56 protein-coding genes, 1 other RNA gene, 1 pseudogene and 1 other annotated feature (1 of these 59 only partly in view) are annotated in these 54984 nt (G+C 65.2%); of the genes and pseudogenes, 21 read left to right on the top strand and 37 right to left on the bottom strand.

Annotation, left to right across the window (positions count from 1 at the left end; genetic code table 11):
- Positions 1 to 17 precede the first annotated feature (17 nt).
- From NDN01_RS09685 to NDN01_RS09720, 8 genes are all read right to left on the bottom strand, one after another.
- Positions 18 to 707 (bottom strand): N-acetylmuramoyl-L-alanine amidase, encoded by a 690-nt coding sequence (locus tag NDN01_RS09685; protein WP_272627180.1) that lies wholly within the window; start codon positions 705 to 707, stop codon positions 18 to 20.
- Positions 704 to 1609 carry a DMT family transporter gene (locus tag NDN01_RS09690; RefSeq protein WP_272627181.1) on the bottom strand — a complete coding sequence of 302 codons (906 nt, stop codon included), beginning with the start codon at positions 1607 to 1609 and terminating at the stop codon, positions 704 to 706. Before NDN01_RS09690 ends, NDN01_RS09685 begins: the two co-directional genes overlap by 4 nt.
- A gap of 43 nt (positions 1610 to 1652) precedes the next feature.
- Positions 1653 to 2501: a CheR family methyltransferase gene (locus tag NDN01_RS09695; protein ID WP_272627182.1), complete on the bottom strand. Its 849-nt coding sequence runs from the start codon at positions 2499 to 2501 to the stop codon at positions 1653 to 1655.
- Positions 2501 to 3571: a chemotaxis protein CheB gene (locus NDN01_RS09700; RefSeq protein WP_272627183.1), complete on the bottom strand. Its 1071-nt coding sequence runs from the start codon at positions 3569 to 3571 to the stop codon at positions 2501 to 2503. The genes NDN01_RS09695 and NDN01_RS09700 overlap by 1 nt, the downstream gene beginning before the upstream one ends.
- Positions 3572 to 3585: 14 nt before the next feature.
- Positions 3586 to 3951, bottom strand: coding sequence for a response regulator (locus NDN01_RS09705; protein ID WP_272627184.1), 366 nt, complete (start codon positions 3949 to 3951; stop codon positions 3586 to 3588).
- A 73-nt stretch (positions 3952 to 4024) separates the two neighbouring features.
- Positions 4025 to 4456 (bottom strand): chemotaxis protein CheW, encoded by a 432-nt coding sequence (locus NDN01_RS09710; protein WP_272627185.1) that lies wholly within the window; start codon positions 4454 to 4456, stop codon positions 4025 to 4027.
- Positions 4456 to 6759, bottom strand: coding sequence for a chemotaxis protein CheA (locus NDN01_RS09715; RefSeq protein WP_272627186.1), 2304 nt, complete (start codon positions 6757 to 6759; stop codon positions 4456 to 4458). The genes NDN01_RS09710 and NDN01_RS09715 overlap by 1 nt, the downstream gene beginning before the upstream one ends.
- A gap of 271 nt (positions 6760 to 7030) precedes the next feature.
- A complete protein-coding gene (locus NDN01_RS09720) occupies positions 7031 to 7678 on the bottom strand; it encodes a histidine phosphotransferase family protein (RefSeq protein ID WP_272627187.1) in 648 nt (215 codons plus the stop codon).
- A gap of 225 nt (positions 7679 to 7903) precedes the next feature.
- On the opposite strand from NDN01_RS09720, the gene NDN01_RS09725 reads away from it, so the two are divergent.
- Positions 7904 to 8146, top strand: a complete 243-nt coding sequence (locus NDN01_RS09725) for a hypothetical protein (RefSeq protein WP_272627188.1) — start codon at positions 7904 to 7906, stop codon at positions 8144 to 8146.
- 58 nt (positions 8147 to 8204) lie between these two features.
- Here the strand turns inward: NDN01_RS09725 and NDN01_RS09730 are convergent, their stop codons facing one another.
- Positions 8205 to 8495, bottom strand: a complete 291-nt coding sequence (locus NDN01_RS09730; protein WP_272627189.1) for a hypothetical protein — start codon at positions 8493 to 8495, stop codon at positions 8205 to 8207.
- A 92-nt stretch (positions 8496 to 8587) separates the two neighbouring features.
- Here NDN01_RS09730 and NDN01_RS09735 point away from each other — a divergent pair.
- The 4 genes and pseudogenes from NDN01_RS09735 to NDN01_RS09750 all read left to right on the top strand — a co-directional run bounded on the left by NDN01_RS09735 (position 8588) and on the right by NDN01_RS09750 (position 11943).
- Positions 8588 to 9816 (top strand): IS3 family transposase gene (locus tag NDN01_RS09735; protein WP_272624721.1). Its coding sequence is split into 2 segments (ribosomal slippage): positions 8588 to 8876 and positions 8876 to 9816, totalling 1230 coding nucleotides; the frame shifts between segments, so codons are not numbered across the junction.
- Positions 8869 to 8985, top strand: a sequence feature (AL1L pseudoknot). Its footprint overlaps the gene before it by 117 nt.
- A 108-nt stretch (positions 9817 to 9924) precedes the next feature.
- Positions 9925 to 10705: pseudogene (locus NDN01_RS09740) on the top strand (IS5 family transposase).
- A 308-nt stretch (positions 10706 to 11013) separates the two neighbouring features.
- Positions 11014 to 11466 (top strand): MEKHLA domain-containing protein, encoded by a 453-nt coding sequence (locus tag NDN01_RS09745; RefSeq protein WP_272627190.1) that lies wholly within the window; start codon positions 11014 to 11016, stop codon positions 11464 to 11466.
- Between the two features lie 72 nt (positions 11467 to 11538).
- The gene (locus NDN01_RS09750; protein ID WP_272627191.1) at positions 11539 to 11943 is read left to right on the top strand and encodes a hypothetical protein; all 405 of its coding nucleotides are present in this window, start codon (positions 11539 to 11541) and stop codon (positions 11941 to 11943) included.
- 383 nt (positions 11944 to 12326) lie between these two features.
- Here the strand turns inward: NDN01_RS09750 and NDN01_RS09755 are convergent, their stop codons facing one another.
- The gene (locus tag NDN01_RS09755; protein WP_272627192.1) at positions 12327 to 12725 is read right to left on the bottom strand and encodes a M67 family metallopeptidase; all 399 of its coding nucleotides are present in this window, start codon (positions 12723 to 12725) and stop codon (positions 12327 to 12329) included.
- Positions 12726 to 12742: 17 nt separating this feature from the next.
- Between NDN01_RS09755 and NDN01_RS09760 the strand changes: the two genes are divergently transcribed.
- The 4 genes from NDN01_RS09760 to mtgA all read left to right on the top strand — a co-directional run bounded on the left by NDN01_RS09760 (position 12743) and on the right by mtgA (position 16769).
- The gene (locus tag NDN01_RS09760; RefSeq protein WP_272627193.1) at positions 12743 to 13693 is read left to right on the top strand and encodes an RluA family pseudouridine synthase; all 951 of its coding nucleotides are present in this window, start codon (positions 12743 to 12745) and stop codon (positions 13691 to 13693) included.
- 57 nt (positions 13694 to 13750) lie between these two features.
- On the top strand, positions 13751 to 14656 hold the full coding sequence (rpoH, locus tag NDN01_RS09765; protein ID WP_272627194.1) for an RNA polymerase sigma factor RpoH: 906 nt from the start codon (positions 13751 to 13753) through the stop codon (positions 14654 to 14656).
- Positions 14622 to 15923: a flavin monoamine oxidase family protein gene (locus NDN01_RS09770; protein ID WP_272627195.1), complete on the top strand. Its 1302-nt coding sequence runs from the start codon at positions 14622 to 14624 to the stop codon at positions 15921 to 15923. Before rpoH ends, NDN01_RS09770 begins: the two co-directional genes overlap by 35 nt.
- Before the next feature lie 150 nt (positions 15924 to 16073).
- Positions 16074 to 16769: a monofunctional biosynthetic peptidoglycan transglycosylase gene (gene mtgA, locus NDN01_RS09775; RefSeq protein WP_272627196.1), complete on the top strand. Its 696-nt coding sequence runs from the start codon at positions 16074 to 16076 to the stop codon at positions 16767 to 16769.
- A 56-nt stretch (positions 16770 to 16825) separates the two neighbouring features.
- Here the strand turns inward: mtgA and NDN01_RS09780 are convergent, their stop codons facing one another.
- The 7 genes from NDN01_RS09780 to NDN01_RS09810 form a co-directional block, all read right to left on the bottom strand.
- Positions 16826 to 17149: a YbaB/EbfC family nucleoid-associated protein gene (locus tag NDN01_RS09780; RefSeq protein WP_272628146.1), complete on the bottom strand. Its 324-nt coding sequence runs from the start codon at positions 17147 to 17149 to the stop codon at positions 16826 to 16828.
- Entirely contained in the window at positions 17149 to 18798 is a 1650-nt protein-coding gene (locus NDN01_RS09785) for a DNA polymerase III subunit gamma/tau (RefSeq protein ID WP_272627197.1), read from the bottom strand. The genes NDN01_RS09780 and NDN01_RS09785 overlap by 1 nt, the downstream gene beginning before the upstream one ends.
- 61 nt (positions 18799 to 18859) lie before the next feature.
- Positions 18860 to 18957, bottom strand: an RNA gene (ffs, locus tag NDN01_RS09790) — signal recognition particle sRNA small type.
- 39 nt (positions 18958 to 18996) lie between these two features.
- Positions 18997 to 19224: a hypothetical protein gene (locus tag NDN01_RS09795; protein WP_272627198.1), complete on the bottom strand. Its 228-nt coding sequence runs from the start codon at positions 19222 to 19224 to the stop codon at positions 18997 to 18999.
- A gap of 44 nt (positions 19225 to 19268) precedes the next feature.
- Positions 19269 to 19598, bottom strand: a complete 330-nt coding sequence (locus NDN01_RS09800) for a 2Fe-2S iron-sulfur cluster-binding protein (RefSeq protein WP_272627199.1) — start codon at positions 19596 to 19598, stop codon at positions 19269 to 19271.
- Positions 19598 to 20692 (bottom strand): cysteine desulfurase family protein, encoded by a 1095-nt coding sequence (locus NDN01_RS09805; protein WP_272628147.1) that lies wholly within the window; start codon positions 20690 to 20692, stop codon positions 19598 to 19600. The genes NDN01_RS09800 and NDN01_RS09805 overlap by 1 nt, the downstream gene beginning before the upstream one ends.
- Positions 20689 to 21759, bottom strand: coding sequence for a cysteine desulfurase family protein (locus tag NDN01_RS09810; RefSeq protein ID WP_272627200.1), 1071 nt, complete (start codon positions 21757 to 21759; stop codon positions 20689 to 20691). The genes NDN01_RS09805 and NDN01_RS09810 overlap by 4 nt, the downstream gene beginning before the upstream one ends.
- Positions 21760 to 21870: 111 nt before the next feature.
- On the opposite strand from NDN01_RS09810, the gene NDN01_RS09815 reads away from it, so the two are divergent.
- A complete protein-coding gene (locus NDN01_RS09815; protein ID WP_272628148.1) occupies positions 21871 to 22527 on the top strand; it encodes an alpha/beta hydrolase in 657 nt (218 codons plus the stop codon).
- Entirely contained in the window at positions 22527 to 23432 is a 906-nt protein-coding gene (locus NDN01_RS09820) for an ADP-ribosylglycohydrolase family protein (protein WP_272628150.1), read from the top strand. Before NDN01_RS09815 ends, NDN01_RS09820 begins: the two co-directional genes overlap by 1 nt.
- On the opposite strand, the gene NDN01_RS09825 is transcribed toward NDN01_RS09820, so the two are convergent.
- Both NDN01_RS09825 and NDN01_RS09830 read right to left on the bottom strand, forming a co-directional pair.
- A complete protein-coding gene (locus NDN01_RS09825) occupies positions 23429 to 23629 on the bottom strand; it encodes a hypothetical protein (protein WP_272627201.1) in 201 nt (66 codons plus the stop codon). The genes NDN01_RS09820 and NDN01_RS09825 overlap by 4 nt on opposite strands.
- A gap of 1 nt (position 23630) precedes the next feature.
- Positions 23631 to 24599, bottom strand: coding sequence for a threonine ammonia-lyase (locus NDN01_RS09830; protein WP_272627202.1), 969 nt, complete (start codon positions 24597 to 24599; stop codon positions 23631 to 23633).
- Positions 24600 to 24733: 134 nt separating this feature from the next.
- On the opposite strand from NDN01_RS09830, the gene NDN01_RS09835 reads away from it, so the two are divergent.
- The 3 genes from NDN01_RS09835 to NDN01_RS09845 all read left to right on the top strand — a co-directional run bounded on the left by NDN01_RS09835 (position 24734) and on the right by NDN01_RS09845 (position 27764).
- Complete coding sequence (locus NDN01_RS09835) at positions 24734 to 25954, top strand: type III PLP-dependent enzyme (protein ID WP_272627203.1); 1221 nt, start codon at positions 24734 to 24736, stop codon at positions 25952 to 25954.
- A gap of 148 nt (positions 25955 to 26102) precedes the next feature.
- Positions 26103 to 27152: a 1,9-bis(guanidino)-5-aza-nonane synthase gene (locus NDN01_RS09840; RefSeq protein WP_272627204.1), complete on the top strand. Its 1050-nt coding sequence runs from the start codon at positions 26103 to 26105 to the stop codon at positions 27150 to 27152.
- Between the two features lie 180 nt (positions 27153 to 27332).
- Positions 27333 to 27764, top strand: a complete 432-nt coding sequence (locus tag NDN01_RS09845) for an MAPEG family protein (protein ID WP_272627205.1) — start codon at positions 27333 to 27335, stop codon at positions 27762 to 27764.
- 160 nt (positions 27765 to 27924) lie between these two features.
- Here the strand turns inward: NDN01_RS09845 and NDN01_RS09850 are convergent, their stop codons facing one another.
- From NDN01_RS09850 to NDN01_RS09905, 12 genes are all read right to left on the bottom strand, one after another.
- Positions 27925 to 29817, bottom strand: a complete 1893-nt coding sequence (locus NDN01_RS09850) for an XrtA/PEP-CTERM system amidotransferase (protein ID WP_272627206.1) — start codon at positions 29815 to 29817, stop codon at positions 27925 to 27927.
- Between the two features lie 90 nt (positions 29818 to 29907).
- The gene (gene xrtA / locus NDN01_RS09855) at positions 29908 to 31455 is read right to left on the bottom strand and encodes an exosortase A (protein ID WP_272627207.1); all 1548 of its coding nucleotides are present in this window, start codon (positions 31453 to 31455) and stop codon (positions 29908 to 29910) included.
- Positions 31452 to 32663: a TIGR03087 family PEP-CTERM/XrtA system glycosyltransferase gene (locus NDN01_RS09860; protein ID WP_272627208.1), complete on the bottom strand. Its 1212-nt coding sequence runs from the start codon at positions 32661 to 32663 to the stop codon at positions 31452 to 31454. Before NDN01_RS09860 ends, xrtA begins: the two co-directional genes overlap by 4 nt.
- Complete coding sequence (locus NDN01_RS09865) at positions 32663 to 33730, bottom strand: FemAB family XrtA/PEP-CTERM system-associated protein (protein WP_443025221.1); 1068 nt, start codon at positions 33728 to 33730, stop codon at positions 32663 to 32665. The genes NDN01_RS09860 and NDN01_RS09865 overlap by 1 nt, the downstream gene beginning before the upstream one ends.
- Positions 33731 to 33732: 2 nt before the next feature.
- Positions 33733 to 34572 carry an XrtA system polysaccharide deacetylase gene (locus NDN01_RS09870; protein ID WP_272627210.1) on the bottom strand — a complete coding sequence of 280 codons (840 nt, stop codon included), beginning with the start codon at positions 34570 to 34572 and terminating at the stop codon, positions 33733 to 33735.
- Between the two features lie 6 nt (positions 34573 to 34578).
- Positions 34579 to 35667 carry an XrtA/PEP-CTERM system-associated ATPase gene (locus tag NDN01_RS09875; protein ID WP_272627211.1) on the bottom strand — a complete coding sequence of 363 codons (1089 nt, stop codon included), beginning with the start codon at positions 35665 to 35667 and terminating at the stop codon, positions 34579 to 34581.
- Positions 35668 to 35707: 40 nt separating this feature from the next.
- Positions 35708 to 37318 (bottom strand): hypothetical protein, encoded by a 1611-nt coding sequence (locus NDN01_RS09880; RefSeq protein WP_272627212.1) that lies wholly within the window; start codon positions 37316 to 37318, stop codon positions 35708 to 35710.
- Positions 37315 to 38376 carry an AAA family ATPase gene (locus NDN01_RS09885; RefSeq protein WP_272627213.1) on the bottom strand — a complete coding sequence of 354 codons (1062 nt, stop codon included), beginning with the start codon at positions 38374 to 38376 and terminating at the stop codon, positions 37315 to 37317. Before NDN01_RS09885 ends, NDN01_RS09880 begins: the two co-directional genes overlap by 4 nt.
- Entirely contained in the window at positions 38373 to 39878 is a 1506-nt protein-coding gene (locus NDN01_RS09890; RefSeq protein ID WP_272627214.1) for an XrtA system polysaccharide chain length determinant, read from the bottom strand. Before NDN01_RS09890 ends, NDN01_RS09885 begins: the two co-directional genes overlap by 4 nt.
- A gap of 13 nt (positions 39879 to 39891) precedes the next feature.
- A complete protein-coding gene (locus NDN01_RS09895) occupies positions 39892 to 40536 on the bottom strand; it encodes an XrtA/PEP-CTERM system exopolysaccharide export protein (RefSeq protein ID WP_443025222.1) in 645 nt (214 codons plus the stop codon).
- A gap of 68 nt (positions 40537 to 40604) precedes the next feature.
- Positions 40605 to 41870, bottom strand: a complete 1266-nt coding sequence (locus NDN01_RS09900; RefSeq protein WP_272627215.1) for a pyridoxal-dependent decarboxylase, exosortase A system-associated — start codon at positions 41868 to 41870, stop codon at positions 40605 to 40607.
- The gene (locus NDN01_RS09905) at positions 41867 to 43369 is read right to left on the bottom strand and encodes an acyl-CoA ligase (AMP-forming), exosortase A system-associated (protein WP_272628153.1); all 1503 of its coding nucleotides are present in this window, start codon (positions 43367 to 43369) and stop codon (positions 41867 to 41869) included. Before NDN01_RS09905 ends, NDN01_RS09900 begins: the two co-directional genes overlap by 4 nt.
- A gap of 89 nt (positions 43370 to 43458) precedes the next feature.
- On the opposite strand from NDN01_RS09905, the gene NDN01_RS09910 reads away from it, so the two are divergent.
- The 4 genes from NDN01_RS09910 (at position 43459) to NDN01_RS09925 (ending at position 45987) form a co-directional block, all read left to right on the top strand.
- Complete coding sequence (locus NDN01_RS09910; RefSeq protein ID WP_272627216.1) at positions 43459 to 43749, top strand: acyl carrier protein; 291 nt, start codon at positions 43459 to 43461, stop codon at positions 43747 to 43749.
- Between the two features lie 10 nt (positions 43750 to 43759).
- On the top strand, positions 43760 to 44449 hold the full coding sequence (locus NDN01_RS09915) for a hypothetical protein (RefSeq protein WP_272627217.1): 690 nt from the start codon (positions 43760 to 43762) through the stop codon (positions 44447 to 44449).
- The gene (locus tag NDN01_RS09920; protein WP_272627218.1) at positions 44437 to 45219 is read left to right on the top strand and encodes a hydrolase 1, exosortase A system-associated; all 783 of its coding nucleotides are present in this window, start codon (positions 44437 to 44439) and stop codon (positions 45217 to 45219) included. Before NDN01_RS09915 ends, NDN01_RS09920 begins: the two co-directional genes overlap by 13 nt.
- 210 nt (positions 45220 to 45429) lie before the next feature.
- Positions 45430 to 45987: a dihydrofolate reductase family protein gene (locus tag NDN01_RS09925; protein ID WP_272627219.1), complete on the top strand. Its 558-nt coding sequence runs from the start codon at positions 45430 to 45432 to the stop codon at positions 45985 to 45987.
- Between the two features lie 374 nt (positions 45988 to 46361).
- Here NDN01_RS09925 and trxB read toward each other — a convergent pair whose 3' ends face one another.
- The 3 genes from trxB to NDN01_RS09940 all read right to left on the bottom strand — a co-directional run bounded on the left by trxB (position 46362) and on the right by NDN01_RS09940 (position 49442).
- Positions 46362 to 47327 (bottom strand): thioredoxin-disulfide reductase, encoded by a 966-nt coding sequence (gene trxB / locus NDN01_RS09930; protein ID WP_272627220.1) that lies wholly within the window; start codon positions 47325 to 47327, stop codon positions 46362 to 46364.
- Between the two features lie 106 nt (positions 47328 to 47433).
- Entirely contained in the window at positions 47434 to 48270 is an 837-nt protein-coding gene (fghA, locus tag NDN01_RS09935; RefSeq protein ID WP_272627221.1) for an S-formylglutathione hydrolase, read from the bottom strand.
- 65 nt (positions 48271 to 48335) lie between these two features.
- Positions 48336 to 49442, bottom strand: a complete 1107-nt coding sequence (locus tag NDN01_RS09940) for an S-(hydroxymethyl)glutathione dehydrogenase/class III alcohol dehydrogenase (protein WP_272627222.1) — start codon at positions 49440 to 49442, stop codon at positions 48336 to 48338.
- Between the two features lie 165 nt (positions 49443 to 49607).
- On the opposite strand from NDN01_RS09940, the gene NDN01_RS09945 reads away from it, so the two are divergent.
- Complete coding sequence (locus NDN01_RS09945; RefSeq protein ID WP_272627223.1) at positions 49608 to 50072, top strand: NUDIX domain-containing protein; 465 nt, start codon at positions 49608 to 49610, stop codon at positions 50070 to 50072.
- 801 nt (positions 50073 to 50873) lie between these two features.
- Positions 50874 to 52067, top strand: a complete 1194-nt coding sequence (locus NDN01_RS09950; protein WP_272627224.1) for a ribonuclease E inhibitor RraB — start codon at positions 50874 to 50876, stop codon at positions 52065 to 52067.
- A 302-nt stretch (positions 52068 to 52369) separates the two neighbouring features.
- Here the strand turns inward: NDN01_RS09950 and NDN01_RS09955 are convergent, their stop codons facing one another.
- From NDN01_RS09955 to NDN01_RS09965, 3 genes are all read right to left on the bottom strand, one after another.
- Positions 52370 to 53473: an HNH endonuclease gene (locus NDN01_RS09955; protein ID WP_272627225.1), complete on the bottom strand. Its 1104-nt coding sequence runs from the start codon at positions 53471 to 53473 to the stop codon at positions 52370 to 52372.
- Between the two features lie 608 nt (positions 53474 to 54081).
- Positions 54082 to 54270, bottom strand: coding sequence for a hypothetical protein (locus NDN01_RS09960; RefSeq protein WP_272627226.1), 189 nt, complete (start codon positions 54268 to 54270; stop codon positions 54082 to 54084).
- Positions 54270 to 54506, bottom strand: a complete 237-nt coding sequence (locus NDN01_RS09965; RefSeq protein ID WP_272627227.1) for a hypothetical protein — start codon at positions 54504 to 54506, stop codon at positions 54270 to 54272. Before NDN01_RS09965 ends, NDN01_RS09960 begins: the two co-directional genes overlap by 1 nt.
- A 96-nt stretch (positions 54507 to 54602) precedes the next feature.
- On the opposite strand from NDN01_RS09965, the gene NDN01_RS09970 reads away from it, so the two are divergent.
- On the top strand, positions 54603 to 54984 hold the 5' portion of the coding sequence (locus NDN01_RS09970) for a hypothetical protein (RefSeq protein ID WP_272627228.1). The gene runs 47 nt beyond the window's last position; the window shows 382 of its 429 coding nt (coding positions 1-382); it begins with the start codon at positions 54603 to 54605; its stop codon lies beyond the right edge, outside the window.

Genomic DNA, 54984 nt, shown 5'->3' on the forward strand with positions numbered 1-54984 from the left:
ATCCGGCGACCGGATATCTAGTCGTCCCCGGCCGGCTTCGGCAGCAACAGCGCCAGCAGGATCGAGCGGCACTCGCCGTCGATCTCGCCGTCAAGCAGTTCCGGGCGGAACCGCCGCTGGAACGCCACCACCGCGGCGAGCTTGTCCGAAACGTCGTACCCGAACCGCTCGAGCGCGATCAGGAAGCCGGCGTCGGTCCACATCGGGTCCATCAGGTTCCTGGTCGGCCGCGGCAGGGCAAGGCGCAGCCGGGCAAGCCGGTTCCACGGGAACAGCTCGCCCGGATCCTGCTTCCGCAGCGGCGCGATGTCCGAATGGCCGACGACATTGCCGCGTGTGATGCCATGGCGCTCCTTGATCGTCGCGACCAGCGGCAGCAGCGCGTCGATCTGCTGCTCGGGAAACGGCGGATAGCCGAATTCATGGCCGGGATTGACGATCTCGATCCCGATGCTCGCGCTGTTGACGTCCTCGATCCCCCGCCAGCGCGACTTGCCGGCGTGCCAGGCGCGTTTGTCCTCGGCCACCATGCGCAGCACCGTGCCGTCCTCGGCGACCAGATAGTGCGCCGAGACCTTCGCTTCCGGATCGCGCAACCGGTCGATCGCCGTCTGCGCATCCTTCATGCCGGTATAGTGCAGGACGATCATCGAGATCCCCAGCGTCCGCTCGTCGAAATTGGGCGACGGCGTGTCGATGATCGTCATGGTGTATCCCCTGCGCGTGCGGTCCTGATCGTGACGATCGCAACCCCGATCATCGCGATAGCACCGCCGGTCAGCATAAGCATGGTCGGTGGCGTGTCGAAATACCAGCCGGTCGCAAACACGGCGATCACCGGCGAGGCCAGGGTCAGCGGCGTGACGACACTGACCGGGTGGCGCTGCAGCAGCCACGACATCGCCCCCTGCCCCATCACCGACGATCCGACCGCTGAAAAGACGACCCAGCCGAACGTCTTCAGCGGAATATGGGGGATCGAGCGCATTGCCGCCGGTTCGACGGCGAGGGCGATCGTGCCGAGGATGATCGATCCCCAAAAGCCGATCCACGCATAGATGGTCAGCACGGGCACGCCGATCAGCCTGCGCTGGATCAGCGAGCAGATCGCCCAGATGAAGCTCGCCAGCGCGGTCAGCGCAAGCCCGGGAATTTCATTGACCATGGTCGGGTCGAACACCAGCAGGCCCACGCCGGCGACCGACAGGGCGATGCCGGCAATCCGCGGCAGGTGAATCTTTTCGCGAAACACGACAATCGCCAGCAACAGCGAGAACGGCACGCCCAGTTGCCCGGCGATGGCCAGCGCACCGACATTGTGAGTGATCGAAAGCGACAGGTTGGTCGCGACGTAGAAGGCGCCCCCCGACAGCATGCCGAGCACGGTCAGGGCCAACATCCGGCCGGCGATGATCCGGAGCGAGCCGAGGCAGACGAGCAGGACAAGCCCCTGCCGCAGGAAGCCGGCGGTCAGCGGCGCGATCTCGCTCACCGCCATCTTCACGGCAATGATGTTGAGACCCCACAGGATGTTCATCGCGGCCACGACGATCAGGTCGCGCGCGCCGAAACCTCTTGCCTGCCCCTCACCGGAAATCGCCTGCCCCATGACGGGCCGCTTGCGGCCTGTCCCTGCGAATGTAAACCGCCGATCAGACGGCGACGGCGGTCTCGCGTGCCGCCGCGCCGGTCGGCTCATAGAGTCCGCGGTAGCGCGGGCTCGGGCGGAACGCGCCGGTCTGCCCGATCACCGTCTCTCCCGCGCCGAGCACCAGCAGCGCCCCCGGCCGCGCCACCTCGGCCAGCCGGTCGAACACGCGGGTGCGCAGCGAAGCCGACAGGTAAAGCAACACGTTGCGGCACAGGATGATGTCGAACCGGCCGATCGGCAGCGGATCGGCGACCAGATTGAGCTTGCGGAACGAAATCTGGCGTACAAGCTCGGGCTTCGCGATCCAGTCGCCACCCACGGGATCGAACCATTGCATCATCCGGCGGATCGGCAGGCCGCGCTGGATCTCGAACTGCGAATAGCGCCCGGCACGAGCTCGCACGAGCGCTGCTTCCGAAACGTCGGTCGCGACGATCTCGGGCGAGACCGCGCCGGTCCCCGCGTCGCGCTCGGTGAACAGCATTGCCAGCGACAGCGGCTCCTGGCCGAGCGAGCAGCCGGCCGACCAGATACGGATGCGACGGCTGAGGCCCTCGGCACGCATCGCATCGACTGCGTCAGCGATCATGTCGAGCACCGCCGCGTCGCGGAAGAAGGAGCTTTCCTGGTTGAGCAGCGCGTCGACCACCAGGTCGCCAACGCCGGGCGAGCGCAGCACTTCGCCGACCAGTTCGTCGAGCGTCTCGTGACCGCGATCGCGCATCAGCGGCTTCAGCGCGGTTTCGATGCGCCATTCGCGATTGGCCGCGATCTGCTGGCCCGTGCGCGATTCGAGCAGGGCGGCAAGCACGTTGAGGGCGCCCGCGGGCCGCGTATGGGGTGCAGGCATCAACATCCGGGCCTCCGGCGCGACGCCACCATTTTTCCGATATCCGTCGGCGGCATGATCGCGCAGGCTGTGCCGTTGGTCGCCACCGCGCCCGGCATACCCCACACGACCGAGCTCGCCTGGTCCTGCACCACGACGCTGCCGCCGCGGTCGACGATATGCTGTGCCCCGTCGGCGCCGTCGCGGCCCATGCCGCTCAGCACGATGCCCAGCGCGCGAGACCCGAACACTTCGGCAAGGCTGTCGAACATCGGGTCGACCGACGGCATGCACCCGCTCTTCGACGGATCGCTGGAAAGCCGGATGGCGGCACCGTCGCTGGTGCCGACGCAACGGATATGCGCGGTTCCTGAAGCGATGATCACCCGGCCCGGACGGATTCGCATATGATCGGTCGCGACATCGCAGGGCCGACGGGCCAGGACCGCCACCTGTGCCGCGAAATAGGGCATGAAGCTGTCGGGCAGATGCTGGGTGATCAGCATCGGCAGTTGGAAGCTCGACGGAATCTCGCGGAGCAACAGGCTCAGGGCGTGGATGCCGCCAGTCGAGGCGCCGATCGCCACGATATCGAATCCGCCGCCAGCCCGATCGGTCGCGAGCGGCATGTCCCCCGGGGAGGCGTGCGTGGTCTCGAACAGGCGAGTCAGCTTCTCCTCGAGCACCGCCGAGAAACGACCCGCAAAATCCCCGATATCGGGCTTCACCAGCGTATCGGCCGCGCCGAGCGACAAGGCCTCGATCGTCGCCGCGGCGCCGTCGCCGCAGGCCGACGACACGACCAGCACCTTGGCCCCCGCACTGGCCGCGATCAGATCAGGCAGCGCGGTCAGGCCGCTCATGCCGGGCATCTCGATATCGAGCAGGATCCCGTCGACCTGCTGCGCCTGAAGAAAGGCGAGTGCCGCCTTCGCATGCGGCACGGCGCCAGCCACGGCGAACTTGCCGCTAAGGTCGATCGCGCGGGCGATCACTGCGCGGGCGACCACCGAATCATCGACGATCAGGATGCGCGGCCGGTCCCGGCTCTCGACGAGCCGACCAGTGGCGAGGGGTGATCCCAGGGACATTGCCGACAGCCCTTTCAGGCCATGCCGACGATCTGAAGCTTGCTCTCCAGCGTCTCGCGATCGAACGGCTTCATCACATATTCGTCGGCACCCGCCTCGATCGCGGCACGGATATGCGCCATGCCGTTCTCGGTGGTGCAGAAAACGACCTTGGGCCGGTGCGACAGGCTGCTGTCCCGCAGCGCGCGCAGGAAATCCATGCCGCTCATCACCGGCATGTTCCAGTCGAGCAGCACCACGTCGGGGGTCGACGCCAGGCAGCTGTCGAGCGCCTCGCGCCCGTCGCCCGCCTCGGAAACCTGGAAGTTGAGTGTCTCCAGGATGTGCCGCGCCACCTTCCGGATCACCTTGGAATCGTCCACCACGAGACACGTCTTCATCGATTCATACCCCGTTCCCGCCCCTTCAGGCGGCCTGTCTGCCGTAAATACATGAGCTTCGGGTTAATTCGTTTCATGCCGCGATCGCCGCGAGGCCGGGCACCAGCGCGCGCAGGTCGATCGCCAGGATCGGCTCGCCCGCCCGCTCGACGATGCCGCAGCCGGTCGCCCGCCAGCCCTGATCGAGCATGATCCCCGGCGAGAGCGGCGCGAGATCGAACGGCGCCACATCCTCGAGGGAATCGACGAGGATCGCATAATGATGCCCCTCGACGAGCGTGATGACCGCGCGCGTCGCCGCGATATCGGGTGGCGGCAGTCCCAGCACGGCATGGGTGTCGATCACGGTCACCACCCGGCTGCGGAGCGCGGCGAGGCCCCGCACCTGCCGGTCGGCGCCGGGAACGGGCACGACCGCGCCGATATCGACGACCGATTCGACCTGCCGGGATTCGATGGCCACGGCCCGGCCGGCGATATGCGCGATGAGGAACAGGTCGGGCATCAGCGGCCTCCAGCCGACTGGGCAAGGGCGGCGAGCAAGCCGTCCCGATCATAGCGATAGATGCTTGTGTCCGCCGCGTCGTCGACGGCGCGGTCGCGGCGTAGCCTGACCACCGGCACGTCGCGGTGCGCTACCGGCGGCGAGGCCCCCATGGTCAGCACCACCGCCGCGATCTCCCCCGCCTTCAGCTTGGTCGCGACACGATAGCCGGCGCCTTCGAGCACAGGCTTCAGGAACGTCTTCATCCAATCGGATTCGGCGCCGTCGATCAGGCACACCGGCGGCGTGCCGGCGCCGAGGTCGGCCCCGTGGGTCGCGAACAGCCAGTGGAGGTCGAGCAGTTCGATCTGGTCTCCGTCGATCGAGACGACACCCGCCACCGGCCCGGCTTCCCTGGCGGGAACCACCGTGTCGGGCAGGCTGACGATGTCGAGCGCTTCGCCGATGGCATATCCGATCTCCGCGTCGCCATCGCGCAGCCGCAGCACGGAGACGGATGGACGACGATCCCATTCGCCCTGCACCGCCAGCGGAATGATCCGGCCCTCGACCGAAAGCCGCAGCCGCCCGCCCGAGAAGCGAATCGAATCCACCGGCACCGGCTCGATCCGGTCGATGATCGTCAAGGGTACAAGGCGGCGCACGCCGTCGAGATCGTCGAACAACAGGGCCGACACGGTCGGCGCCTGCGCCTCCTCGATCACGTCGTCGACCGCGACCTCGCGCCCGAACTGAAGCCCGGCGACCGTCGCGATGCCGGCGCAATCGAGCAGCAGCATCGGCAGCCCGCTGTCAGGCAGGGTCTGCCCCGCATAGACGCCGGTCGCCATCACCGCAGGCGCCGCCGGCTTGATCACCAGTTCCTCATGGTCGAGCACTGAATCGACCGCCAATGCATAGCTGCCGCCCGGGACACCGACGATCACCAGCATTCCCGCGTCGTTGCCCCCCGGAAGGCCCAGCAGCCCACCCAGATCGACCAGCGGCATGCGGCGGTCGCGCACTGTCGTGGCGGCCGTGCCGCCGAGCATGTCGACCCTGATCGCATCGCCGCCGACGCGGACGATCTCCTCGATCGCCTGGCGCGAGATCGCGAAACGCTGGCCGCCCACGCCCACGCCGATCGTCGCGATGATCGACAGCGTCAGCGGCACATGGATGCAGAGACGCAACCCCTTGCCGGGCGTGTTGGAAAGCTCGATTCGACCGCCGATCTGCTCAACATTGGCGCGGACCACGTCCATGCCGACGCCACGCCCGGAAATCGCGGTAACTGAATCCTTGGTCGAAACGCCCGGCTCGAACACCAAAGCGAGCTTCGCCTTCTCGCTCAGCGCGTCCAGTTCCTTCGTGCTGCGCCCGCCGCTCCCGGCGATCTTGGCGATCAGCCGGTCGGTGTCGATACCGCGCCCGTCGTCCGCGATCTCGATGATGATCTGGTTGCCCGATTGCCGCGCGGACACGGTCAGCCGCCCATTTTCGCGCTTGCCCAGCGCCCGCCGCTCGGCCGGTGCCTCCAGGCCATGGTCGATCGCGTTGCGGACGATATGGACGAGCGGGTCGCGCATCATCTCGATCATCTCGCGATCGAGTTCGACGTCGCTCCCCTCGACATGCAGCGTCACCGACTTGCCAAGCTCGGCCGCCGTGTCGCGCACCATGCGCGGCAGGGCGGAGAACAGCGCATCGATCTTCTGCATGCGCGTGCGAGTGACAGTATCCCGCATCTCCGCAACGGTGAGCGAAAGGCGTTCCAGCGCGGCTTCGACCGTTGGATCGGCGCCGTCGTCGCGCAGCCGCCGGGCCAGCTCGTTACGGGCAAGCACCATGTCGGACATGCCGCTCATCATCCGGTCGAGCAGGTCGACGTTCAGCCGGACGCTCCGGGCGGGGTTGCGCGAGGCGATCGGGACCGCCGCCTGGGCCGGCACCGCCGCGCCTTCCTCGAGCGCGACGATCAGCATTTCCTCGCCGGTATCGTCGAGCGGCACGCCGGCATCGATCGCCTCGACGATCTCGCCGATCCGGTCGACGATGGCGAGGACTGCATTGACCAGCCTCGTATCCGGTATCCGGTCGCCTGACCGCACCGCGGCGAGCACATCCTCGGCGGCATGGCTCAACCGCGCGAGACGCGGCAGGTCAAGGAAGCCGCAGCTTCCCTTGACCGTGTGCACGAAGCGGAAAATGGCATCGAGCCGGTCGCGATCGTCGGGGGAGGCCTCCCACGCGACAATCTCGCCCGAGAGCGCTTCAAGCGTCTCGCGCGTCTCGGCGATGAATTCCTGAAGAAGATCGTCCATGGGCCCCCGGGGATGCCCGGCGACCATGGCAAGGATTGGTTAAAGGGGCGTTTAATCGGGAGGCGGTTTAAGCCGATCCCCAGCCCTTTTATGAATTTATAAGGGCCCTTTTATAATGCCCGCCCCTCCCTTTCAGGGGAGGGATTAGGGATGAGGCAGTGGCGAGCGGGGCTCGATGCCCCGCTCGCCGCTTCGACCTTCGTGAAGCGACTCTTTATCTCAGGGCAAAGACGCCCCCCATCCCCTGAAAAGAGGAGAGGTCAAATAGGCCTCACTCCGCCCGGAACGCCGCCCCGAACAGCAGCACCGGTTCCGCGGGATCGGAAACCTGCACCGTCCCCCCGCCCTCGGCGACCAGCGAATGGACCAGATAGGCGGCCGCAGCGCGTGGCGTGATCATCGTATCGCCCTGCTGGCCGCTTTGCAGCGTGGTGCGAAGCTCGTTGTCGAGCACGATGCGCGGCCCGTCGGCGCGCACCACGATCTCGACCTGCCCCTCGACCACTTCGGCCCCGACGTCGAGCTGGCCGCCCCGGATCAGCGCATCCCCGCCGATCAGTGCCAGGTTGAGCAGTACCTTGATCGCCGCCTTGGGCAGGGTCGCGTCCTCGACCAGCCAGCCGAGATTGACCCGGTGATTGTCGCCGAACAGCCCCTCGATCGCCGCCCGCGCCTCGCGCGAATCGACCGTCTCGCCAAATCCGCCCGCCGCGCCGAACGCCAGGCGGAAGAATTTCAGTTTGTTCGCCGATGCCTTGGCGCTTTCCGCGAGCAGCTCCAGGCAACGTTGCCGCATTTCCGGATCATGCTCGTCGGCAAGCAGTTCCAGGCCGTTGTTGAGCGCCCCCACCGGGCTCAGCAGGTCGTGGCACAGGCGCGAACAGAGGAGACTCGCGAAATCGACCGGGCTGATGGTCATGGAATGGATATGCTCCGGGCAAATTGGCTGTCGCTCTTCTGGCGATGCCGGCGCTCATGCGCAAGTCGCACACATGCATCACGATGATGTGCCTTGCCCCCACTCCGGGTCAGTCCCCGCTGCCTCCCCGGGCCGTCATCCCATCGATTTCCGTACATCGACGAGCAGATTGTCGTACCGCAGTCGCGTTCTGGCTATGACAGCGTTGAAAAGTGAAGGCAGATCATGACCGAAGATGAAGCCACGTTAGGCCCATACCTGCAGCCTGGAACTCCCGTTCGCTATGACGGTCTTGAGCAAGGTGACTCGGAATACGGGGTCGTTGTCCACTGCTGGCTCGACGACGAAATCAACGCCTATGACTGCTATGTCGCCTTCTTCGGCAACGAGGAGCCGGCCGGGAAGCCTCCCGAAAAACCATACATCCTACGCTACGCCTCGACGTCACTGACGGTCAGCCGCTTATAGGCTGATTGAGTCTGGACCCTAGACTGCGTGGACAAATTCCTCACCGCGAGACCCATCGTCAGTCGAGCGCCCATTTCAACAGCGACGCATCAACAACGTCATGCCCCATATGACGAATGAAGGCCTCTCGCAGGCCTTGTTTGTGCTTTTGCCATTTTGATGGATCATCTTTCGGATCCATGCCGTCGGCCATGAAGAGCCAGTCGACAAACTGATCAGCGGTAACCGGACCGCTTTCAGGGATGAAGTCGTCTATGTGCGAAGGTTGTCCATCGACGATACCTCCACACCATCCGCGTCCAACGCACACTTCATCCATCAGGGCATTGTAGCCGGGCTTCTTATCCATCAGCGGCAAGCTATCAGCACACGTGACCAACGGTAAAGATGAACCGCTCCGGGTTTGCCGGAGGCTCCAACTCCTGAGAAGGTGGAGCCTGTATGAGCAAGACGACGAACAAGTTTGCACCTGAGGTCCGCGAGCGAGCGGTACGGATGGTGCTGGATCACGAGCACGATCACCCGTCGCGATGGGCAGCGATCATATCCATTGCCGAGAAGATCGGTTGTTCAGGCCACACGCTGCTGGAGTGGGTGAAGAAGGCCGAGGTGAACAGCGGCAAGCGGGCGGGCGTCCCGACCGAGGTTGCCGACAAGGTGAAGGCGCTGGAGCGCGAGGTCCGTGAGCTGCGGCAGGCCAACGAGATTCTGCGCAAGGCGTCGGCATATTTTGCGCAGGCGGAGCTCGACCGCCCGTTCCGGCGATGATCGCTTTCATTGACGATCACCGCGATGCCTATGGGGTCGAGCCGATCTGCCGCGTTCTGCCGATCGCCCCATCCACCTATCACGAGCGCGTCGCGCAGCGACAGGATCCGACACGCCTGTCGGCGCGGGCGCAGCGCGATGTCGCCTTGAAGCCGGAGATCGCGCGCGTATTTGCCGAGAACTTCGCGGTCTACGGCGTACGCAAGGTCTGGCGGCATATGATGCGGGAGGGCTTTCCGATAGCGCGCTGCACCGTGCAACGGCTGATGCGCGAGATGGGCCTGGCAGGGGTGATCCGGGGCAAGCCGGTGCGCACGACCATCAGTGACAAAGCGGCGCCGTGCCCGCTCGATCACGTCAATCGCAGGTTCTACGCGCCAGCGCCGAACATGCTGTGGGTGTCGGACTTTACCTATGTCGCGACCTGGGCGGGGTTCGTCTACGTCGCCTTCGTCATCGATACCTACGCCAGGCGGATCGTCGGCTGGCGGGCCAGCAGGACGGCGCATGCCAGCTTCGTCCTCGATGCCCTGGAGCAGGCGCTTCACGATCGCCGGCCGGCCCATCGGGGCGGCCTCATCCATCACAGCGATCGGGGCTCGCAATACGTGTCCATCAAATACACCGAGCGCCTCGCCGAGGCCGGGATCGAACCCTCGGTCGGCAGCGTCGGTGACAGCTATGACAACGCTTTGGCCGAGACGATCAACGGCCTCTACAAGGCTGAGGTGATCCACAGGCGCGGGCCGTGGCGCAGCTTCGAAGCCGTCGAATACGCCACGCTCGAATGGGTCGACTGGTTCAACCATCGCCGGCTGCTGGAGCCTATCGGCAACATCCCGCCTGCCGAAGCCGAAGATCAATATTATGCTGCCGCAAGCAACCTCGATATGGCAGCGTGACTCACAACCCAAGGCCTCCGGCAGACCCGGCGCGGTTCAAGACCGGATCGCAAATGACATTGACGAGGTCTGGATCAATTGATTCAAGACTGCTTTTTGGAGGCAGGCTTGAGCAGGAGCGATCTCACAGAAGCGGAATGGCGCGCTCTGAAGGGCTTGCTGCCCATCGTGCCTGGAAACCGTGGTCGAGGCAGGCCGCCCGAACAGAACCGCTCGATCATCAATGGCATCCTCTGGCGACTTCGTTGCGGCGCTCAGTGGCGCGACGTGCCGCCCAAATATGGCAGTTGGAACACCATCTATCGGCGGTTCCGGTGATGGAGCGAAGCCGGGGTCTGGGAAACCGTGGCGGTGACGCTGGCCGAGATCATGGCGGATAGCGGCCACTACAGCATCGACAGCACCACCGTTCGCGCCCACGTCTCGGCAGCGGGCGGAAAAGGGGGGCTCATCGACGCGCTCTTGGCCGCTCGCGGGGCGGGTTCACCAGTAAACTTCACTGTCTGGCTGATGCCCTCGGAAGACCGCTCGCCTTCCACCTGACGGTCGGTGAGGCAGCAGACTGCAAGGCGTATGATGACCTCATCGGCCTGCCAGAGCGGGCACCGGTCGCGCTGCTTGCCGACAAGGGTACGATGCTGACGCCATCCGTGCCGACCTTGCCGAACGGAAGATCGAGGCCGTCATCCCCGGCAGATCAAACCGCCGTGTGAAAATCGAGTATGACCGGGCGCTCTACAAGCAGCGGAACCGCATCGAACGCATGTTCGGCCACCTCAAAATCAACCGGGCCATCGCCACCCGCTATGATCAATTGGCCAACAGCTTCCTCGCTATGGTCCATCTTGCCACGGCCAGATACTGGCTCAAATTTGTCCACGCAGCCTAGGAGCTTGCCTCTATCATCGATCCGGACCGCAATCGAAGGATGGACCGCGCGAATCAGACCTGCGATAGAATTACGGCGCCAGTCCATCAATGGTAGGGACGCCGTTGCAACTCCACAAATGTAAGCGAGTTTCATTACATTCCCAGCGTCCACTTGGAATTCTGGCGACGGTCCGCTCAATTGAACTAAAGGTACCCAGCGGTGGCGTAACTGAGTAGGTGCCCTACTCTCAGCGGCTTGGCGCAGTGCCGAAGGAGCGGCACCGGGCTTTGGATGCACCTGCAACGGTGTAAGGTTGCCTCATGAGAATGAAAACCGCAGACCTTTCCCTCGACGGCGATTTCTTTGACCTTCTCGTCGGCAGCTACGCCCGCCTCGTCGGCACACCTCTCAACCTGGAGAACCAAGGTCCCGATTGGCTCTACGACCACGCCCCCTTTGCATTGCTCGCACACAATATGGAGGTCGACCCTCGCTTCATCTACGCCAATCGCACCGCCCAGGCTTGCTTCGAATATCATTGGGACGAATTCGTCATCCTGCCCTCGCGCCTGTCAGCCGAAGCGCCCGACCGCGCCGCGCGCCAGCGGTTGCTGGACGAGGTTTCACGCAAGGGCCTCATTGCGGACTATGCCGGGATACGCATCGCGAAGTCCGGCCGCCGCTTCCAAATCGAAAATGGAATCATCTGGCAGTTGATCGACGAAACCGGCAACCTGCACGGCCAGGCCGCGACCTTCTCAGTGTGGCGAGACATCTGAGGCAAGCCGTCCGCATCGCTTAAGCATCCGGCATCGATTCAACCCTCGGCGAAACCATACCATCCTCGTCCCATGAAGAGAGGACGCCCCACCCGCTACGACCCCGCCTTTGCCCAGCAAGCACGCCTGCTCTGCCGGCTCGGCGCCGACAATGCCGGTCTGGCCGAGGTGTTTTCGGTGAGTATCGCCACCCTGTACCGCTGGCTCGATCGATATCCTGAGTTCGGTCTCGCGGTCGCGATGGGCCGGGGCGACCATGCCGGGCTGGCGGAACCGACCATGTTCCGGCGCGCGGTCGGCTATGATTATCTGGCCGAGCGCGTCTTCGGCCGCAACAGCGCCACGCCCCGCCATGTCGACTGCCGGCGCCATATCCTCGCCGATCCGAAGGTCGCGCTTCGCTGGCTGCGCAATCGCCAGCCGGAAGAGTGGCGCCCCAAACCCAAGCGGGTCCGCCCCACCCGCACACCGGATTGACCCGCCAGTTCCCTTGACCGCCCCATCGACACGGTCACCTACCCCATTCACCTCGATGCCAACGCATCGGTCAGCTCACCCTGCCAGCTCGAACCCCGCCAGCGATGAACAGCGCCCAATTCATGCCTGCGCATTCGTGACGGCCTGGAAGAGCGACAATCGCCGCAATCAATTCTCATAAATAGGGAAATGGACCATGGCTATTGCGGTACGATCACGCGACATCATGACGATGAGGTTCGGCACGCCCGATGTGGCGAAGCTGCGTTGTCTGCCTCATTACTCAGGCCATAGCGGCGCGATCCGTGAAAATCGGGGTCGACATTGGCTGGCGAAAATCCCGCTTTACTGCGCAATTTTCATGGAACCCCATGCGTTTTACTTTACGCATCTTCGACGGCAAGCCCAACCGCCTCGAATGCCCCGACACGATCCGTCCGCCACAACCGGGCTTCGCGCGCCGTCAGGATCAGCCACAGCGCCCCGTCCCCCATCGCCTGCGCGGCATCGCGCGCCGAAGGCACTGGCTCGCCGGAGGGATGCGAGTGATAATGACCGATCAGTTGCGGCCCGCCACCGCGCGCGCGCCGATGGGCCGCGAACAGCGCGACCGGATCGATCTCGAACGCCCGCGCCGGCTCCGGCGCCACGTTCGTGCAGGCTTCGACAACCTCGATCAGCGTCGCGGTGCCGAACAGCAGCCCGCAAACCTCCGCATGCGGGGAATTTTCCGCCTCGGTTAGCAGTCTCGCCAGGAGAGTGCTTGAAATTCCGTACCCCATTCCCACATCGCTACGGCATGGATCGGGGGGTTACAAATATCGAAGCGCGCATCTCGGACGAGGCCGGTGGCTGGCGTCTCGATCGCGCTCTGGCGGATGCCGTGCCGACCATGTCACGCGAACGCCTGAAGGTCCTGATCGCCTCGGGTGCGGTCAGCGACGAAGCCGGCGCCCTCGCCCGCGACCCGTCGCGCAAGGCGCTCGCCGGCAGCATCTTCACCGTCGCCGTCCCGGCGCCCACCCCCGCGCACAACGAGGCGCAGGATATCGCGCTGGACATCGTGTTCGAGGACGATCACCTGATCGTGATCGACAAGCAGCCCGGGCTGGTCGTCCACCCGGCGGCGGGCAATCTCGACGGGACGCTGGTCAACGCACTGCTCCACCATTGCGCCGGGCGCCTGTCGGGCATCGGCGGCGTGGCCCGGCCGGGCATCGTCCATCGCATCGACAAGGACACGTCAGGCCTGATGGTCGCGGCCAAGACCGACCGGGCGCATGAGGGCCTGGCGAAGCAGTTCCACGACCACAGCATCGATCGCCGCTACAAGGCGATCGTCACTGGTCGCCCCGTGCCCGCCGCGGGCACCATCGACGCGCCGCTCGCGCGGTCGCCGGCGAACCGCAAGAAGATCGCGATCCAGCCGCACGGCAAGCGCGCCGTGACTCACTACACGACGCTGGAACGGTTGAAGGAGGCTGCCCTGGTCGAGTGCCGCCTCGAGACCGGGCGCACCCACCAGGTCCGCGTCCACATGGCGTCGATCGGGAATCCCTTGATCGGGGACCCGACATATGGCAGAACAAAACCAGTCCACCGGCCATTATTGGAAACGTTGGATTTCCGCCGACAGGCATTGCACGCGGCCCGGCTGGGGTTCATTCACCCCGTCGAAAGCAAGCCTATGGCATTCGATAGCGAAATGCCTGCCGACATGCAGGAACTGTTCGATAGACTCTACGGTTAGGTTCAAGCGCGCGTCGCCTCTTTATAGGGACCGCGCTCAGGTAAGGGAGATTTGATCATGGCAAGCGGCAGCAACGTCCCGGCGACGATCCCCGCACTCGGTGGAGAGGCAAGCCTCAACCGCTATCTGTCCGAGATCAAGAAGTTTCCGATCCTCGCGCCCGAGCAGGAATATATGCTCGCCAAGCGCTTCGAGGAGCATGGCGACACCGACGCGGCGGCGCAACTCGTCACCTCGCACCTCCGCCTCGTCGCGAAGATCGCGATGGGTTATCGCGGCTATGGCCTGCCCGTGTCCGAGCTCATCTCGGAGGGCAATATCGGCCTGATGCAGGGCGTGAAGAAGTTCGAGGCCGATCGCGGCTTCCGTCTCGCGACCTATGCGATGTGGTGGATCCGCGCCTCGATCCAGGAATTCATCCTGCGCTCGTGGAGCCTGGTGAAGATGGGCACCACCGCCGCGCAGAAGAAGCTGTTCTTCAACCTGCGCCGGATGAAGTCCAAGCTCGACGCATTCGAGGACGGCGATCTCAGCCCTGAACATCTCGCCAAGATCGCCAAGGATCTGGGGGTGACCGAAGAAGAGGTCACCAGCATGAACCGCCGCATGTCGATGGGCGGTGACACCTCGCTCAACGTGCCGATGCGCGAGGATGGCGAGGGTCAGTGGCAGGATTGGCTCGCTGATGACGCCCCCTTGCAGGACTCGGTCGTCGCCGACGCTCAGGAGGCCGACGTGCGCCACGACATGCTCGTCTCGGCGATGGACGACCTCAACGAGCGCGAGAAGCACATCCTGACCGAGCGCCGCCTGACCGATGATCCCAAGACCCTTGAGGAACTGAGCCAGGTTTATGGCGTCAGCCGCGAGCGTGTCCGCCAGATCGAGGTGCGCGCGTTCGAGAAGTTGCAAAAGGCGATGATGCGCCTTGCCGGCGACAAGCGGATGCTGGTCGCGGCCTGAACGCGTGGCGGGTGCTGACGCGGTCGTCGTCGGCGCCGGCGCGGCCGGGATCGCCGCTGCGCGGCGGCTCCAGGAGGCTGGGCTTGATGTCCTGCTGGTCGAGGCGGGCAACCGCCTCGGCGGCAGGGCGTATAGCGTGCGTATCGAGGACATGACGGTCGATCTGGGCTGCGGCTGGCTCCACTCGGCCAGACGCAATCCGTGGACCGAGCTCGCCGGGCACTATGGCTTCACCGTCGATCGCTCGCCCGCCAACTGGAGCACGCAGTGGCGCGACCTCGGCTTCCCCCCTGCCGAGCGCCATGCCTATCACGAAGCATGGATGCGCTGGGAGGAAGCAGCCCATGCCGCGCTCACTGGCCCGGACCAGCCCCTTTCCGCGTTCATCGCCCCCGACGATCCCTGGCGCCCGCTGATCGATGCTGTCTCGGGCTATGTCAACGGCGCGCCGCTCTCGCGCGTGTCGCTCCACGACTGGGCCGCCTATGAGGATTCGGCGACCGAGGACAATTGGGCGGTCCGCGAAGGATATGGCACGCTGGTCGCCCGCCATGCCGAGGGGCTTGCCGTCCGGCTCGACACCATCGTCACCTGCATCGACCATCGCGCGCAAACGGTGCGCGTCGAGACCAGCCGCGGCACCATCGAAACCCGCCGCGTCATCGTCTGCGTACCATCGACGATGCTCACCGGGGAACGCATCACTTTCGATCCGCCTCTGCCCGACAAGCACGCGGCGGCCACCGCGCTCCCGCTGGGTCTGGCCGACAAGCTCTTCCTGCACGTTGACGGAACCGACCTGCCTGATAACGGCCACCTCATCGGCAACCCATACAGCGCCTGTACCGCAAGCTATCGTCTCGGCCCGTTCGGCCTGCCGCTGATCGAGTGCTTCTTCGGCGGAGACTGTGCCGAAGCGCTCGAAACCGATGGTGACGGCGCGGCAGCCGATTTCGCGATCAGCGAACTGGTCGCCCTGCTCGGCAGCGACTGGCGCGCGCGCCTCATCCCCGTCGCCGCGACCCGCTGGCGCGCCGAGCCGCATATCCACGGCTCCTATTCCCACGCCCATGTCGGTGCCGTACCGCAACGCGCCGTGCTGGCGGCCCCGGTCGAGGACCGGCTGTTCTTCGCCGGGGAGGCCTGCTCGACTCATGATTTCTCCACCGCCCATGGCGCTTTCCAGACCGGCGTTGCGGCGGCAGACGCAGTGATCGGAACGCTCCCCTTTCGAAGCCGGTTTACCGCGCCCGCGTCCCTCGCCTAGAAGCGCAGAATGAGCGACGAACGGGGGCCGCCATCGGAATTCGGGGCTGCCCCCGCGGCGCGGTCTCCCGGCGTGCGAGCCGGTTCGATTCAACCAGGCGCCCGACCTTTGCTAGGGGTCCAGGCCGCCACTACGGAACCAGTGCCCGACATGCCTCGTCGTCGTTCATTCCTGCGCCGTCTCGTCGGCTGGTTCTTCAAGGCGATCGGCGCCTTCGTCCTGCTGTCGCTGCTGATGGTGCTGCTCTATCGCTTCGTACCGCCGCCGGTCACGCTGACCATGCTCGGCGACGCGGTCGCTGGGCATGGCATCACCAAGGCCTGGATGCCCCTCTCCCGCATCGATCCCGACATGCCGCGCGCCGCGATCGCGGGGGAAGATTCGGGTTTCTGCACTCATCATGGCTTCGATATCGCTGCGATCGAGAAGGCGTACCAGCGCAACGCGCGCGGGGGCCGAATCCGTGGCGGCTCGACCATCAGCCAGCAGACCGCGAAGAACGTCTTCCTGATCCAGGGCGGCGGCTATGCGCGCAAGGCGCTCGAGGCCTATTTCACCGTCCTGATCGAGACGATCTGGGGCAAGAGGCGGATCATGGAGGTCTATCTCAACGTCGCGGAGACGGGCATCGGCACGTACGGCGTCAACGCCGGCTCGATCCGCTATTTCGGCCATGACGCGTCGACGATGACGCCTGCCGAGGCAGGCCGCATCGCCGCCGTCCTGCCACTCCCCAAGAAGCGCGCCGCCATCGACCCGCGCGGTTTCACCCGCCGGCACGGCAACACGATCTCGCGACGGGTCGGCGTGGTCCGCAACGACGGCCTCGACGCCTGTCTGCGATAGCCGCTCCTCTCCCGGATAAGCGGGAAAATGCCGCGCCGCGACCTTTGGACGTTCCCTTAAAAGGGCAGCTTGAACCCCGGCGGCAGCGGGATGCCGCTGGTCATCTTGGACATTTCAGCGCTCGACGCTGCATCCGCCTTCGCCTTGGCGTCGTTGAACGCAGCGACGATCAGGTCTTCAAGCATCTGCTTCTCGCTCGCCGCGAGAAGCGATTCATTGATATCGACGCCGATGATCCGGCCCTTGGCCGAGGCCTTGACCTTGACCAGCCCGCCACCGGCCGCGCCCTCGACCTCGATCGCGTCGAGACCGGCCTGCGCCTTGGTCAATTCGGCCTGGACGTTCTGCGCCATGGCCATGATGTCTTCGATACTCTTCATCATACGCTCCGTTGTGCCGCCATCAGGCGGTCGAGTTCGCTTTCGGGAAATTCGGCATCGGGAAACGTCTCGAACGCCGCCTTGACGACCGGCGTGTCGAGGATGGCGGCGCGCATCGCCTCGCGCTTCGCCTCTTCCACCTCGCGGATCGTCGGCTCGCCCTGCGCGTCCTCCGACGTGACCTTCCACGGCTTGCCGGTAAGCCGCTTCAGCTCGATATTCAGGTCCCGGATCAGGTCAACCGGCAGCGGCCGGGAGGAGCTCAACACCAGTTCGGGCGCGACGAAGCGCACCACGCTGGCGCTCCGCGCCATCTTCACCGCCAGCGTATGCTCGCCCTTGTCCTCAAGGAACGCGATCAGGTCGCGGATCGAGTTGGGCAGGTTCGCCTCGGCAGGCTGGGCCTCCGCGCGTGGCGCGGGCGCGGCAGGCGCCGCGCCACCCATCGGCGCCCCGTTGGCGATCATCCGCGCCAGCTCGCCCGGATCGGGCAGCGTCGAGGCATGGATCAGCCGCAGCAGCGCCATCTCGCAGGCCTCGATCGGCAACGCCGCGCGTGCGACCTCGTCATGGCCCTTCAGCAGCAGCTGCCATAGCCGGTGAAGCGATGCGAAGCTCAGCTTCCCGGCCCATTCAGCCAGTGCCTCGCGCTCCTCGGTCGCCTGGCCCGCCTCCGGTGCGGTTCCCAACTTTACCAGCGTCGTCGCGTGCACCGTTTCGAGCAGCGCGCGCAGCACGCCAAGCGGATCGACACCGAAATCATATTGCCGCCGAAGCGCCGAAAGTGCCCCCTGCCCATCGCCGCTCAGCACCAGCCCGAACAGGTCGCGGGTCGCGCCCCGATCGGACAGGCCAAGCATCTCGCGCACCGCGCCGGCTCTCACGCCCTCGCCCTCGATGCCAGCATGAGCGATCGCCTGGTCGAGGATCGACAGACCATCGCGCGCCGATCCTTCCGCCGCCCGGGCGATCAGCGCCAGCGCCTCGGGTTCCGCCTCGACGCCCTCGGCCTCGGACACCCGCGCGAAATGCTCGGCCAGCTTCTCCGCCGGAATGCGCCGCAGGTCGAACCGCTGGCAGCGCGACAGCACCGTCACCGGCACCTTGTTCACCTCGGTCGTGGCGAACAGGAATTTCACATGCGCCGGCGGCTCCTCAAGCGTCTTGAGCAGCGCGTTGAACGCGTTCTTCGACAGCATGTGCACTTCGTCGACGATGTAGATCTTGAACCGCGCCGACACCGCCGAATAGCGCGATGCGTCGATGATCTCGCGAACATCGTCGACGCCGGTATGGCTGGCGGCGTCCATCTCGATCACATCGATATGCCGCCCTTCGGCGATCGCGCGGCACGGCTCACACACGCCGCAGGGATCGATCGTCGGCCCGCCATTGCCGTCGGGCCCGATGCAGTTCAGCGCCTTGGCGATCAGTCGCGCGGTGGAGGTCTTGCCCACCCCGCGCACCCCGGTCAGCAGGAAGGCATGGGCCAGCCGCCCGCGCTTGATCGCGTTGGCGAGCGTCGTGACCATCGCATCCTGGCCGATCAGCTCGGCAAAGGTCTGCGGCCGGTATTTGCGCGCGAGGACGCGATAGACCTCGGCTTTCGCGGGCTGGGGCGGTTCGCCAAGATCGAAGGAGTCGGACATTGCGATCCATCTAGGCGGTCGCGCTCCGCGACGCCAGAGATCGGGCAGCTTTTAGATGGAGCGGGGTGGGAGCCGGAACGACCCGCGGCGAAATCGTTGCGGCTGCTTCCTTCCGGATCTGACCGGGTTGGCGACGACCACGTCCGCCCGACTCCCGGGGGCCATATGGGGGAGCCGGGCGGACTGATCAAGCCCGCATTACCAGCGGACGCGGACCTTGCGGCAAACCCGCGTGCGATGATGGTTCCGCCACTGGGTGCGGCATACCGTCTTCCAGCGCCAGCGATTGTGGCGGTTATTGCTCACATGGCGAACGGTGGTCCGTTCCCGCACCACGGTCTGGCCGCTGCCCGACGCCATTGCCGGCAAGGGGGTCAGGGCGGCCGCGCCGATCAGGCCTGCGGCCATCAATGCCAATATCTTCATGGGTATCGTCTCCTCCGCGCCATCAAGGCACGGGGACGAAATGATCAACGACCCTGCATGTTCCGCACCTCGCCCGGAATCCGTACCGTCAGTCCGTCGAGCGTGTCGTCCAGCCAGATCTGGCAGGAGAGCCGGCTGGTCCGCGACGCACCGGCCGCGAGATCAAGCATATCCTCCTCATCCTCGCTCGCGCGCGGCAGCCGGTCGAAATCCGCCGCGTCGACGATGACATGGCAGGTCGAGCAGGCCATCTGCCCCTCGCACGTGCCCTCGAGCGGCTGGCCATCAGCCTGGGCGACCTCGAGCAGCCGGTCGCCGGGCTCCGCCTCGACCTGGCTGATCGATCCGTCGATCCGGACGAAGCGGACGAGCATCAGGCGGCGATCCGCTGTGCGGCGGCGGCCGCGGCAATCCGGTCGATGGCGATCACCAGTTCCTCTTCCGTCGTATAGCGCCCGAAGCCGAGCCGGATGCTCGACCGGGCCTGCACCTCGCTCAGTCCGATCGCGCGCAACACATGGCTTGAGCGCCCCGACCCGCTGGCACAGGCCGAGCCCGCCGAAAAGGCAATATCGCGCAATTCGGACACCAACCGGTTCACATCAAGCCCGTCGCGGCGAATATTGAGATTGCCATGATAGCGCCGCTCGAACGATCCGTTGATCGTCCAGTCGGCGCCCAGCCGTTCGCAGGCCATGGCCCGGAGCGTCGCGACATGCGCCGCGTCATCGTCACCATAGTCCGCGGCGAGCCGGGCGGCGGCGCCGAAACCAGCGCACAACGCTGGCGACAGCGTGCCCGAACGCCCCGACGCTTCCTGGCCGCCGCCATGAAGCAGCGGCTCGATCGCCACGCCGTCGCGTATCCACAGCGCGCCGATGCCCTTCGGTCCATGGATCTTGTGCGCCGAGATCGCGATCAGGTCGCACGCAGGCGGAATCTCCATCCGGCCATAACCCTGCACCGCATCGCACAGGAACAGCGCCCCTGCCTCATGGGCGATCGCGGCAAGCTCGGCGATCGGCTGGATCACGCCGATCTCGTTGTTGACCAGCATGGCCGAGACCAGCGCCGTTCCGGGCCGGATCGCCGCCCGCGCCGCGTCGAGGTCGACCAGCCCGTCCATTCCCACGGGCAGCAGCGTCACCGCCTGCCCCGCCCGTGCGAGCGCTTCGACCGTATCGAGCGTCGCGGCATGTTCCGTCGCCAGGGTGATGATGCCGCCCTGCCCCACGCCCTTCAGCGCCCAGTTGATCGCCTCGGTCGCGCCGCCAGTGAAGCTCACCGAGCCGCCAGTCGGCAACAACGCCGCCACCGCATCCCGCGCCACTTCGACAGCCGCCTTTGCCATCCGCCCCGGCGCGTGCGCCGAATGCGGGTTGGCGTGCTGGCCCTGAAGCCACGGCAACATCGCGGCCAGCGCCTCGGGCGCGAGCGGCGTCGTCGCCTGATAATCGAGATAGATCATGCCGCGAACGCCCGCGCCGCGCGCGATACACTGCGCCATTCGGCAATGAAGGCCTCGATATCGGCCTCGGTGGTCGACCGCCCGAAGCTGACCCGCACCACCTCGCGGGACGCATCGACACTCCAGCCCATCGCGCCCAGCACGTGACTCGGCTTCATGCTGCCCGAGGAACAGGCGCTACCCGCCGACACGGCGATCCCCGCCATGTCGAACCGGATCAGCTGAGTCGTCGCGGCCAGCCCGCGCATGCGATAGGCACCGATCGCGGGATGCTGGCCCCGCGCCACCACCTCGCCGCCCGAGCGCGATATCGCGTCATCAAGCTTCGACCGAAGCGCAGCCAGGCGTCCGGCATCCTCCGGCACACCCAGCGCCGCTGCGAAACCAAGCGCGCCGGGCAGGTTCTCGGTTCCGGCGCGATAGCCGCGCTCCTGCCCGCCGGTCGGTATCAGCGTGGCCATGTCCCGCACCAGCAGCCCCCCGACACCGGGTGGCCCGCCGCGCTTGTGTGCCGAGATCGCGACGAAATCGGCGTGCGCCGCCACATCCGAATCGCCCCGTGCCGGCATCTGCGCCGCGTCGACCAGCAACAGGCCGCCGGCGGCATGGACCGCCTCGGCAATCGCCGCGACCGGCTGGCGCACACCTGTCTCGCTGTTGGCCCATTGCACCGCGACCAGGACGCGCCCCGCCACCCCGAGCACATCCGCCAGCACCGTGACATCGATGACACCGGTCGAATCCACGGGGAGCACCGTAGCATCCAGCGCGACTCGCATCACCGAATCATGCTCCACCGCGGAGATCGCCCGCCGTTCAGCAACTGAGCGGTTCAGCGCGATCCCCAGCGATTCGCTTGCCCCGCTGGTCAGGATCGTCTCCCCGGTCCAGCCATAAGCAGCGGCGATCCGTGCCCGCGCGTCCTCGAGCGCCGCGCGGGCCGCGCGTCCCTCGGCATGCGGGGACGACGGATTGGCCCAGCGCGCCATGCCCTCAGCCATCGCCGCCACCGCTTCGGGCAGCATCGGCGTCGTCGCTGCATGATCGAGATAGATGCGGTCGGCCAAGCCCGGCTGTCTCCAAAAAAGGCAGAATGATTGCGCCAGGGCGCTCGATGCCTATATAGCGCCCAATTCCGCGCGGCCCACGCGCTCACCGAATTTTTGTCAGCAGGTCACATGCCAGAAGTCATTTTCCCCGGCCCCGACGGCCGTCTCGAAGGTCGTTTTGCTCCCGCGCCGCGCCCGCGCGCGCCGGTCGCCATGATCCTGCACCCGCATCCGTCCTCGGGTGGCACGATGAACAACCGCATCGTGCAGGAACTCTACAAGACGTTTCAGCGCCGCGGCTTCGCCACGCTGCGCTTCAACTTCCGCGGCGTTGGCAAGAGCCAGGGTACGTTCGACAACGGCGTCGGCGAACTGTCCGATGCGGCGAGCGCGCTCGACTGGGTGCAGAGCTTCCATCCCGAGGCATCGACCACCTGGATCGCCGGCGTCAGCTTCGGCGCCTGGATCGGCATGCAGCTCCTGATGCGTCGTCCGGAAATCCGCGGCTTCATCTCGATCGCGCCGCCTGCGAACATGTACGACTTCACCTTCCTCGCCCCGTGCCCGGCCTCCGGCATCATCATCCAGGGCGAGGCCGACGAGGTCGTGACCCCGCTTGCGACGCAGAAGCTGGTCGACAAGCTGCGCACGCAGAAGCACATCACGATCCACCACGACACGATCCCCAAGGCGAACCACTTCTTCGAGCACGAGATGCCCGAGCTGATGGGCTCTGTGGATCATTATCTGGACATGCGGCTCGACCCGAACTCGCCGATTCGGTGATGTTACCCGCAAGCATCGAGGATCGCGCCATTGGCGCGTTGCTCGGGCTTGCCACCGGCGATGCGGTCGGTACGACCCTCGAATTCTCCGCCCGCGATGTACAGCCGCCGCTGACTGACATGGTCGGCGGCGGGCCGTTCGATCTGCAGCCCGGTCAATGGACCGACGATACGGCGATGGCGCTCGCGCTTGGCTATAGTCTGGTGGAAGAAGGCGCATTCGATCCGCACGATTGCATGACGCGCTTTGTCGACTGGTATCGTCAGGGAACGTATAGCTGCACCGGCACCTGTTTCGATATCGGGATCGCGACAAGCACGGCGCTGCGGCGATTCGAGGCGGAGGGCAATCCATTTGCCGGATCGAATAATCCTGAAAGCGCCGGCAACGGGTCGCTGATGCGCTTGTCTCCTGTCGCCATCTGGGCCGCCCATCGCGGTGAGGATATCGTAGCCGAGGTGGCCCGCAGCCAAAGCTGCCTGACGCATGGTGCGCAGGAATGCCAGGCTGCCTGCGAAGGTTTCGCTGTGCTCACGGCCCGCGCGATCCTTGGTGCGTCGCGGAGTCAAACGCTCGCACCCTTCTCATTCGACCGGCCGCCACGGGTGGCAGAGATCTTCGCGGGCTCATGGCGAGGCAAGACGCGCGATCAGATCTCGTCGAGCGGCTATGTCGTCCACAGCCTCGAGGCGGCGCTGTGGAGTGTCGGAAATACTCGGTCCTTCGAAGAAGCGATCCTCCTCGCCGCCAATCTCGGCGACGATGCGGACACGGTAGCCGCGATCACCGGTCAGCTTGCCGGCGCCCTGTATGGCGCGAGCGGCATCCCCAGCCACTGGCGAGCACGCCTTGCCTGGCGCGAAGAAATCGAACGCCTCGCCCAGGACCTGCTTGGCGAAGGCTAAAGAGTCCAGATCACCACATTGCCGAAAATCACCACTGCCAGCACCAGCATCAGCACCGCCTTCTGCCGATCGCCCTTCTTCACCCAGAGCGCGACACCGCCAAGCACCAGCGCGAACACGGCGAGCATGCTGATCGCTGGGGCCGAGGCCGCCATCGCCTGGGCCACGCCGCCCAATGTCCCGTAATAGCCGTCCATCTTATTCGCTCCCGGCCAGCACGGCGCCATAGGCCGCCAGATCGACATTCCCGCCGGACAGGATGACGAGCGTCCCCGGAACCAACTCAACCTTGCCCGCCAGCAGCGCGGCAAGCGCCACCGCGCCGCCCGGCTCGACCACCAGCCGCAACTGCTCCGCCGCCCAACGCTGCGCCGTTCGAATCTCTGCTTCGCTCACCGCCACGCCCTGCACCCCGCGCCGCGACAGCACGTCGAACGTCAGCGGGGAAACAAGCGTGGTCTGCAACGCGTCGCACGCCGTGCGCGGCGGATTCGGGCCGACCGGCTCGATCCAGCCGGCCTCGAGCGACCGCCGCATATCGTCCCAGCCTTCCGGCTCGGCCACGGTGATGAACGCGTCGCGCAAGCCAAGCGTGATTCCCGCCGCCAGCCCGCCGCCGCCGCACGGCACGATCGCCTGGACCGGCTCGCCCAGCCCGCGCTCGACCATCTGCGCCGACGCCTCGATTCCGGCACTACCCTGCCCTTCGATGATCCAGGGATCGTCGAAACTCGGCACCAGCACCGCGCCCCGCGCCTCGGCAAGTTGCGCGGCAATCGTCTCCCGGCTCTGAGTCGCGCGGTCGTAATCGACCACCTCCGCTCCCAGGGCCAGAGTCCCGTCGCGCTTCGATTTCGGCGCGTCGGCCGGCATCACGATCACCGCTGGCATACCCAGCCGCTTCGCCGCCCAGGCCACGCCCTGCGCGTGGTTCCCCGAAGAGAAGGCCACGACGCCTTTCGCGCGCGATTCTCCGTCGATTGCGGTGAGCCGATGCCATGCCCCGCGCAATTTGAACGCGCCGATCGGCTGCAACGACTCCGCCTTGAAAGCCACTGGGATTCCACGGATTTCCACGACGAACAGCGGCGATGGCGGCAGGATCGCCGCGATCTTGGCTGCCGCGTCACGCACGCCGGCACGGGTAGGTTGTCGCACAAATGTCACATTACGTCTCCGTGGGTCCAATTCCACTTTACATTGGAGAAAGTCGACCCTATTTCGCGCTTCCCGCTGCCCCATGGGACTTCCAACCGCAAGGCAGCTTTCGTCCGCCATCAGGCACTTGGAGGTCCCTTGAGTTGCACAAGCATCATAGCGCGCTGGGGTTAGCGACCACCCTTTCGACCGCGACCCGCGGTTTCGAGATCGCTAAGCACGGACCGGTTCAGCCGGTAACGCTCATTCGCCCGCACGCCGCATCGCGTGCCGCCCGCTTCTTCGTGGAGAAGTTTCCGGGCCGCTCGATGTATGCCGTGAAGGCCAATCCCTCGCCGGACCTGCTGAAGGTCCTGTGGGAGAGCGGAATCACGCATTACGACGTGGCCTCGATCGCCGAGGTACGGCTCGTCTCCCGCACCATTCCCGGCGCGACTCTGTGCTTCATGCACCCGGTCAAGGCGGAGGAAGCGATCGAGGAGGCGTATTTCACGCATGGCGTCCGCGTCTTCTCGCTCGATTCGATCGAGGAACTGGACAAGATCGTCCGCGCGACCCGGTCAGCGCAGGATCTGACGCTCTGCGTCCGCCTGCGCGTGTCGTCCGAGCATTCGAAGCTCAGCCTCGCGTCGAAGTTCGGCGCGGCGCCGGGCGAGACCAAGGCGTTGCTGTTCGCGGCCCGCCAGGCGGCCGATGCCCTGGGCATCTGCTTCCATGTCGGCTCGCAGGCGATGACGCCCGAGGCATATGCCCAGGCGATGGAGCGTGTCCGCGCGGCCATCGTCGATGCGGCGGTCACGGTCGACGTGATCGACGTCGGCGGCGGTTTCCCCTCGACCTATCCGGGCATGGAGCCTCCTCCGCTCGAGCGCTATTTCGAGACGATCCACCGTGCGTTCGAAAGCCTGCCGGTCAGCTACTCGTCCGAACTGTGGTGCGAACCCGGCCGTGCGCTATGCGCCGAGTACAGCTCGCTGATCGTACGGGTCGAGCGTCGCCGTGGCGATGAACTCTACATCAACGACGGTGCCTATGGCGCATTGTTCGATGCGGCGCATATCGGCTGGCGTTTCCCGGTCGAGCTGCTGCGCGAGCCGGACAGCCGGGCGAAGCTGATGGAGTTCAGCTTCTACGGCCCGACCTGTGACGACATGGATCACATGGCCGGCCCGTTCATGTTGCCAGCCGACATCGGTGCCGGTGATTATATCGAGATCGGCATGCTCGGCGCTTATGGCTCGGCGATGCGCACCGCGTTCAACGGCTTCGGGTCGGACGAGACGGTGATCGTCTCCGACGAGCCGATGGCCTCGCTGTACCTCGGCGACGAGCGCGAGGTCGCCTCGAACGTCGTCACGCTGTAACGACTAATTATTATCACCTCCCTCCTCCCCTCCCGCTCGCGGGAGGGGCCGGGGGTGGGCTCGCGTTTTCAACAGATGGCGCGCTCGCTTAAGCCGGGCGCCCACCCCTAGCCCCTCCCGCAAGCGGGAGGGGGACAAGGAAAGAGATATGACCGAAACCATCAACGACACCCGCAAGGCAGAGCTGCTTTCGACTCAGGTCGAGCATATCGACATCACCAAGTTCGACGCGCGCCCGATCGTCGACGCGATGAAGAAGATGAGCTTCACCAGCCGCGATCTGGGCCGCGCGACCGACATCTACAACCAGATGCTCGCCGATCCCGATTGCTCGATCTTCCTGGTGATCGCGGGCTCCACGTCGGCCGGCGGCTGCATGGATCTCTATGCCGAGCTGCTGCGCAACAACATGATCGACGGGGTGGTCGCGACCGGCGCGTCGATCGTCGACATGGATTTCTTCGAGGGCCTTGGCCACAAGCATTATCAGGCGCTCGAAGTGCCGGACGACGATACGCTGCGCTCGCTGCTGATCGACCGCATCTACGACACGTACATCGACGAAGAGCAGCTTCAGGATTGCGACCACACGATCTACGAGATCGCGAACTCGCTCGAGCCGCGCCCCTATTCCAGCCGCGAGTTCATCCGCGCGATGGGCAAGTACCTCGTCGAGAACGGCAAGAAGGACAACAGTCTGGTCAAGCTCGCCTATGAGCATGACGTGCCGATCTTCTGCCCGGCCTTCGTCGACAGCTCGGCCGGCTTCGGTCTGGTCAAGCACCAGGTCGACCGCGCCAAGGAAGGCAAGCCATACATGGTGCTCGACGCCATCGCGGACTTCCGTGAGCTGACCGACATCAAGATCAAGGCTGGCACCACCGGCCTGCTGATGATCGGCGGCGGCGTGCCGAAGAACTTCATCCAGGATACCGTGGTCTGCGCCGAAATCCTCGGCCATGACGACGTCCAGGTCCACAAATATGCGGTCCAGATCACCGTCGCCGACGTGCGCGACGGCGCCTGCTCGTCCTCGACGCTGCAGGAGGCCGCGAGCTGGGGCAAGGTCAACACCGGCATCGAGCAGATGGTGTTCGCCGAAGCCGGCAGCGTAATGCCGCTCCTCGCTTCGGACGCCTATCATCGCGGCCTGTGGAAGAACCGCACCAAGCGCCGCTGGGGCGCCAGCTTCGACTGATATCTTGGCTCCTGCCCGGAACGGGGAGGAGTTTTGAGCGACTGGTGGAGGGGTCTGGAGCGCGGCAACATTGCCGGGCTCCGGGCCCCTGTCCATTTCAGTTACTGACATCATTGAAAGTTGCGCACCCGTCACGATTGAGGCAGCCTCGTCCCAGCACAAAAGGGGGAGTTACCGAAAATGACCGACCACAGCCCGATTCTCGCGCCCGTCGTCGCGCTGATCGCCTGGAGCCTCGTGATGTGGCTCTGGATGTATGCGAAGCGAATTCCGGCGATGAACGCCGCGAAGATCGACACGAAGAACCTCGTCGGTGGCAATGGTGTCGACCTGAAGGCGGTCATCCCGCCCCGGGCGCAATGGCCGGCGGACAATTACAACCACCTGATGGAACAGCCGACCCTGTTCTACGCCATCGCGCTCACCCTGGCGCTGCTGGGTGCCGGCGGCGGACTCAATCTGACGATCGCCTGGGCCTATGTCGGCCTGCGCGTGGTGCACAGCATCGTGCAGGTGACGGTGAACCGGGTTATCATCCGCTTCTCGATCTTCACCCTCGCGACGCTCTGCCTGATGGCGCTGACTCTCCATGCGGCGATGGTGGTTTTCTAAACCACCGGGCTTTGATTCCTCCCCTCCCGTTCGCCCCGAGTAGCCATCGAGCCTGTCGAGATGGCGTATCTAAGGGCACAGGCGTTTCGCGCACCTCTGCTTCGATGATACCCAGGCGATTGAAGAACCGCACCGGTCGGATTGCACCAACCACGTCAGTTTAGCCGAACAACCGCGCCATCGATCGTTCGAGCATCACCAACTGCCATAGCGTCCGGCCATGCTCGGCGCGACCGGCGCGGTGGTCGGCCGCGATCCGCTCGATCGCGCGCGGATCGAACCAGCCGGTGCCGGTCAGCACGCGCGACTTCGCCAGTGCCGCCGCTTCCTCCGCCAGGGGCCCGCGGAACCAAGCGCTGATTGGCGTGACGAAGCCCATCTTGGGTCGATACAGGATGTCGCGCGGCAGATAGCGTTCCATCGCCTTCTTCATCAGCCATTTGCCCTGCCCGCGTTTCAGCCGCATCGAGACGGGCAGGCTGGCCGCGAATTCCACAAGGCGATAATCGAGCAGCGGCTCGCGCGCCTCGAGGCTCACCGCCATGCTGGTCCGGTCCGCCTTGGTCAGGATGTCGCCGGGCAGCCAGTGCTGGAAATCGGCATATTGCGCGCGGTCGATCGCATCGCGCGCGGGCGCATCACGCATGCTTCGGACATAGCGGTCTTCGGCACGGTGACCGCCCAGCGCCCGCTTCGCCTCATCGGAAAAGAGCAGCCCGCGCAGCGTCGGCGTCGTCACGCCGACTGATCGCGCATAGGCCTCCGCGCCGTCCTCGGCGAGCGCGAGCAGCGTCGTCTTCGCCCGCAGCCGTTGCGGCGCCCAGTCGGCCTTGGGATAGAAGCGCCCGAGCGCCCCGAACGTACCCGCCCTGATCGAGGGAGGCAGCAGCGCCCGCACGCGTTCCTCGGCGGCCTGGAACTTGTAGCGACGATATCCGGCGAACGCTTCGTCAGCGCCGTCGCCGGAAAGGGCCACCGTCACATTCTCGCGGGCCAGCTCGCACACGCGGTAGGTCGCCAGCGCCGACGCATCGGCAAAGGGCTCGTCAAAGGCTGCGACCAGCGTGTCGATCAGCGCGAAATCATCCGCCGCCACCACGCGTTCGCGATGCTCCGTCGCGAAGCGCTCGGCGATCTCGTTCGCATAGGATCGTTCGTCGTGCCCTGCCTCGTCGAACCCGATCGTGCAGGTCTTCACCGCGCGCTTCGACGCTTCGGCCATCAGCGCGACCACCGCGGAGCTGTCCACCCCGCCGGACAGGAACGCACCGAGCGGCACGTCCGAAACCATCCGCGAGGTCACTGCCTCGCGCAGCCGCTCGACCAGTTCCTCCTCAAGCGCCTTCTGCTTGCCGGTAGCCCGCCGCGAGAAATCGACATCCCACCAGCGCGACGGCGCGGGAAGCGACTTGCCCCGTTCGAGCAGCAGCGAATGGCCGGCGGGCAGTTTCTTCACACCCGCGATCAGGCAGGCATCGTCCGGCACATAGCCGAACGCCATATAATCCTCGACCGCGCGGATATCGGGCGAGCGTCGCAGCAGCGGATGGGCAAGCAGGCCCTTGAGTTCGGACGCGAAGGCAACGCCGCCGTCCGACAGTTCGACATAATGGAGCGGCTTCACCCCGAGCCGGTCGCGCGCCAGGAACAGGCTCTGCCTTCGCGCATCATGCAGCGCGAAGGCGAACATGCCGTTCAGCCGGTCGAGCATTGCCGGTCCCCAGAGCGCCCAGCCGTGGAGCAACACCTCGGTATCGCCCCTGGTGACGAAGATCGCGCCAAGCGCCTGCAGTTCGGCGCGCAGCTCGGCGAAATTATAGATTTCGCCATTATAGGTGACGGTCAGCGAGCCGTCGGCGCTGGCCATTGGCTGCGGGCTGCCCGCAACGTCGATGATCGACAGGCGGCGATGCCCCAGCCCGACGCCCGGTGCGGTCCACACGCCCGATCCATCGGGCCCGCGATGCGCCTGGGCGTCCGCCATGGCGGCGATTCGGGCCGGATCGACCGGCTTGGGCGTGGCGGGATAGAAGATCCCGGCGATGCCGCACATCAGTTAAGTCCCCACCCCTTCGTCACCCGTCCTGCTAGACAGGAAGCACGATGCTTCGACAAGCTCGACGCGCCCCAAATCGCCGCCGGCTCAGCGCGGCATGCCAGCGCTGCGATCAGCCAGCACGTCGATCGGCCCCAGCGCGGCGAGAAAGGCCTCGATGGCGGCGCGCGGATCGCGGCCCGGCATCACCTCGGCCGAGATATGCACCGCCACTGCCCGCTGTGGCCCGCCAAGCAACCGTGCCTTGAGTGTTTCGAGCTTCACCGCCCGGTCATCGTGAGTCACCACGTCGCCGACCCGGTACCAGGTGGCGATCCGGCGCTCGACCGGACCCGGCGCGGTCGCCCGGATGACCGATCCGCCCGCGATATCGGGCAGGTCCTCGATCCGCACCCAGACATCGTCCTCGCGGATCGCGCCGACGCCGAACGACACCAGTTCCTTGCCTTCATGCTGGCTGCCATACACCGCCACGGCGAGATCGACGGCATCGCCCCGGCCATTCTCGTACCGCCCGATCAGATAATGGTCCGCACCCGGATAATAGGGTGCCCAGGGCGCGCGCACGCTCATCGGCGCGCGGTGCCAGCCGGGCACCTCCGGCAGCGTGATCGCGTTCGGCAGTGCCTGCGCCCGCCCCGCGATCGCGGCCGACCAGGCCGGGAAGATGCCGGCGACGGTCAGTACCAGTGCCGCCGCGACCAGCGCGTCGCTTCGCCGCTTCGGTTCGGCCTGCAATTGCGCGGGGTCGAACACCGGCGCATCCGGCACTCGGTCGAACCAGCGCCAGCCGATCGCCAGCACCGCCGCCATCACCACGCCGAAGAACACCCAGCCATAGACGATATGGTCCATGCCTGTCGCCCGCTCCACCGAGGTCAGGTACGCCGCATAGATCGTCCCGAACGCGCGCAGGCCGTTGGCGATGACCGGCACGATCAGCGCAACGATCATGAAGATCGCGCGCCGGGTCCAGGAGGTGAAGCAGACATTCGCCACCAGCGTGCCATAGGCGATCATCGCGATGACGAATTTCGCGCCGGAACAGGCCTCGGCCACCTCGAAATAGCCGTTGGGGATGGTGATGAGCACGCCATCGACATGTGCCGGCACACCGAACAGATGCAGCAGCGGCATCACCATCTCGACGGTAACTGTCTGGAGCGGCCCTTCAAGCCCCTCGCCGAACGGCACCATGAAGAAAGCATAGCACAGCGGGAACAGCAGCCCCCGGGCGACATTGGGGCCAAGGATCGTCACAACGGCGCCCTGGAGCATGATCACCAGCCCGAGATGCCGCGCCAGCGCGACACCCGCCGCGTCGCCGAGCAGCCAGCCGAATCCGCCGACGGCGACTAGCGCAAGCCCCGGCCACCACGCGACCAGCGTCAGCTGCGCAAGCTCCATCCGGCGCTGCCACACCAGCCAGCCGATGACCGGGGCGATGAACAGGCAATGCCCGAAGGTCGTGCTGGTCCACCAGATGCGCGCAAGATCGGCTGTGTCGGCCCGGAACAGCAGCAACAGCGCGATCGCGGCCCCGGCAAGGATCGTCGCGTGACGCCGCCAATGGGCATCGAATCCGCGCGCCTCGTTCCCGGCCGCGACCTCGGCCGCCGGGAATGCGACGGTCATGCAGCCGACCTCTTCGGCGGTGCCTTCACCCGGATGCCGAGGATCGAATCGAGCGGCGCGAGACATGCCTGCCAGCTGTAACGCTTCTGCACCTGCTCGCGTGCCTCGCGGCCCATGACGCTTGCCGAAGTCGGATTGTCCAGCACGGCGATCACTTCCTCGGCGATCTCGCCGACCGTCGCGCCGATGCGGATCGTACCGCCATGGTCGATCCCCTCGGCCGCGGCGGCCGAAGCGACCACCGGGCGCGCCATCGCCATCGCCTCGAGCACCTTGTTCTGCACGCCGCGCGCCAGCTTCAGCGGCGCGACCACGACCGACGCCGCCGCCAGCCAGCCGCGCACGTCGGCCACCTCGCCCGTGACGATCACGCCCGGCTGCTTCGCCAGCGCCCTGACTGCTTCCGTCGGGTTGCGCCCAACGATCGCGAAGCGCGCCTGGGGGTGGCGTATGCGGACATGCGGCAGGATCGTCTCGACGAACCAGGTCACCGCCTCGATATTCGGGCGGTAATCCATCTGGCCGGTGAAGACCATCAGCTCGCCGGTCGTGTCGATCCGCTTGAAATGGGCGACCGGATCGAAGAATTCGGTATCGATGCCGTTCTCCACGACATGCACCCGCTCGGCGCCGGTTTTCGACCTGAACAGCTCCGCCTCGGCCGCGCTGACGAACAGGCTGGCATCGGCGATCTTGGCGACGGCGCGCTCATGGCTGAACAGCATCTTCGCCTCGCGCTTCATGAACCACGCCGTCGGGCCCTTGGCGGTCTTCGCGTAAGCGGTGAACTTCGCCGAATCCATGTCGCAGAAATCCATGATCACGCGCTGCCGCGGCCGGGACGGCAGATATTGCGCCATCTGGCTCGAATAGACGTAGATCGTGTCGATCGAATGCGCCGACAGGATCCGCTCGACCTGCTCGCGGAGCGGACGGTTCTCGAATGCCGTCAGCGACACCGGCTTGCGCGTGAAGATCGCCTCGAGCGCCGCCACCGCGCGCGGCTTGGAACGCCAGATGATCGATCGGTTGCCGGTGAATTTCGCCAGCCCGCTCTTCTGCTTCATGTCGCGCGTGTCGTCGGCGAACGCGATCAGATGGACCCGTTTGCGCGCCGACAGGAACTTCAGGATGTTGAACCCGCGAATCTTGTCGCCCCGATCCGGCGGATAGGGCACGCGATGCGCCAGGAACAGGATGTCGCCCATCAGCCGAGTCCTCTGGAAATATGCGGCCCAATCCCGTTCGCGACCCAAAGCGGCAGCTTCTTCCACGCCTCGACCTGGAATCGATAGCGCGGATTCAACGGGTTGATTTCGCGCGGCGTTTCCCCGGCCGCCGCGCGCTTAGCATACATCAAGGGAACACCCTGGAAACCCCAGTTCTTCTTGAATGCGGCAGGTCCGGTTCCAGTCTTTGAGCGTCCGAAGTCGAAACGCGTGCAGCCTTTGGCCCTGGCATGCGCCATCAGCGCGAAATACATCCGGTCATTGGCCCGCAGCGCGCGCGCCGCCTGAGTCCCCCCGCCCCAATAGGGGTAGACGGTGCCGTCCATATACAGGCTCAGCACGCTCGCCACCGGTTTCCCTCCCGATCGGATCGTCAGGATATCCGCAGACTCACCGAATTCCTTCAGGACCGACCGGAACAGCTTCGCGGGGAACACCGGGGTGCCCAGGTTGCGCACCGACTCGGCATAGACGGCATAGTGCGCCCGCAGGTCGGCATCATGACGCCCGACCGAAACCTCAAGCTCGATGTCTAGGCTCTTGCGCACCTCGGCCCGCTGTTTGCGCGGAATGGCGGTCAGTTCAGCCTCGTCGGTTTCAGCGAGCGGGCGCACGAAGCCAAGATAGGTCTCGTCGTCGCGAATCCATTCCGGCCCTTCGACCGGACCACCGCGAATCTCCAATGTCGGGCAGCCGAGCTTCTCGGCCAGGGCCCAGGCGGCCTCGCCCAGCGGCCGCACGGCATCGTCGCTCTCGGCAAGGATTCCCCCGCCGACCGCGAAACCGTTCGAGACGAGCGCCTTGCCGAACAAGGGCGAGCGCACCTCGGTCAGCGGCAGCATTGCTGCCAGCGACCCGTTGGCGCGCTCCGCCACCAGCGTATGGCTGCGCTGCCCGCAGCCTTCCGCGACCGCGGCACTCCACGTCGGGAGATGAAAGGGCGTGCCTTCCGGATGCGCGCGCACGAACGAGTCGAGCCGCGCCAGCTCCGCCGCATCACGCAGATCGACCGCGCGCAGCCCCAGCGGCGCCGAGACGAGCGGCATGTTCACGCCATCCCGAGACGGGCTTCGGCGACCACCGCATCCATCCGGCCCCAGTCGTGCCGCCTGATCAGCGTCCGGAGCTTGCCCGACATCGCGCCGAGCCGGCTGTAGTGGCGGAGCTTCGACCTGACCGGCGCATTGGCCACGCGCGGCTGGCCGGGATCGATCTCCCAGGGATGGAAATAGAACACCGCCGGATGTCCCTCGCCCGCCACCTGCCTGATCGCATAGTTGGTCAGCGCCGCCGGAAACAACCGGAAGAACCCGCCGCCGGTCGCGAGCCTGCGCCCCCCGACATCGGCGATCGTCACCGGCACCTCGATCAGTGCCGCATCCGCCACCGGCCGGAACGCGAAGCGTGGCGCCTCGGGCCAGCCATAATGGTCGTGCCGCACCGGCGCGACGCTGGACGAATAGGCATAGCCCTCCTCAGCCAGCACCGGGTGAGCCCAGGGTGTGCGCTTGTCGATCGAGAAGCTCGGCGCGCGATAGCCCGTCACCGCCACGCCGCCGGCATCCTCGAGCACCTTGCGCGACCGGGCGAGATCGGCGCGGAACTGCGCCGCATCCATGGTGAAGACTCGCTGATGGTCCCAGCCATGGCTGGCCAGCTCATGCCCCTGCTCGACGATCCGCCGGATCAGCGCCGGATAGCGCTCAGCCACCCAGCCGAGCGTGAAGAAGGTTCCCTTCACCCCGCTCTCGCCGAACAGCGCAAGCACCGCGTCGGTATTCCGCTCGACGCGCGGCGCAAGCGAATCCCAGTCGGCCTTGTCGATCACCTTCTCGAAGGCACCGACCTGGAACCAGTCCTCGACATCGACTGAAAGGGCGTTGCGCATGATCCGCTACCGGCTGACCGCGCGTACCGACTCAAGGTCGGGCTGCTGCTCGCCCTCGACCCAGTCGACCAGCAGGGTCAGCACCCGGCGCATCACCGCGTCCTGATCCTGGACCCGCGCCTCGAGCGCCGCCAGGCGCGCGGCAAGTGCCCCGTCACCCGGCGTCGCGGGAACATCCTCCTGGCGCGTCGGCTCGACGGGCGGCAGCGCGGCGCTATCGGGGGCCGTGTCGACAACCCGCATCGGCGCACGGTCCGTGGCGACAACAGGCTTCGCCACCGGCGCATCGCCCGCCATGTCGGCGATCACCGACGCCACCGCGCGCCCGTCGATCGTGTCAAGCTGCTCGATCGCCCCGAACAGCAGGACCCGCCCGGCAAGCTGGTTCAGCCGCCGCGGCACGCCGTCCGACCCTTTGTAGATCGCCTCGAAAGCATCGGGGGTGAAGCGCGGCCGTCCCTGCCAGCCGACCACTGAAAGCCGGTGCACCATATAGGGCTCGACCTCTTCCGGGCCCATCGGGTCGAGATGGTGCATCGCGATCACGCGCTGGCGCAGCTGCTCGAGCCGGTCGGAGCCATGCAGCCGTTCGCGGAACTCGGGCTGGCCAAGCAGGAAGATCTGGAGCAGCGCGTGACCGCCGGCCTGGAAGTTGGAGAGCATGCGAAGCTCCTCCAGCGCCGAGACGGGCAGCGCCTGCGCCTCGTCGACGATCAGCAGCGTGCGCCGCCCCGACCGCGCCATCGCATGCAGCCCGCGCTCGATCGCGGTCAGCAGCTGCGCCTTGGTCATGCCGGCGCTGTCGACGTCGAGCCCGTCCGCCACCAGGCGCAGCAGGTCGTCCGCCTCGATCTGGGTGGAGACGATCTTGACGATGTGCAGCCGCTCCCGGTCCACCGTCGCCATCAGATGGCCGACCAGGGTCGTCTTGCCCGCGCCGACATCCCCGGTGATGACGATGAACCCCTCGCCCTGGGCAAGCCCATAGCCGAGATAGGCCATCGCCTTGCGGTGCGTGGCGGTATCGAACCAGAAACGCGGATCGGGCGTAAGCTGGAACGGCCGGCCGCTCAATCCATAATGGTCGTCGTACATTGTCACCGTCCTAACGCGCGACCATAGGCCGCCACGTATTTCAGAATTGATAGCGCATCCCGAGCTGGGCCGTGCCGGAAACCTGGTCGTCCATTCCCTCCTGGCTGAACTGATAGATCCCGACCGACGCCGTCGTCCCGATCCGGCCGAAATTATGGTAATATTGTCCGGTCGCCCCGGTCCCCAGCACGCCCGGCGCGTTGTTGATCCCGCTCTGGTAGTAGTTGGCGAACAGCGTGCCGGTCACCCCGGAATTCCGGTCGATCGCGGCTGAGACGAAGGCCTGGCCGTAATAGCTTTCGTCAGTCACCCCGTTGATGGTGAAGCCGGTTCCGCCCGGCGCATAGAAGCGACGGTTGGCGTAGCCGGCACCGATCCCGAACTGGAGCGGCCCGCGATTGGCGGTCAGCACCGCGTCGACGCCCCTGGCACGATAGCTTGAGCTGGTGATCGACTGGAAGATGCCATTCAGGCATCCGCCCGGCGCGCCGCTCGACGCCCCATAGGTGCAGCCGGAGAATTGCTGGCCGAACGCGTCGCGCTGCTCGAGGAAGCTGGTCGGCAGTCCGGCAATGCCGTCGCGCAGCTGGCGCCCGAAGGTGTCGACGCTGTCGTACACCCCGATCTGCAGCCCGACCGACCGGCTCGCCGCATAGCTGAACGATCCCGTATAGGTCATGCCGCCGTAGCGCCGGCCGACCCGCGCCTGGAGCATGGTGCGCGGCGACGGCCGCCAGATCACGCCCGCATCGTAGATCAGGCCGTCCGTCTCATAAGCGATGCGTCGCGGTGATGCGGGATCGGTCTGGAAGCGCCCCGCTCCGTCGACGACCGGCTGCCCACCGGCATCGAGCAGGGGATCCTTCTGGCTGACGACGATCTTCTCATATCCGGCACCCGCGGTCAGCGCGAGCGTGGGCGCCACCGGCAGGACGACGTCGCCCCGCACGAATTTGCCCTCGTATCGCTGGTCGAGCTGCCTCGCATCGTCGCGTTCATAGGCACCGCTCACCGTGACGCCGACCGGCAGCACGGTTCCCGCTCTCACCCCGACGCTCGCCTGGGCGACGTGGCTCGTCGCGCTGTCGAACACGTCCAGCCTCGGGCTGCCGGGCGCGACGCCGGTCGCCCCGGGCGATTCCACCTTGGTATAGCCGAAGCGATAGCTGGCATTGACGTTGAGCGGGCCGACATTGGTCGCGAGCGTCGGCCCGGCATAGGCGGAATAGATCTGCGAGATATTGTCGACATTGCCGGCGAGCACGCCCGGCGCCGCGCCCCGGATGTCGGAGCGGGCCCGGGTGGCGAGCGCGCCGCCTTCAAGGCTGAAGCCGGGCGCGATCTTCACCGCCGCCCGCGCGAGCCCGCTATGGATATCGTCGTCGCCGACCCTCTTGCTCCAGGATATCCGCCGCTCGTAGCGATAGCTGATCTTCATCTGGGTGCGCTGAGTCTGGATCGACGCATCGACCCCGGCCGCGACGGTGGAATAGGTCAGCACGTCGCCCGATTGCAGGTCGGCGGTCAGCACCTGGCCGAGCTCGATATAGGGCGCGATCGTCTTGTTGCGCTGGCCGTCCTGCGCGGCGGCCGGCGCGGCGGCGAGGATGGCCGCCATCGTTGTGCCGATGATGATGGTCGGGCGCATCATTTTGCGTCCTCCTGGTCGTAATAGCTGCCGAAGCGGCGGCCGCCGGGCACGAATGACACCGCATTCAGCACCAGCTGGATATGCTCGCAGCCGTCGAGCTGCGCGACCGCGTCGCGCAAATCGCCCTCGCTGGTGCAATCGGCGCGGACGATCAGCAGTACCTGCCCCGCATGGTTGGCGAGCACCGATGCGGGCGACGCGGCCAGCACTGGCGGCGAATCGAAGATCAGCAGCCGCTTCGGATCGGCGGCAAGCAGGTCGGCGATGATCTCGCTGGTCCGCCGGCTGGCGAGCAATTCGGTATCGGTGTTCGATTTCTTGCCCGCGGGCAACAGGCTGAGCTGCGGGATATCGGTCCTGACCACGCATGCCTCGATGTCGATTCGCGGGTCGGCAAGGGCATCGAGCAGGCCCGGGCCGTCCTTCAGGCCAAGCCGGTTCATCACGTCGGGCTTGGCGAAATCGGCATCGACCAGCAGAACCTCGACCTCACGCTCTGCCGCCATCGAGATGGCGAGGTTCACCGCGCAATAAGTCTTGCCGTCATTCGGCTTGGCCGAGCAGACCAGGATGGTCCGCGAACGATCCCCGTCCGATTTGCGCACGACGCGCGCGGTCTGGAGCAGCTGGCGCTTCACCTGGCGGAACTCCTCGACCAGCGCCCCGATCGGCGCGCCGGGCACGAGCAATCCCTTCGCGGCAAGCATGGCACGGTCGATCGTGGCACCGGCACCGCGCATGGTCCGGGTGGGGGGCTCAAGCGGCGGCGGCGCTTCTTCCAGCGGAAATTCCTGCGCGGGAGGTTGCGGCGCTTCCTCATAGGGCGCCTCTTCATAGGGTGCCGAAAACGCCTCTTCCTCAAGGAACGGCGCACGGATCGGCCGCGGCTCCTGCACGTCCTCCAGAGGTTCCTGCGGAACCTCCCGGATTTCCTGCACGATGTCGCGGTCGCGTACGTCGTCCTGACGCGCGGGCCGCAGATTCATGCCGAAATCATAGACCTCGGCCGCGCGTTCGAGCAGCGATCCGCTTGGCTTGCGGGGTGTAGTGTCGCTCATGCCGCCAGCCCCCGTTGCAGCATCTCGACCCCGAGCAGCCCGACATAGGCAACCACCAGCGCTCCGGCGCCGCCGCCGAAATAGATCAGCTTGCGCCGGCGTGCCGTGATCTGCGCCCTCGTAACCATCTCCCCGATCGATCCGATCACCGGCATGCCGGTGGCGCGCTCCAGCCTCCCCGCCGTCGCGAAGGTCGTCTGCAACTGCCCCATGGCGAAGGCGGCGCCGATCCCCCCGACGATGCCGGCGAGTAGCGCGCCCGTCAGCAGCAGCGGCCGGTTCGGCGCGGTCGGCACGCGGGGCGCGGTCGGCGGATCGATCACGCTGAACTTGATCGCATCGGTCTGAGTCTGGGCCTGGCCGCGCAGCTTGATCGCCTCGCGGTCGGCAAGCAGCTTTGAATACTGGTCCTTGAGCACCTGGTAGTTGTTCTCGATCTGCGACTGCTCGGCGGCGACCGCCGGGTCGCCCGCCAGCTTCGTATTGATCTGCTCGAGATCGGACTGGAGCTGAGTCTTGCGCATGGTCAGCGCGGCGACGGTCGCCTGTTTGTCCGCCTGCATCGATTTCAGCGAGAGATAGAGCGGGTTGTTCGCCCCGCCGCCCGCGCCGACCGGCTCGTTGCGCGCGGCCGCCTGCGCCGCGGCAAGCTGGCTGCGCAGCGCGACCACGTCCGGATGATTCTCGGTATAGCCCTTGGCCCGCGCATCGGCGAGCTGGCCCTGGATCGCGGCGAGCCGTGCCCGCGCCGGGCCGCCGGTCGGTCCGGCGCCCGCGACGGTCTGCGGCGTTCCCGCCATCTGCCCGATCAGCGCGGCAAGGCTCGACTGGGCAGCGGCGAGATCGCTGTCGACCTGCGCCATCTGGGTGCGCGCAGCGCCCATCCGGTCGGTCAGCGATCCGGTGCCGGGCAGCGATCCGAGATAGCGGTTCTGGAAATCGGCCCGCTTGGCCTCGGCTTCCTGAAGCTGCTTCTGGCGCTGTTCCAGCTGGGCGTCGAGGAAACCGAGCGACTGGGTCGTCTCGTCCCGGTCACCCGCCAGATTCTGCTCGACGAACAGGTCGATCAGCTTCTGCACGACCTGACGCGCTACCTTGGGGCTCGATCCGGTCACGACGATCTCGAACAGATTGTCCTGCTGCGCGGTGATCTTGATCGCCTTTTGCAGGCCCGCCACCCGGTCGGCCACGTCGCGGTCGCTCGAAACGCTGTTGGCCAGGTCGGTGCCGCGCACGACCTTCTCCATATTCGTGGCGGATGTCAGCGTCTGGCGGATCGTGTCGACGTCCTTCTGCTGGTCGGCGGCGGTGATGCCGACCGCGCTCGGCAGGATCGTCTGCATCTGCACGAAGACGCGCGCCCGTGATTCATAGCTGTTCGGAATCTGCGAAACCATCAGCCAGCCAACCACCGCGATCACCCAGGCGACCGCCAGCGCCAGCCAGCGTCGCGTCCAGATCGCGTGGATCGCTATCCTGATCTCGTCGTAAAGGCCGTTCATCCCCCGGCGTCTCCTAGAACATGCTCTCGGGGATGATGATCACGTCGCCCGGCTCGAGCCGCACGTTCGCGCTCGAATCGCCGTTCTTCAGGAGACTGGAAAGCTTGATGTTATATTCGACCTGCTTGCCTGTGTTGCGGTCGTAGCGGACCAGCTTGGCGCGATTGCCCGCCGCATATTGGCTGAGCCCGCCGACGGAGATCATCGCGTCGAGCAGGGTCATGTTGGCGCGGTAGGGGATCGACGCGGGTTTCTCGGTCGCGCCGACGATGCGCACCTGCTGGCTGAACGTACCCGAGAAATTCTCGACGATGACGGAGACGATCGGGTCCTTGATATATTCGCCAAGCGCGATCTTCATGTCGTCGGCGAGCATGGCGGGCGTCTTGCCGACCGCGGGCATGTCGCTGATCAGCGGCGTGGTGATCCGGCCGTCCGGGCGCACCTGAACCTTCGCCGACAGTTCGGGGTTGCGCCACACGAAGATATTGAGCTGGTCGAGCGGGCCGATGATATATTCTTCGCCCGGTTGCTCCTGCGACGCCACGAAGCTCGCTGGCGGCAACTCCGGTCGCCCGCCGCCACCCATGCAGCCGTTAAGCATCAGGGCGCCGCCGGACAATAGAGCCAGGCCACTGAAACCACGCGAAAAACCCATCACAAGACCTCCCGCCGCCATTCTCCGCCGGTGACGTCACTCCGGCAGGGTTCGCGGCTATGGTCCCGCTATGGCGCTGAAGAGGTGAAGATTGCGTTAGGAGTATCCCGGCCGCCTGCAAGCATCTGGCCTGGAAGCTCGTGCCCGAGGAAGGCGGTGGGGCTCGCCGACAGCCCATAGGCGCCCGCCATGAACACGGCGATGACGTCTCCGGGCCCCGCCACCGGTAGCGACACGCGATCGGCGAGCCGGTCGAGCGGCGTGCACAGACACCCGACCACGCTGACCGTCTCCACGGCCCCGCCCGGCGTCACCGTCGCGACCGACACCGGATAGTTCCGCTTCACCACCGTGCCGAAATTGCCTGAGGCCGCCAGCTGGTGATGCAACCCGCCATCCACCACGAGAAAAGTCTCGCCCCGGCTCTCCTTCCGGTCGATCACCCGGGTCAGATAGACCCCAGCCTCGCCGACTAGCCATCGTCCCAGCTCTATGGCGAAGCGAGCACCCTTCAGCGATGGCGGCAGCGATGCCATGCGCTCGCCCAGCGCCAGACCGATCGCCTCGATATCGAGCGGCTCCTCGCCCGGAAAATAGGGAATGCCGAACCCGCCACCGAGATTGACCAGCGGCGGCGTGACGCCGACCTCATCGGCCAGCCGCCCGGCCAGCGCCAGCGTCTCGGCCTGGGTCTCGATGATCGCCTGGGCATCGAGCGCCTGGGATCCGGCGAAGATATGAAAGCCGCGCCAGTCGACTCCCGCCGCGACCAGCCGCTTCGCGATCGCCGCCGCGCGATCGGCATCGATCCCGAAAGGTGATGCCCTGCCCCCCATGCGCATGCCGGATCCGCGCAGCTCCATCTCGGGATTGACGCGCACCGCGAGGCGGGGCGTTACCCCAAGCCGCTCCGCCGCCATCAGCGCGCGGATCGCTTCACCCTCCGATTCCAGATTGAGCGTCACGCCGGCCTTGATCGCCGCTACGATCTCCGCGTCGCGCTTGCCGGGCCCGGCAAAGCTGATCGCACTGCCCGGCTTCGCCGCCAGTGCCAGCGCCATCTCTCCTTTCGACGCGATATCAAGTCCATCGACCAGCGGCGCCATGACGGCGATCAACGGCGCGAACGGATTGGCCTTGATCGCGTAATGAATGTCGAGCCCCGCCGGCATCGCCGCGCGCAGCCGTGCGATCCGGGCGGTCACCATGTCGGCATCATAGACGAACAACGGCGTATCGCCCGCCGCCTCGATCCACGCCTCAGCCATCTCGCCGGCTATTTGCAGCGGTCCGTCCCCACGAAATTCCGCCGGAATCGCGCCCATCGGCTTCATGACGTCATCTCCGCCTTCAGGGCTGCGCGATCGAGCTTGCCATTGGCGTTCCTGGGCAACGCGTCCCGCCATTCGTAGCGCACGGGCTGCATGAAACTCGGCAATTCGCGCCGCAGGCGCTCCCTCAATCCCGCTTCAGCAGCGACCGTATCGCCGCTTGCCCGCGCCACCACCACGATCGCCTGCCCCAGCCGGGCATCGGGCACGCCGATCGCGACCGCCTCGATCGCCTCTCCCCCCGACAGCACGGCTTCCTCCACCTCGGTTGGGCTGATCCGGTTGCCCGCGCTTTTGATCATCTCGTCGTCACGCCCGACGAAACGGAACAGGCCGTCCCCGCCCTCGATCACCGTATCGCCCGACCATACGGCCGTGCCGCGATGTTCGGCCCAGCGCGGCGCCGGCCGGAAGCGAAGCGCGGTCCGCTCGGGATCCTGCCAATAGCCCTGCGCGACCAGCGGCCCGGCATGGACCAGTTCACCCGGCTCCCCCGGCGCGGCGCGCGATCCGTCAGCCCTGACCGCCATCACCTCGGCAAAGGGGATTGCCCGACCGATCGCCTCCGGAAACGCATCGACCAGATCGGGCGCCAGATAGGTGGAGCGGAACGCTTCAGTCAGCCCGTACATCGGATAGAGGTCGGCTTCCGGAAAACGCTGCCGCAATGCCCGGATCATTGTCGGCGTCAGCGCGCCGCCTGAATTGGTCAACCGCTTCAACCGGGCCGCGGTCTCGGCCGGCCATTCCGCCTCGAGCAGTTGTATCCAGAGCGGCGGCACCCCGGCGAGTGTCGTCGCGCCGAACCGGTCGACTGCCTTGATGACGTCACGCGCGGTCAGATAGTCGAGCGGCGCGACGGATGCCCCCGCTGCCCAGGTGGAGAAAAGCTGGTTCTGACCATAGTCGAAGCTCAGCGGCAGCACGCCGAGCACCCGATCGGCCGGCGACAGCTTGAGATAGTGCGCGACCGAGATCGCGCCGAGCCATAGGTTGGCGTGGCTGAGCATCACGCCCTTGGGCCGGCCCGTCGAACCCGAGGTGTAGAGGATCGCCGCTAGCGTATCGGTATCGGTTGACGATGGCGGCATGACGTCATCACTGACTGCCTCGTCCTCCAGCGCCAGCCTGCACCCGGCGGGAATGTCACCCGCTTCGAGCGAGGAGGCGCGCGCCGACTGAGTCACCAACAGGTCCGCCCCGCTATCGGCCAGGATATGCGCCACCTGCGCCCGCTTCAGCACTGGATTGATCGGCACATGGATCAGGCCGGCGCGGGGCGCTGCCATCGGCAAGACACAGGCGAGGCGTGTCTTGGGCAGCCAGGAAGCAACGCGAGCGCCGGGCGACAATCCCAGTCCGGCCAGCCACGCTGCCACGGATCCCGTCAGCACCTCCAGTGCGGCGAAATCCAGGCTTCCCGCCCGGTCGACCAGCGCGACGTCGCCCGGGCGCCCGCGCAACGGCAGGGTATCGATGGGCTGCGGCATGGGATTGATCATGCCCTCCTGATACGCATCGCGCACCTGCGCTGCCAAGGCCTGCACTTGGCATCCCTCCCCCCATTCTCTAACGGCAGGGCCAACAGGGGATGAAACCGGGGTCCGCAGTGCTTCCTGACGACAATGCCGCAATCGATACCACAGTCCGCGCAGTGCTTCGCGATGTCCTTGGCCTGAGCGAGGAGCGCGTCGGCGCCTTCCGCAGCGAAACGCCGCTGTTCGGCGCCTTGCCCGAACTGGATTCGATGGCGGTGGCCGGCATGCTCACTGAACTGGAGGAACGCCTCGGCATCCTGATCGAGGACGACGAGGTCGATGGCGAGATGCTGGAGAGTTTCGGCTCCCTCGTCCGCTTTGCCGCCGCCAAGGCAAACCAGTGAAGGTCACGCCTTGATCGACCAGTACGACTGGCCCGGCGGGCGCGAGGCGATGCTACGCTTCGGCCCCGCCACCGGCCCGGTCGTCATCGCGTCGATGCCGCTTTTCGAGGAAGCCAACCGGACCCGCGCGTTCGTCGTCACTATATTGCGGGCGCTGGCCGAACGCGGAATCGCCAGCGTGCTGCCCGATCTGCCGGGCACGAACGAAAGTCTCATCAAGACTGAGAATATCACCTTAAATGATTGGACAAGCGCCCTTTCAGCGTTGACTGCCACCCTCACCGAAGAGCGGGGCGCGGTCCATGGCATCGCCATTCGCGGCGGCGCACTCATCGATGCCCCTTTCTCCACTCGCTGGCACTTCTCACCGGCCCCCGGCGAAAGCCTTGTCCGGGATCTGCTGCGGTCCCGCGCCGTCGCCGGAAAGGACACTGCCGACGACGCGATCGAACTGTCCGGCCCGCCCGTCGAGCTGGCCGGCAACAGGCTTTCCCGCACGCTCCTCGCTCAACTCAAGGCAACCGTCCCTGACGGTAGCGCGCCTCTGCGCACCGTCCGTCTCGATACGGACGCCGTGCCCGCCGACCGCCATATATCCGGGTCGCCGCTCTGGCGGCGCAGCGAGCCGGACAACGACCCGGACCTTGCCCGGCTCCTCGCCGACGATATCGCCGCCTGGATCGCCATATGCGGCGCCTGATCACCTTTCCCTGCGCCGGCGACAGGCTGGCCGCCACGCTGGATGAAGGCAAAGCGGCCACTGGCCTGCTGATCGTCTCCGGCGGCAACGAGATCCGGATCGGTGCGCATCGCGGCATGGCAATGCTTGCGGCGCGGCTGGCGGCGGCGGGCACCCCGGTCCTGCGCTACGACCGGCGCGGCATCGGCGATTCCACCGGCAACAATCACGGCTTTCTCGAATCCGCCCCCGACATCGCCGCCGCGGCCGCGACCTTCGTCGCCGAAACCAGGATCCGGCACCTCGTCGCCTTCGGCAATTGCGACGCGGCCACCGCGCTCGCCCTGTTCCACGGCGTCGCCGGGATCGACGCGCTGATCCTCGCCAACCCCTGGGTGATCGAGGATAGCGACGACCTCCCCCCCACCGCCGCAATCCGCGCGCGCTATGCCCAGAAGCTGCGCGATCCGCGGGAAGTGCTGCGCCTGCTACGTGGTGGCGTGAATATAACCAAGATATTCGGTGGTTTACGAAAGATATCTTCCGCAAAATCTCCGGCAGCGGACAGCCTGGCCAGTCGCCTGATCGCCGCACTGGCAGCGAGCACGATCCCCATCACCATCCTGCTGGCAAGGCGCGACAACACCGCCATTGCCTTCCGCAAACAATGGGACGCCAGCCCGACAGCCAATATCACGCTGCGCGAATACGACACCGACAGCCACAGCTTCGCCACCAAGGCCGACAAGCAATGGCTGTTCGACGAGATCGAGACTGCGCTCGGACGATAGACCCGCGCTGCCCCCTCCGTCACGCCGGACTTGTTCGCTAACTATACCCTTCGAACATGTAGGCTTCCGCCAAGCTCAATGATGTCAATCCTCAGGCTTGGCTCGCTGACGTCGTCGCCCGCATCGCTGAGCCCCCGCATTGCGGAAGTCCAACATCAACCGCGAGCAAGCGGCCTTCATGTTCTCCCTTGTATGACTTAGGCTCGCCGCATGGGACTATTGACCTTCAGCATCAACGTAACTTTGGACGGCTGCGTCGACCATCGGGAAGGAATCGCCGACGACGAGACTCACGCCTTCTTCACCCGCCTCATGGAGGAGGGTGGAGCGATGCTGTGGGGTCGCGTCACCTACGAGATGATGGAGAGCTACTGGCCGGCAGTCGCCCGCGGCGACGAGGAGGCGCCGCCGGCGATACGCGACTGGGCGGTCAAGCTGGAGGCCAAGCCGAAGTACGTGGTGTCGTCGACGCGAAGGGCCTTCCCATGGACCAACAGCCACCACATCGACGGCGATCTGCGCACGGGTGTACAAAGGCTCAAGGACGCGACCCCCGCCGGTGTGCTCCTCGGTAGCGGCAAGCTCGCGACCGAGCTGGACCGGCTGGATCTGATCGACGAGTACAAGCTCCTCGTACATCCTAGGATCGCTGGCCACGGCCCGACCCTCTACCAGAGCGGGCTGCTCAGCACGCGACGGCTCGAGCTGATCTCGGCCAGGCCGCTCCGCAACGGCGCGGTCGCCATGCACTACCGGCGTGCACGCTGATCCGGAGCAGCCTCTTCACGTCCAACGCGCGGACCTGTGGGTCCTCCGCCATGACGTCTCGGCTCGGTCATCGATTCAACTGTCCGAAACCCGTGCTAGCGTCCCCTGCAGCCGGGCAGCCAACCGCACTCTGCGACGCTCTTTCTCATGACCGGAAAAACAGACGAATAACGTCGTCCCTCAACGGCAAAAAGAAGCGATTTTCATGTCGCGATCACCACTGTTTTCCGCTGTTATGCATTAACAGGGAAAACTGGAGGCAAGCTGTTGAAATACAACGGATATTTCTACTTCGAAATCCAACATAACAGCGGAAGAAAAAAGCGGGCGGGCGAAATAGCGGACGCTGCCGGACATTCGCACCCCCTCGGGTGTCACTCGGCCGCTTCGGCAACCTCGAAATCGGCCTCGGCGAGGAATCGCTCGACGTCCAGCGCCGCCATGCAGCCAGTCCCCGCTGCGGTCACCGCCTGGCGATAGATCTTGTCCATCACGTCGCCGCAGGCGAACACGCCGGGCACGCTCGTACGGGTCGAGCCGGTCTCCACCTTGATATAATGGTCCGAATCGAGCTCGATATGCCCGCGGAACAATTCGGTCGCCGGGTGATGCCCGATCGCGACGAAGCCGCCCTCGACATCCAGCCGCGACTTCTCGCCGGTAACGGTATCTACCAGCTCGAGCGCGACCAGCCCGGCGGTGCCGCCGCCGTCGACAAAAGTCTCGACCTCCTTGTTCCACAGCACCTTGACGTTCTTGTGCGCGAACAGACGGTCCTGAAGGATCTTCTCCGCGCGGAACGAGTCCCGGCGATGGATCAGCGTCACGTCGTCGCTGTGGTTGGTCAGGTAGAGCGCTTCCTCGACCGCGGTGTTGCCGCCGCCGATCACCGCGATCTTCTTGCCGCGGAAGAAGAAGCCGTCGCAGGTCGCGCAGGCGCTGACGCCCTTGCCCTTCAGTGCTTCCTCGCTGTCGAGCCCGAGCCACTTGGCCTGCGCGCCCGTCGCGATGACCAGTGCGTCGCCCTCATAGACATCGCCGCTGTCGCCGATCAGCCGGAAGGGTCGCCGCGACAGGTCGATCTCGACGATCGTGTCCCACATCATGCGTGTGCCGACGTGCTCTGCCTGGGCCTGCATCTGCTCCATCAGCCACGGGCCCTGGATCACGTCCTTGAAGCCGGGGTAATTCTCCACATCGGTCGTGGTCATCAACTGCCCGCCCGGCTGGATGCCCTGCACCACGATCGGCGCGAGGCCAGCGCGCGCGCCATAGATCGCGGCGGAGAGGCCGGCTGGGCCTGAGCCGAGGATGAGCATGCGGGTCGTGTGGGTGGTCATTGAGTCGTCCGTGATGATGTTGGCGCATCTAGGGGCGATGCGGGCTGGCTGGCAACATGGCGTCGGCAGGGGGCCGACGGAATGGCGCGGCGGCGCAGTTTTGCTTTCAGGCCTTCAACCGCGCCGCATGCCAGGCGACGTGACCAGCCAGGAAGGTCGAGATGAAATAATAGCTGTGGTCGTACCCGGGCTGCATCCGCAGCGTCAGGTCGATCCCGGCCTTGTCGCACGCCTCGCGCAGCAACTCGGGCTTGAGTTGCTCGGTGAGGAAATTGTCCTTGTCTCCCTGATCGACAAGGATTTCCGGAACCCGAAAGCCGTCAGCGATCAGCGCGCAGGCATCATAGGTCCGCCAACCCTCTCGGTCAGCGCCGAGATAGCCGGTCAGCGCCTTCTCGCCCCAGGGGCAGTGCAGCGGCGACACGATCGGCGCGAACGCGGAGACGCTCCGGAATCGTCCCTGGTTGCGCAGGGCGATGGTCAGCGCGCCGTGGCCGCCCATCGAATGGCCGGTGATCCCCTGCCGGGTCAGGTCAGCCATCGGGAACTGCGCGGCGATCAGCGCGGGCAGCTCGTCCTCGATATAGCTGCGCATCCGGAAATTGGCCGACCAGGGCTGCTCGGTCGCATCGACATAGAAACCGGCACCCTTGCCGAAATCATAGGCGTCGTCATCCGGCACATCGTCACCGCGCGGCGACGTGTCGGGCGCGATGAAGATCACGCCCTGCTCGGCACACGCAGCGCGATACTCGCCCTTCTCGGTGACGTTGGCGTGCGTGCAGGTGAGCCCCGACAGATACCAGAGCACCGGCAGCGTCGCGCCTTCATCATGCTCCGGCACGAACACGGAGAAGGTCATCGGCGTGCCCGTCACGGTCGACTCGTGCCGATAGACGCCCTGCACGCCCCCATGGGCCTTGTTAGTCGAGAGGGTTTCCATCGTTTCTCGCACTCCCTCCCGTTCGCTTCGAGCGAAGTCGAGAAGCCTTTCCTGAGATAATAAGGTCAGTAGACGACGACGCTGCGGATGCTCTCGCCGGCATGCATCAGGTCGAAGCCCTTGTTGATCTCCTCCAGGCCGAGGACATGAGTGATCATCGGGTCGATCTCGATCTTGCCGTTCATATACCAGTCGACGATCTTCGGCACGTCGGTGCGGCCCTTGGCGCCGCCGAACGCCGTCCCGCGCCAGTTGCGGCCGGTCACGAGCTGGAACGGCCGCGTGCTGATTTCCTTCCCCGCTTCCGCCACGCCGATGATGATGCTGGTGCCCCAGCCGCGATGGCACGCTTCGAGCGCCTGGCGCATCACGGTCGTGTTGCCGGTGCAGTCGAACGTATAGTCAGCCCCGCCATCGGTCAGCGCGACGAGGTGCGCGACGATATCGGCGACATCCTTCGGGTTGACGAAGTGGGTCATGCCGAACTTCCGGCCCCATTCCTCCCGATCCGGGTTGATGTCCACTCCGACGATCATGTTCGCGCCCGCCATCTTCGCGCCCTGCAGCACGTTGAGGCCGATGCCGCCCAGGCCGAACACGATGACATTGTCGCCGACCTGCACCTTGGCGGTGTTGACCACCGCGCCGACGCCGGTGGTGACGCCGCAGCCGATATAGCAGCTCGTCTTGAACGGCGCGTCCTCGCGGATCTTCGCCACCGCGATCTCCGGCAACACGGTGAAGTTGGAGAAGGTCGAGCAGCCCATATAGTGGAAGATGGTCTGGCCCTTGTAGCTGAAGCGGCTGGTGCCGTCCGGCATCAGCCCCTTGCCCTGGGTCGTGCGGATCGCGGTGCAGAGGTTGGTCTTCCCGCTGAGGCACGACTTACACTGCCGGCATTCGGGGGTGTAGAGCGGGATGACATGGTCGCCTGGCTTCACGCTGGTCACGCCCGGGCCAACCTCGCGCACGATGCCCGCGCCCTCATGGCCGAGCACGCTGGGGAACAGCCCTTCCGAATCGAGGCCGTCAAGCGTGTAGGCGTCGGTGTGGCAGATGCCGGTCGCCATGATCTCGACCAGCACCTCGCCAGCCTTGGGGCCCTCCAGATCCAGCTCGACGATCTCAAGCGGCTTCTTGGCTTCGAAGGCAACGGCGGCGCGGGTCTTCATGGGCATCTCCTTGGACGAGGTTCCGCTAGCTGAATTGCGGAGGACAGAAAAGGCGGCGGGCGATATGAATTCGGCAAGCGCATTGCTTCCGTGATGCCAAAACAGCATGCCGAACCCGTCGCGGCGATTCCCGCCAGGAGCGGTGGCCTAAGCGGGGGAGCACCCTTGATCCACATCCTTTACCGCAAGGCGCTGCGAATCCTGGTCGGCGGGCTCCAATACGGTCGCGGCCGGCTCTGGGCTTTCACGAGGCCCGACGTCGAGGGCGCGCATGCCATCGCCCTCACCCCCGAGGGAAGGATCATTCTGGTGAAACTGAGCTATGCGCGCGGCTGGCACCTGCCGGGAGGCGGTCGCAAGGCCGGTGAGAGTGCCGAACAGAATGTCGTCCGCGAGCTCCGCGAAGAGATCGGGGCGACCTCGCACGATGCACCGGCCCTCGCTTTCGAGGTCGAGGAACAGGTTCACCACCGCCGGGACCACGCCTCGGTCTTCCTCGTCCGCAACGTTCTGTACCGCCCAAACCGCTGGTCGATCGAGATAGAGCGCGTGATCGAGGCGGACCCGGCCGAACTGCCAGCCGACATCTCCCGGCGCGCGCGGCGCTGGATCGATTCGGCCAATCTGTAGGGCCCATCTATATGAATGTCGCGAATGGCAGGTGGGCCCACTACGAAATGGTAGCGGAGGACAGCTACAGCCTTCGCAGTCCACTCCGCTACTTTAAGTCATAGCTGCTGTGCTCACGTCCAAGGCGAGTTCTACGCCTTCTAGCGCCTTTCCCGTCAGGTAGTGCCCCTCTCTCCTAGTGGTCGAAATCTGACACGTGGTACCCGGAGATAGAGCGTCTGCTCGCGACCAACCTATGCTGTTCATCGGCGGTTCTATGAACGGCGGCCTCTCGAAACTTGCCACTCGACCAACATGAACCCGACGGGCGGCTTCGAGCCCTATCCCACCCATACGTCTGCCGAAGGAGAGAGCCAATAGCCAGCCATGGCGGTTTCGTACGTTGCGGCAATGGTCAACTCTGACCAGAAGCGTGAGCGATTTATACGGCAACGCCTTGCCCGAAACGCTCACCGGCTTCAGCAAGGCCGAGGCTATGTCGCACCAGCGCCTCGCTAGCGTTCCGGCTGTAAAATGGAAACGTTGCACGGAGTGAATTGATTCTGCGATCGCCAACTCTTCAGCGTCATCGGTTACACCCCGCCTGTCGACGCCGGAGCAAACTACTATGCTACTCTCAAGACCCTCGATAGGTAGGTTAAGTCAAACTGAACGCCTTCCGGAGAACCTTGGACGCTTTAGTATCGAGATGTATAACGATGTCGCCCCGCTGGCAAATTAGCTTAAAAGGTGCCGATCGCGGATTCTCGTGCAGAGGAAGAGCAGTACAGCGCATTGATCAGGTAGGACGCATAAAAGTTCATGAAAGACTGGCAGGAGGGTTTGAATACAGAAAACCCGCTCACGGCTGAGTTAAAAATGAAGCCTTTGATCGAAAAAAACACCATACTGCTGGCGGATTTGGAACGTGAATGGTCTGCGCTTGGTCCGCTACGCTCGATCACCTATACGATTCACTTCGACGACGAAGACGAAGCTCGCGTTTTCGCACGGGAGACAGAAACTCTCGGCTTCGATACCGACCTTTCCAGCGTACACCAAAGCAGAGATTGGATTGTCTATGCAACCAGATCCATGGAACCGACGGTAGCGAATGTTACCTACTGGGAGGAATGGTTCAGCGCGCGGGTTGAAAATTGGGACCGCCAAAGCCATGAATGCTGCAGGCCCCGTTTCGAGGGCTGGAGCTATCCACGCAGGGAAGCGCCCGCGTTTTCGCTGGAAGGACGACCTTGGAGTAACACCAGCGCGCGTGAGCGTGGACAAATATTATTCGGGCAGACCCTCGCCAATGATCAAGTCACTCCCAAGGGCAGGTTTCAATATCTCGGATCGACAACGAAGGCACCGCCTTTTCGGATCATTCCTTCACAGTTCCTGACTAAGGCCCGTGCGCGAAGGCCGCGCCATGCAGAGCCCACAGCCTCTAAATTTGCTCAGTGGCTCTATTCACTTTATGCTGACGCCTACGGCAACGCGCAGGACCGGGAAGAAGGCAAGGTAGCTGAAGAAGCGATTCTTGCCGCACGCCGCAGTGCCTATACCTGTATAGATGCAAACATCCTGTCAGCCTCCTTTCCGGACTGGCAGCTGATACACAATGGCATGAACACGGGACAGCTCGCGATATCGGATTATTTCAAGATTGCAGATCTCAATGTTGCAGGTGAAGCATTGCGTGTCCTACCGGACCTTATCTATCGAAGCCGGCGGACTGGCGAAATCATAATCGTCGAAATCAAGCATTCTCGCATGGCGATTCCGTCGAATCTCTGGCCCAATATCTGGGGCCAGCTTTGGTGTTATGCTCAGCTTGAACAAATCCGCGAGGCCCCTCGTGTGACCGTAGTTGGCGAGGTATGGGGCGATGCTTGGACCCGCCGCACCAGCATACGCCTTGTTTGCCTTCGCGCCAGTGTGCGGCGAAATCCGCGCGCGCCTGCGTATGACCGCTTCTTCCGGGCACTCTTTGACATCTATCGGGGCATTGATTGAGGTAAATGCATGAAGGCTCGATGCTGACCTGGGGGTGTCTGGAATCATGTCCTTTCCGACACCATCAGCGATGACCGATCGTCGCGTAGGGCTAAAAGTAAACCGTCGGATTGAGAAAATATGCGGCAATCTCGAGTGTAGGTTTCTTCGCCATGGGACTATCGAACGCTATACCGGCACTACCTTATCCAACTCCCGCCGTCATAGTACAGTCCAGTGAACGTCGGTTCGCGTCGAATCCAGTCACTAGCTGGCTTAACCATTGCCCCACAGCAAGCTGGACATTCTACAGCCGACCAGTGTCATCCTTCGAATGATCCGCTCGTCTTAGCGAACGCGATCTTCCGGTGTTCGATGCGGTGGCAAGTGGCGCACAGCACGACGAGGTCCGCGAGCGCCGTCTCGGTGCCGGAGGGAAGGTCAGCGAGCGGAACCTTGTGGTGTACTTCGATCCCAGCATCCAAGAACTCCGCGCCGTGCTTCGCGGCAGGCTCGAACCCACATTCCTCGCAGACGAGCTTACCCGTGGCAATGAGTACCGCCGACTTCTTGTCGCGCGCTAGGCCGGGCGCGCGCTCGCGCCGGAGGTGGGTAACCCGCTTGGGATGGCCTTCGACCCAGCGGCGATCGTCATCCTCACTGGGCAGAGGTGGGCTGCCGGGCACGACGACCTTTTCGCCAGCGCCGGGCTCGCCCTTAGGCAGGATGACGTAACCGGCCGCCTGCAGCAGTTCGAACGAGGGCTGCGACCACCCAGCGCTGAAATGGGCCGGGAATGCCTTGATGCCTAGCGCTCGTTCTAGCGCCAAGCCGAACACCTTCTTGGGTGGGAACCGCAAGCCGCCGGGCGTGACCAGGTCATAATCGCGCGAGTTCGCGAAGTTGGGCGCGTCGCCTCCTTGAGCGAGGGTGAACACGGCCGCGTGAATATCGGCCGGGGTAACCTTTCGCTGATCGCCGTAGCTAAGCCGCTCCGGAGCTTCGACAACCCGATGAAGCTTCAGTTGCTGGACGAGATTGCTTGAACCAAATTCAAACCTCAGCCGCTTAGTCGAGTTTCCGACGTGATTGCCGGGCGGCTTGCCGAAATCTCGCATCCGGGTGCGAATGGCAGAAGCTGCTGCCGCCGGACCGAGCGCAACAAGCTCTGGTCCCTCTGCGATCACGCGGCTCGCGGCGTCAGGAAAGGACCGTACAGCGTCGCGGCTCGCCAGAAGGACACGTTCAAGATTCGAGAATGTACCAAGCGATCGGGCGAGGATAGTCTCGAGCGCCCTGCTGTATTGAGAGTTACGGGCATACGCGCCGGTTCCCCCCCGGCTCTCGAGAATGATCGCGTGGGATTCCACGCTGATCGCTGCATCGAGCTGCTGACCATCTAACTCGATGCGGAAATCTTTTGACATTCTATATCTCTCGGCGTCGTTAGGTAGGTAATAAAAAATCTCTCTCTAGCGGAAATGCCGTATGTGCGGGACTCCTCCATAAAGTAGCGCGCGGGAAAACCCCAACATCCCCAACATGCCAGCTTTTCTGCGGGTTTGGGCGCCAACCTTTACCCCAATAATTGTATAACCCGATTATAGGTTCTAGGGACAACCCATCTGCAAAGAATTTCTCTTTGTTTTCAAAGGCATTGGGGTATTCATCAAAAACGGTTGGTGTGAGGTTGGGTCAGGACGACAATAAAGATTTTGCTTTCTATCAATATCTTATGACGATTTTATCGATGAGATTATAGATGTTGGCGTTCTCCTGCCCCCTCCCACAGCCATGCCATCGATAGGACTTCGCTTTCGGCACGGCTGGCGACTTTCCCGGCATCTCAGGAAATAGCGCGTCAGGTGCGTCAATCTGCGTCACCACATTGGGCGAGTATGGCAGCAATCGGCCGCAGATTTCCTAGTGGGCACCCATCCGCGATTACATGCGTCAAAAGCGACACGAAAAGCGCGCGGGCGAGGCGGGGGGAAAAGCGCCCGGTTTGGGGTCGCAGCGGCGCCGGGGCGGTCGATCACCCTCGGAGGGATCGGGCTGCGGTCTCGGCCAGCTCGCGGAAGATGCGTTGCCAGTATTCCCCGGCCTGCGCCCAGGGCACGTCATCAAGAGTACCGTGCCGCCTGCTCTCCCACAGATCCGCAGCCGTTTGCTCAATGACCGCGTCGATATCATTGGCGGAACAAAGGCGGCAACGGTCGGCCATCAGCAGTCGAGCCAGTCCGACTCCGCATCATCGACGGCCGCGAAGGTATCGCCATCCGCCTGTTGCCCGCGCAGGTGGGCGCGGACGGCCTCCGGATCTCCATCCTTCGGGAAATTACGATCGGCGCGAGCCGCGTCGGCAAGAGCATCAACCCAATCGCCTCGATCGCGCTGGGCCAGAAGCCAGCGGCCGAACGCCTCCTTCCTCCCCCCATACCGGTCAGCCTGTATTGTCATGTCACGTCTCCGAGTCGCGGTTGAAATGCGCCGCCTATAGCATTTGTTCCCGGAATGTTCTTGCCGAATCGGCGGCAGCGGGCGCATGCTGGCGGAATGTCAGACCCCGCTCTTGATGAAATCCGCAGCCGGAACTGGCTTGAATATCGGTGGCCGATCGAGATCAAATCCCGCTTCGACTGCGGCGCCACAAAATATGACGTGATGATCGGCCAGTGCTCAATCGTGACAAAGCTGTCGCAGGAGGATGCTCAGCAATGGGTGGACGCGCTGGTTCCGGTCTCGGTCGCCGATGTCGTCTCCCGCTATCCTGAATTGCATCCGGTGCAGGTCCTGATCGAAGGCGGCAGGAAGGGGCGCCTGGCGCGCATTCCTCCCGAGCTATGGTCAACATATGATGCGATTGATCTCGGCGGAAGAAGCAGCCATGCGAGTATCTTGTCAGCAAAAGCCCGCGCCTTGTTCCCCGGAATCGTCG

It is taken from the genome of Sphingomonas sp. QA11 (genome assembly GCF_028473665.1).
In the GTDB taxonomy this organism is placed as follows: domain Bacteria; phylum Pseudomonadota; class Alphaproteobacteria; order Sphingomonadales; family Sphingomonadaceae; genus Sphingomonas; species Sphingomonas phytovorans.

Bases quoted from the DNA above. Each gene is read 5' to 3' on its own strand.
- NDN01_RS09685 (WP_272627180.1), bottom strand. From the start codon at position 707: ATGACGATCATCGACACGCCGTCGCCCAATTTCGACGAGCGGACGCTG.
- NDN01_RS09690 (WP_272627181.1), bottom strand. From the start codon at position 1,609: ATGGGGCAGGCGATTTCCGGTGAGGGGCAGGCAAGAGGTTTCGGCGCG.
- NDN01_RS09695 (WP_272627182.1), bottom strand. From the start codon at position 2,501: ATGCCTGCACCCCATACGCGGCCCGCGGGCGCCCTCAACGTGCTTGCC.
- NDN01_RS09700 (WP_272627183.1), bottom strand. From the start codon at position 3,571: ATGTCCCTGGGATCACCCCTCGCCACTGGTCGGCTCGTCGAGAGCCGG.
- NDN01_RS09705 (WP_272627184.1), bottom strand. From the start codon at position 3,951: ATGAAGACGTGTCTCGTGGTGGACGATTCCAAGGTGATCCGGAAGGTG.
- NDN01_RS09710 (WP_272627185.1), bottom strand. From the start codon at position 4,456: ATGCCCGACCTGTTCCTCATCGCGCATATCGCCGGCCGGGCCGTGGCC.
- NDN01_RS09715 (WP_272627186.1), bottom strand. From the start codon at position 6,759: ATGGACGATCTTCTTCAGGAATTCATCGCCGAGACGCGCGAGACGCTT.
- NDN01_RS09720 (WP_272627187.1), bottom strand. From the start codon at position 7,678: ATGACCATCAGCCCGGTCGATTTCGCGAGTCTCCTCTGTTCGCGCCTG.
- NDN01_RS09725 (WP_272627188.1), top strand. From the start codon at position 7,904: ATGACCGAAGATGAAGCCACGTTAGGCCCATACCTGCAGCCTGGAACT.
- NDN01_RS09730 (WP_272627189.1), bottom strand. From the start codon at position 8,495: ATGGATAAGAAGCCCGGCTACAATGCCCTGATGGATGAAGTGTGCGTT.
- NDN01_RS09745 (WP_272627190.1), top strand. From the start codon at position 11,014: ATGAAAACCGCAGACCTTTCCCTCGACGGCGATTTCTTTGACCTTCTC.
- NDN01_RS09750 (WP_272627191.1), top strand. From the start codon at position 11,539: ATGAAGAGAGGACGCCCCACCCGCTACGACCCCGCCTTTGCCCAGCAA.
- NDN01_RS09755 (WP_272627192.1), bottom strand. From the start codon at position 12,725: ATGGGGTACGGAATTTCAAGCACTCTCCTGGCGAGACTGCTAACCGAG.
- NDN01_RS09760 (WP_272627193.1), top strand. From the start codon at position 12,743: ATGGATCGGGGGGTTACAAATATCGAAGCGCGCATCTCGGACGAGGCC.
- rpoH (WP_272627194.1), top strand. From the start codon at position 13,751: ATGGCAAGCGGCAGCAACGTCCCGGCGACGATCCCCGCACTCGGTGGA.
- mtgA (WP_272627196.1), top strand. From the start codon at position 16,074: ATGCCTCGTCGTCGTTCATTCCTGCGCCGTCTCGTCGGCTGGTTCTTC.
- NDN01_RS09780 (WP_272628146.1), bottom strand. From the start codon at position 17,149: ATGAAGAGTATCGAAGACATCATGGCCATGGCGCAGAACGTCCAGGCC.
- NDN01_RS09785 (WP_272627197.1), bottom strand. From the start codon at position 18,798: ATGTCCGACTCCTTCGATCTTGGCGAACCGCCCCAGCCCGCGAAAGCC.
- NDN01_RS09795 (WP_272627198.1), bottom strand. From the start codon at position 19,224: ATGAAGATATTGGCATTGATGGCCGCAGGCCTGATCGGCGCGGCCGCC.
- NDN01_RS09800 (WP_272627199.1), bottom strand. From the start codon at position 19,598: ATGCTCGTCCGCTTCGTCCGGATCGACGGATCGATCAGCCAGGTCGAG.
- NDN01_RS09805 (WP_272628147.1), bottom strand. From the start codon at position 20,692: ATGATCTATCTCGATTATCAGGCGACGACGCCGCTCGCGCCCGAGGCG.
- NDN01_RS09815 (WP_272628148.1), top strand. From the start codon at position 21,871: ATGCCAGAAGTCATTTTCCCCGGCCCCGACGGCCGTCTCGAAGGTCGT.
- NDN01_RS09820 (WP_272628150.1), top strand. From the start codon at position 22,527: ATGTTACCCGCAAGCATCGAGGATCGCGCCATTGGCGCGTTGCTCGGG.
- NDN01_RS09825 (WP_272627201.1), bottom strand. From the start codon at position 23,629: ATGGACGGCTATTACGGGACATTGGGCGGCGTGGCCCAGGCGATGGCG.
- NDN01_RS09840 (WP_272627204.1), top strand. From the start codon at position 26,103: ATGACCGAAACCATCAACGACACCCGCAAGGCAGAGCTGCTTTCGACT.
- NDN01_RS09845 (WP_272627205.1), top strand. From the start codon at position 27,333: ATGACCGACCACAGCCCGATTCTCGCGCCCGTCGTCGCGCTGATCGCC.
- NDN01_RS09850 (WP_272627206.1), bottom strand. From the start codon at position 29,817: ATGTGCGGCATCGCCGGGATCTTCTATCCCGCCACGCCCAAGCCGGTC.
- xrtA (WP_272627207.1), bottom strand. From the start codon at position 31,455: ATGACCGTCGCATTCCCGGCGGCCGAGGTCGCGGCCGGGAACGAGGCG.
- NDN01_RS09860 (WP_272627208.1), bottom strand. From the start codon at position 32,663: ATGGGCGACATCCTGTTCCTGGCGCATCGCGTGCCCTATCCGCCGGAT.
- NDN01_RS09865 (WP_443025221.1), bottom strand. From the start codon at position 33,730: ATGCCGCTCGTCTCGGCGCCGCTGGGGCTGCGCGCGGTCGATCTGCGT.
- NDN01_RS09870 (WP_272627210.1), bottom strand. From the start codon at position 34,572: ATGCGCAACGCCCTTTCAGTCGATGTCGAGGACTGGTTCCAGGTCGGT.
- NDN01_RS09875 (WP_272627211.1), bottom strand. From the start codon at position 35,667: ATGTACGACGACCATTATGGATTGAGCGGCCGGCCGTTCCAGCTTACG.
- NDN01_RS09880 (WP_272627212.1), bottom strand. From the start codon at position 37,318: ATGATGCGCCCGACCATCATCATCGGCACAACGATGGCGGCCATCCTC.
- NDN01_RS09885 (WP_272627213.1), bottom strand. From the start codon at position 38,376: ATGAGCGACACTACACCCCGCAAGCCAAGCGGATCGCTGCTCGAACGC.
- NDN01_RS09890 (WP_272627214.1), bottom strand. From the start codon at position 39,878: ATGAACGGCCTTTACGACGAGATCAGGATAGCGATCCACGCGATCTGG.
- NDN01_RS09895 (WP_443025222.1), bottom strand. From the start codon at position 40,536: ATGGGTTTTTCGCGTGGTTTCAGTGGCCTGGCTCTATTGTCCGGCGGC.
- NDN01_RS09900 (WP_272627215.1), bottom strand. From the start codon at position 41,870: ATGAAGCCGATGGGCGCGATTCCGGCGGAATTTCGTGGGGACGGACCG.
- NDN01_RS09905 (WP_272628153.1), bottom strand. From the start codon at position 43,369: ATGATCAATCCCATGCCGCAGCCCATCGATACCCTGCCGTTGCGCGGG.
- NDN01_RS09910 (WP_272627216.1), top strand. From the start codon at position 43,459: ATGAAACCGGGGTCCGCAGTGCTTCCTGACGACAATGCCGCAATCGAT.
- NDN01_RS09920 (WP_272627218.1), top strand. From the start codon at position 44,437: ATGCGGCGCCTGATCACCTTTCCCTGCGCCGGCGACAGGCTGGCCGCC.
- NDN01_RS09925 (WP_272627219.1), top strand. From the start codon at position 45,430: ATGGGACTATTGACCTTCAGCATCAACGTAACTTTGGACGGCTGCGTC.
- trxB (WP_272627220.1), bottom strand. From the start codon at position 47,327: ATGACCACCCACACGACCCGCATGCTCATCCTCGGCTCAGGCCCAGCC.
- fghA (WP_272627221.1), bottom strand. From the start codon at position 48,270: ATGGAAACCCTCTCGACTAACAAGGCCCATGGGGGCGTGCAGGGCGTC.
- NDN01_RS09940 (WP_272627222.1), bottom strand. From the start codon at position 49,442: ATGAAGACCCGCGCCGCCGTTGCCTTCGAAGCCAAGAAGCCGCTTGAG.
- NDN01_RS09950 (WP_272627224.1), top strand. From the start codon at position 50,874: ATGAAAGACTGGCAGGAGGGTTTGAATACAGAAAACCCGCTCACGGCT.
- NDN01_RS09955 (WP_272627225.1), bottom strand. From the start codon at position 53,473: ATGTCAAAAGATTTCCGCATCGAGTTAGATGGTCAGCAGCTCGATGCA.
- NDN01_RS09960 (WP_272627226.1), bottom strand. From the start codon at position 54,270: ATGGCCGACCGTTGCCGCCTTTGTTCCGCCAATGATATCGACGCGGTC.
- NDN01_RS09965 (WP_272627227.1), bottom strand. From the start codon at position 54,506: ATGACAATACAGGCTGACCGGTATGGGGGGAGGAAGGAGGCGTTCGGC.